The sequence below is a fragment of the Catenulispora sp. GAS73 genome (genome assembly GCF_041262085.1).
GTDB lineage: Bacteria > Actinomycetota > Actinomycetes > Streptomycetales > Catenulisporaceae > Catenulispora.
On the sequence record NZ_JBGCCM010000005.1, the window covers coordinates 287586 to 344209 of the forward strand.

The window sequence follows — 56624 nt, forward strand, 5'->3', positions numbered from 1 at the left end:
CGCCAGCTTCCATCCCTGATAGTGCGGCAGGACGTCGGCCAGCCGGCCGGTACGGTTCCAGTCCGGCGCACGCACGGCGGCGGGCTCGACCCGCACCTCCGCGACCCAGTTGATCAGGACCCTGCCATTCTCGCGCGGCGGGGAGATCGGGTACGCGACGAACTTCGCGACCCGGTTGCTCCCGCCCCATATCATCGACCGGCCGGTGAGGAACGGCTCGCCCTCGGCACACCCGCGCCACATCGTGATGCCGCTCCAGCGCGCCGGGCCCTCGTCGGGATGCAGCTGCGCACGCACCGCCGAATGCAGCCCGTCGGCGCCGATCAAGACGTCCGACTCGACCGTCCCCAGGTCCTCGCCGTCCCGCCCGACCAGCCTGCTGACCACCCGGTCGCCGTCCTGCCGCAGCTCGGCCAGCGCGGTAGACGTCCGCACGCACTCCGGCCCGAGCCGCTCGCGCACCGCGGCCAGCAGCACCGCCTGCAGCTCGCCCCGGTGCACCGAGTACTGCGGCCAGTTGTACCCCGCCCCGACCCCGCGCGGCTCGGACCAGATCCGGTTCCCGAGCACGTCCATCGTCACCACTTCGGCGGTCGGCACCGCCATCCGCGCCAACTCCGGGCCCAGGCCCAGCTCGATCAGCTCGCGCGTGGCGTGCGGCAGCAGGTTGATGCCGACGCCGAGCGGCCGCAGCTCGGCCACCGCGTCGATGATCGTGATCTCGCTGCCCAGTCCGGCGTCGTGCAAGCTCAGCGCCGTGCTCAGCCCCGCGATGCCCGCGCCGACGATCAGAATCCTCACAATGCCCCCTCGTTCGCGACCACATAGATCTTCTCAGAACCTTGCTTTAGAGGGCGGCGCCCCGGCCGGCACAGAGCCCGAAGCAAATGCTTCGGTGCAAAAAGTGATATCACTTTGCTAGAGTTTTCTTTGGAGAACACCGAGGCCCAGGGCTCAAGGAGACGTCCCGCATGTCCACCAACCCCGTCACACCACCGCCGCCGGGCTCACCGACCACACCGGTCCCGCCGCTTCCGGTGCCCACCACGGCGACCCCGATCGCCGAGCACGCCGCCTGGGAAATTCCCGGCTGGCTCCCGCTGATCGTGGCCGTCGCCGCGATCATCGCCGCCATCGCGCTGCGCAGCGGCGGCCCCGCGCCGCACGTCGCGCTCATCGTCGTCGCCGTCGTGTTGCTGCTCGGGCTCGTGCCGGTGGCGCCGGGGCGGGCACGCGTGGTTGCGCTGTTCGGCCGCTACTCCGGGACGGTGCGGACCACCGGGCTGCGCTGGGTCATCCCGCTGACCACGCGGCGCCAGATCTCCACCCGGGTGCGGAACCACGAGACCGCGACGCTCAAGGTCAACGACGCCGACGGCAACCCGGTCGAGATCGCCGCGGTCGTGGTGTGGCAGGTGCGGGACACCGCGCAGGCCGTGTACGCGGTCGACGACTTCGTGCAGTTCGTCGCCATCCAGGCCGAGACCGCCGTCCGGCACACCGCCACCAGCTACCCCTACGACGCGCGCGGCGAGGGCCAGATCTCGCTGCGCGAGCACGCCGAGGAGATCACCTCGCAGATGTCGCGGGAGATCGCGGCGCGGGTCGCGCTGGCCGGGATCGAGGTCGTCGAGTCGCGCATCACGCGGCTGGCCTACGCCCCGGAGATCGCGCAGGTCATGCTGCGCCGGCAGCAGGCCGACGCGATCGTCGCCGCGCGGCAGCGGATGGTGCAGGGCGCCGTGGGCATGGTGCGCTCGGCCCTGAACGAGCTCGGCGAGGAGGGCATCGTCGAGCTCGACGAGGAGCGTAAGGCCGTGATGGTCAGCAACCTGCTCGTCGTGCTGTGCAGCGAACAGGCCACGCAGCCGGTGGTCAACACCGGCACGCTCTACCAGTAGGCGCGGGCGCGCGTATGGCCGACCGCAAGCAGATCCTGCTGCGCCTGGACCCGGCCGTCCACGACGCTCTGGCCCGCTGGGCCGGGGACGAGCTGCGCAGCACCACGGCGCAGATCGAGTACGTGCTGCGCCAGGCGCTGGCCCAGGCCGGGCGGCTGCCGTCGAACGTCGGGAAGATGCCCCGGCGCGGACGGCCGCCCAAGGCCGAGGACGAAGCCAACGAACCCACCGGGCCACCCGACCCGCCCGAACCGACACCAGATCCTCAGCCCGAGGAGAGGCCATGACCGCGACCAGGGAAGACCCCGTCCTCGTCGTCGACAAGCTCACCAAGAAGTTCGGCTCCCGCACCGCCTACTCCGACGTCTCCTTCACCGTCGGCCGCGGCGAGGTCTTCGGCTTCCTCGGCCCCAACGGCGCCGGCAAGACCACCACCGTGCGCAGCCTGGGCACCCTGATCACCCCGACCTCCGGCCGCGCGACCGTCGCCGGCATCCCGCTGGAGGCCGCCAACGCCGTCGAGATCCGCGAGCGCATCGCGATCATGACCGAGGCCCCGGGCCTGTACGGCCGGCTGTCGGTCACCGAGAACCTCCAGTACTTCGTCGGGCTCTACCACCTGTCCGACGGCGAGCGGCGCATCAAGCGGGCGCTGGAGGCCGTCAACCTCACCGACCGCGCGCAGGACACCTGCAACAGCCTGTCCAAAGGCCTGCGCCAGCGCGTCGGCCTGGCCCGCACGCTGCTCAACGACCCCGAGATCCTGTTCCTGGACGAGCCCACGTCCGGCCTGGACCCGGTCGCCGCCCGCGGCGTCCACGACCTGATCAGCGGCCTGCGCGACCGCGGCGTCACCATCTTCTTCACCACGCACCGGCTGGCCGAGGCCGAGGCGCTGTGCGACCGGGTCGCGATCCTCAACACCACGTTGCGCAGCATCGGCAAGCCCTCCGAGCTGCGCGAGCAGCTGTTCCACAAGGGCCTGATCGTCGCTACGGCCGCGCCGCTGGCCGACCCGGGCCAGGTCTTCACCGGCCTGCCCGGCGTCGAGAGCTGGGACACGGACTCCGGGGGCGGCGCTCCGGGCTCCTACCGCCTGGCGGTCAGCGACCCGGCCGTCGCTGCCCCGGAAGTCGTCAGGGCGCTGGTTCACGCGCAGGCCGACGTGCTGTCGGTCAGCGAGTCCCGGCACTCGCTGGAAGACGTCTATCTGGAGCTGGTCAACGAGGACGTGGAGGCGACGCAGCGATGAGTGCCATCAGAGCGATCCGGGCGGTCCGTTCCGGCCGCATCGACGCCACCCGCGTGCGCGCGGTGGTACGCAAGGAAGTCACGGACTACCGCCGCAACCGCTTCGTGCTGGGGACGATGACGGTCCTGCCGATCGTCTTCCTGGCCAACCCGATCATCAACATCTTCACCACGCCGACCAACGTCTCACGCACCGCCCTGGACGCCCGCGTCGGCTCCACGATGCTGTTCCTGCTGCTGGTCCCGGTGATCCTGCCGGCCACGATCGCGGCGACGTCGATCGTCACCGAACGCGAGCAGGGGACCCTGGAACCGGTGCTGACGACGCCGGTGCGCAGCGAGGAGCTGCTGATCGGCAAGGCCCTGGCCGCGCTGATCCCGGCGGTCGGCATCGCCTACGCGATGCTCGGCATCTTCCTGCTGATGGTGAAGCTCTTCGCACACCAACAGATCGCCGACGTCGCGCTGGAGGGTCCGCGGATCCTGGCGCAGGTGCTGTTCGTCCCGCTGCTGGCCGGCTGGGCGATCTGGGCCGGGCTAGCGGTGTCGGTGCGGGCGAACGACGTGCGGGTCGCGCAGCAGCTCGGGACGCTGGCCAGCCTGCCGCCGCTCGCGGTCACGGCGCTGATGGCGTTCAACGTGATCACGCCGACGTTCCGCGTGGCCCTGCTGTTCGCGGTCGGGCTGCTGGTGCTCGACGTCGGCGCCTACCGGCTCATCGCGCCGATGTTCGACCGCGAGCGGCTGATCACGGCTCGGCGCTCGAAGTAGCGGTCGAAGTAGCGCTCGAAGTAGCGGCGACAGCTGTGAGCGCGGCGTCGAGCAGCGCCTGCGCGGGCCCGGTCGGCGGACGCCGGCCGGGCACGACCGCGCACAGGTCGCGGTAGATCGGCGGCGCGATCGGGACGGTGCTGATCTGCTGCTCAGCGGTGGCCGGGATCGCGCCCGGCGGCAGGACCGCGATCCCGGCGCCGTGCCCCACGAACTCGACGAGGTACTGCAGGTTCACCACCTCGGCGACCACCCGCCGAGCCAAGCCGGACGCCGCGCAGGCTGCGGAGATCTGGCCCTCCATCCCGGAATCCAGCCGGTAGGCGACGAAGTCCCGATCGCGCAGCACCGGATCGTCCAGCCGGATCTCGCCCGCGCGCGCCAGCGGATCCCCGGCCGGGACGGCCAGCACCAGCCGGTCGCGGCCGAGCGGGACCCGGGTCAGCCGGGAGTCGACCGGTCCGTCGACGAAGGCGATGTCGAGCTCGGCCTCGGCGACCGCGCGGGCCAGCGCACCGGCCGCGTCGTGGGTGAAGCGCACGGTCACTGCGGGATGCCGACGCCGGAATTCGGTGAGCGCGGCCGGAAGGTCGACCGCGCCGAAGGTCTGGATCGCGCCGACGTGCAACCGGCCGTGCAGCACGCCCCGGACTCCGGCGACGGCGTCCCGGCCGTCCTGCGCCGCGGCCAGCGCGCGCCGGGCCGCCGGAAGCAGGGCTTGTCCGGCAGCGGTGAGTGTCACCTGCCGGTTGTTGCGGACGAACAGGGCGTCGCCGAGCTCGTGTTCCAGGGCGGCGATGGCGGCGCTCAGGCCGGACTGGCCGACGTGCACGCGCGCCGCGGCCCTGGTGAAGTGCCGCTCTTCGGCCACCGCCACGAACTGCTCCAGTTGCCTGAGCTCCATGTATCGATCGTAGCCATGGACACGAGCGGAAACATCTGTTGGACCGATGATGCGACGCGGCGTGACCCTGGGTTCATGACGAACCACGCAGACCACGACTCCGGCCTCTACCCGCCGGTCCTGATCCGCGCCGACGAGGCCGAGCACCTGGCGTCGATCGGCCACTTCCTGCTCGCCGACGCCGACTCCTCCCGGGGCGCGCTGAGCACGCATCGCGTCGCGCTGGCCACCGGCGCGGACAGCGCGGTCCCGCACTACCACAGCGGCTCCTCCGAGCTCTTCTACATCCTCGACGGACGCCTCGACGTCCTGGTCGGGAGCTCGGTGCAGACCGCGAACGCCGGCGACCTGCTGGTCGTCCCGCCGGGCCTGAACCACGCCTTCGGCGCGCACGCCGGCTCGACCGCCGAGGCGCTGATCGTGATCACGCCGGGGGTGCAGCGGTTCGACTACTTCCACCTCGTCGTGCGGACGCGCGCCGGGGTGGAGCCGCCGGAGACGCTGCGCGCTTCGCAGGAGCGGTTCGACACGTTCTTCGTCGACAGCGAGGTGTGGCGGGACGCTCGGGCGGCACGCTGAGCTCGGCCCTCCAGCCTCTTAAAGCCCGCCCCGACTGCCAGCCCCACAAGCCGCCAAGCTACTGTTACCGCGATATCGACCTGCGAAAGGCATGAAGCATGGCGTCCCAGAAGCCGAAGGCTCAGCAGAGCGTCGACGTGAGCATCGTCAGCAACAAGGAGATCATGCTGATCGTCCTGGCCATGATCGTGCTCGCCGGCACCGCGGCGTGCGTCGCGCTGCTGGGCTGAGGCGGCCCCGGTGCCGGCGCGTCAGTCCGGCAACCGCTCCGGCACCGCCTGGTGCACCTGCTTGAAGATCACCGAGGTCCGGAACCCGGTGACCTCGCGCCGCTTGGCGATCCGTTCGGTCAGGAACAAGTGCAGCCGGTCCAGGTCGGGGACGCCGACGTGCAGCACGAAGTCGTCGCCGCCGGAGAGCACGAACGTGCTGAGCACCTCCGGCAGCCCCGAGGCGAAGTCGGAGAAGGCGTCGATCACGCTCCGGCTCAGCGGCCTGATCTGCACCGCGACCAGCGCCTGGACGCCCCGGTTGAGGGCCGCGGTGTCGATCTCGGCGTGGTAGCCGCGGATCACGCCGCGGCGCGTCAGGGATCTGACGCGCTCCAGGCAGGTCGAGGGGGCGACGCCGAGCGTGCGGGCCAGTTCGCGGTTCGACTGGCGGGCGTCGGCTTGCAGGAGGCGGACGATCTCCGCGTCGAGGTGATCCATTCTCCGATCCTGGCAAAGTCTCGGCGCGGTTGGCTGGAGGCGTCCATCGCCGGTCGGCTCAGCGCTTCACGACTGGCTGCTTCTCGGTCGGCTCAGCGCTCTGCGACCGCGCCGAGGCGCGCACGCACCAACTCCTCCGCCACCGCCGCGAGCGTCACACCCCGCGTATCAGCACTCTGAAGCAGCTCGGCGACCGTGTCCTCGATACCGCGAACCCGTTGCCGCGCCTCGTCTTCCGTACGCTTGTCCAGCTCCACGGTGATCGCGTGGATCACGCCTCCGGCGCTCGCGATGTAGTCCGGGACCCAGGCGATCCCCCGCTTGTGCAGCGCGTCGGCGACCTCCGGCAGCGCGAGCTGGTTGTTCGCCGGCCCGACGATCGCCCGACACCGCAGATCGGGCACGATCTCCTCGGTCAGCACGCCGCCGAGCGCGGCCGGGACGACGATGTCGACCTCGGCGGTCAGCGCCTGGTGCGGATCGCTGTGCCACTGTGCGCCAAGGCCATCCGCCAGGCCCTTCTTACTCGCATCAATGTCGCTCAGTACGAGCTCGGCGCCGGCCTCGGAAAGCAGGGCCGCGATACGCGCGCCGACGCTGCCGAGACCAACGACCGCCACGCGCAGGCCGCGCACCGTGCCGTTTCCTCCGCCCAACTGCGCGGCGACCGCCCGCAACGCCGCGACACTGCCTTCCGCCGTGGCCGGCGAGGAATCCCCGCTGCCGCCGTATTCAGCGGGTTTGCAGAACACGTGGCCGGTCCGCTCCCCGATCACCACCATGTCCTGCGGCGAAGTGCCGACATCAGGCCCGGTCGCGTACTGACCACCCAACGACTCGATGGCGTCCGCGATATCGAGCAGAATGCCGCGCTTGCGCTCGGGCGTGAGCTCATACCCCTCCGACATCGCCACCACCGTCTTGCCGCCCCCACGCGCCAACCCGGCCGCCGCGAACTTGGCCGTCATCGCCGCTGACAGCCGCAGCGCGTCCTCCAGCCCGTCCTGCCACCGCGCATACCGCCAGATCCGACACCCGCCGGCCGACGGCCCGAGCACCGAGGAGTGCATGGCGATGACGACCGGCAGCCCGGACCGCGCGCCGGTACGGATGAGAACCGCCTCGTGATCAGACCACTGCGGGAAACCAGGCATGGGAGATACCGCCTCTCGGACGAATGACCGCTTCGGTCATCCCACCATCGGGCATCCGACGGGCCGAGCGGGCTGCAGCCGATCGAATGGCCGGAATTCCCGCGCAACGTCGTGCGGAAGCGAACGTGGTTCGGCGCAGCGGGGTGGCGACCGGTCAAACGGTCAGGCGCCGCATCAAGCAAGTACGCCTACTCATCCGCACGCGGCGCTCACGCCTCCAGATACTTGTGCACCAACATCACCGCCATCGACCCCTCCCCCACCGCGGCAGCGACCCGGCGCCCGGACCACGACCGCACGTCGCCGGCGGCGAAGACCCCCGGGACCGTGGTCTCCAGGTGGTACGGCGCGCGTGTGAGCGGCCAGGCGGGCTCTGGTGCGGCGAGGGCCGCGATGTCGTTGCCGGTGACCAGGCCGCCGGCGTCGTCGCGGAGGAAGCGCGGGCCGAGCCAGGCGGTGTCGGGGGCGGCGCCGATGAAGGCGAAGAGCCAGGTGGCTTCCACTGTTTCGGTGGTGTCGGTGCGGGTGTCGCGCAGCGTCAGCTGCTCCAGGTGGCTGTCGCCGGCCGCTGCCGCCACCTCGGTGTGGGTGCGGACCTCGATCGAGGCGATGGCGGCGATCTGCTTGATCAGGTACGTCGACATCTCCTGCTCCAGCGACTCCCCGCGCACCAGCAGGACCACCTTGTGCGCGCACTCCGAGAAGTAGATCGCGGCCTGCCCCGCCGAGTTGGCGCCGCCGACGATGTAGACCTCGGCGCCGGTGCACAGCGGGGCCTCGGTGAGCGCGGAGTAGTAGTAGACGCCGCGGCCGACGAAGTCGGAGACGCCGGGGGCGTGCAGGGTGCGGGTGTTCGCGCCGGTGGCGAGGATGACCGCGCGGGCGGTGACGCTGCCGCCGTCGGCGAAGCCGAGGGTGAAGCCGTCGCCGGTCTGTGTCTGTGTCTCTGTCTCTGTCTCGGCCAGCGTGCTGGCATGGCGCGTCAGCACGAGTTCGGCCCCGAACTTCTCCGCCTGCCGCCGGGCCCGGTCGGCGAGATCGGCGCCGGAGATGCCTTCGGGGAACCCGAGGTAGTTCTCGATGCGCGAGGTGAGCCCGGACTGCCCGCCGATCGCCCACCGCTCGACCAACACGGTCCGCAGCCCTTCGGAGGCCCCGTACACGGCCGCCGCCATCCCCGCCGGGCCGCCCCCGACGACCACCAGGTCGTACGCCCCGCCGCCGGGGTCGGTGTGCAGCCCCAGCCACTCGGCGACCGGTTCGAGCCCGCGTGCCCGCAGCATCCGCCCCGCCTCGTCGAACAGCACCGGGGCGTCCGCGGCGGTGAGACCGTGATCGGCCAGCATCCGGCCGCCGCGCGGATCGCCGGGCCGCAGCCAGGTGTACGCGACTTCGCTGCGCGTCAGAAAGGTCCGCACCACCGAACATTCCGGCGACCACTGGTCGCCGACGAGGGTCACGGCCGGCCGCGCCCCGTCCTCCTGCCCAGACATGCCATCGACAGTAGAGCTCTGAAAGCTCCGCTGCGAGCCCAGCCGAGCTTCAGAGCTGATGCTCCCGGACCAGCGGCGGAGGGGCGATGGTGGTCGGCACCGGCAGGTCGCCGGGCCGGGATGCGACATCGAGGCGCAGCGTGACCTGTGTCTTCTCGCCACGCAGGACGTCGAGCGTCAGCACGCCGGCCTCGGTGGCGTTGTTGATCGCCGCGTACAGGCTTGCGATGGAGCGCACCGGCCGGCCGTCCGCGTGCGTCAGCACGTCGCCGACCATCGCCCCGGCCTGCTCGACCCGGCTGCCGGGCTCCACCGCGCGCACGATCAGCCCGACGGTCTCCGGCAGGCCGGCCGCGCGGCGGATGGCCATGGTGACGTGCGCGGGAGCGACGGTGAAGCCCAGCCGAGGGAACGTGGGCTCGGGGCTGGTGCCTTCCAGCGAGACCAGCAGCGTGCGCAGCAGATCGACGAGCTGGTCGCGTTGCCCGGGATCGAGGCCGGCCAGCAGGCGGTTCTCGGTCGCGATATGCGCGGGAGTGACGCGTTCGAACAGAGCGATGCCCTCGGGCGTCAGCGCGACCCGGCTGTTGCGCCGGTCGGCGGGGTCCACGTCGCGAGTGACCAGGCCGCGCTCGACGAGGCGGTCCACGCGGGTGCTGATGGTGCCGGAGCTGAGGTTCAGGGCCCGCATCAGGCGGCGCTGCGAGACGCCGTCGGGTTCACCGAGGCGGCGCAGGGTGACGAGGCTGTAGAACTCGGCGGCGTTGAGGCCGTACTCGCTGAAGGTGGTCTCAAGCTCGGCGTCGAAGGTGCGGTTCAGCCTGTTGACGCGCGCGAAGACGGCGACCGGTGCCAGATCGAGGTCGGGCCTGGTCTCCTGCCACGAGGCGAGGAGGCGATCGACGGAGTCGTGCGCGACAGCATCACTCGGCGGCCCCGCAATCGCTTCCCGACCTGGCTTCGCGCTCACGGGAACAATCCTAGCGCCGCGATCGCTTGGCATAATAGTTTGGGCCCAAGCTAATAAGGCGAGCGAACGGGAGACATCATGAAGATCGGCGTGATCGGAGCGGGCCGGATCGGCGGCAACGCGGCACGGCTGTTCGTCGCGGCGGGGCACGAGGTGCTGCTGTCCTTCAGCAGGGATCAGTCCCGCCTGGAGGCCGCGGCGGCCGAGCTGGGCCCGCGGGCGCGGGCCGGCACGGTGGCCGAGGCGGCGGCGTTCGGGGACGTGGTGTTCCTGTCGGTGCCGTGGACGCAGGTCGAGGCGGTGCTGGCCGAAGCCGGGCCGCTCGACGGCAAGATCGTGATCGACACGACGAACCAGTTCGGCCGCGAGGGCTGGCAGGAGCTCCCGGGCGGAGCGACCGCGGCGCAGGTGAACCAGAACCGCATGCCCGGCGCGCGCCTGGTGAAGTCCTTCAACACCCTGACGGCCGCATTCCAGGCGAGCGAGGCGGGACGGCCCGCCGAGCAGCGCGTGGTGCTGTTCATGGCCGGGGACGACACCGAGGCCAAGAAGGTGGTCGCCGGCCTCATCGACGACGCCGGATTCGCCGCCGTCGACCTCGGCGGCCTGGCCGACGCCGCACCGCTGGAGGCACCCCGCCGTCCGGGGGCGCTGTACGGGGAGGAGTACCGGCCGGCCGAGGCTGAGGCCGCGGTGGCTGCGCTTCGGGCCGGGCGTCCGCTGCCGCCGACGCCGGATTACACGGCCGGGACGTGACACGCGGCTGACATCGCACGGCTGGCTGCGCGCTTAGCACCCGGCACCCGGCGAGTGCAGCACACGCCAGCCGCGCTCGCCGCCGATCCTGCCGCCCTGCCCTGCCCTGTCGCGCCCTGCCCCGCCGCGCCCTGCCGTGCCCCGCCCTGCCCTGCCGTGCCCCGCCCTGCCCTGCCGCGCCGTGCCCTGCCCTGCCGCGCCCCGAGCACGTTCGCGGATGCTCCCGCGCCGCCCGACCAAGCACCCTGATAAGCGGAGCCGCCCGGACCTGTCCCCGGTGCGCCGAGCAGGAAGGTGCCGTGCTGTCATGGTCGATGCCCGACAAGAGATCGCGCCGGCGAGCGTCGCCTTCCCCGGCGACCCCGCCTACGCCGAAGCCACGCGGGTCTACAACCTGGCCGGGCCCGCGCGTCCGGCCGCCGCGCTCACCGCCACCAGCGTCGGCGACGTGCAGGCCGCCGTCGGCTATGCGGCGGCGCTCCGGCAGGGCGTGCGCGTCCACACCACCGGCCACTCCGCAGCGGCGGCCCCGCCGATGGACGGCGCGCTCCTGATCCGGCCGCTGCTCGGCGGCGGCGTCGAGATCGACGTCGAGCGCCGCCTGGCGCGCATCCCGGCCGGCACGTCCTGGAACGCCGTCGTCCGCGCCGCCGCGCCGCACGGCCTCGCCGCCCCGCACGGCACCTCCGGCACCGTCGGCGCGATCGGCTACCTGCTGCACGGCGGCGTCAGCTTCTACGGCCGCAAGCTCGGCATGGCTGCCAACCACATCCGCGCGGTCGAGCTCGTCACCGCCGACGGACGGCTGCGGCGGATCAGCGCGGATGAGGACCCTGAGTTGTTCTGGGCGCTGCGCGGCGGCGGGGGCGGCCTCGGCGTCGTGACCGCTGTCGAACTCGCGCTGTTCCCCGTCGCCGACCTGGTCGCCGGAGCCGCTTTCTGGTCAGGCAAGAACGCCGAGGCCGTGGTCCACGCGTGGTACGACTGGACCCTGCGCGCCCCCGACGAGGTGTCCACCTCGCTGCGGATCATGAACCTCCCGGACCTGCCGGAGATCCCGCCGATGCTCAAGGGCGGTCCGGTGGTGTGCGTCGCCGGTGTCGCGCTGGGAGACGACACCGACTCGGCGCGGGCCCACGCCCACGGCCTGCTCGATCCGCTCCGCGCGATCGGCGGGGCGGTGCTCGACACCTGGCAGGACGGCGGCCCCGAAGTGGTGCCGGAGGTACATATGGACCCTGAGGAACCCGGCGCGTTCATCGGCGACCATTTCCTGCTGGCCGAGCCGGGCCGCGACGGCATGGCCGCCTTCCTGCGCCTGACCGGCGAGGGCTCCGGCTCGCCGCTGATCGTCGCTGAGCTGCGGCAGCTCGGCGGCCGGTTCGCCGTCCCGGATCCGTCCGGCGGCGTGCTGAATCACCTGAACCAGCGCCTGGCCTACATGGGAGCCGGCGTGCCCGCGCTGCGCGGCACACCGGCCGAGATCATCGAGCACTGCGACAAGGTCCGCGCCGCCCTCGCGCCCTGGGATACGCGACGCACCGCGCCGGGCTTCGTCAAGGGCCTGGACCGGCCGCGAGGCCACCTGACCGAGGACGACCTGCGCGCCGTCGACCATGTGCGGGCACGCGTGGATCCCGACGGCCTGTTCCGCGGCGACGCGATGCCGGAGACCGTGCTCGGGAAACGGTCGGCGTGACCCGTATCTTCCACCACGTTCCACATGACCACGTAAGAAAGAAGGCGAAGATGCCCGAGCCCTTCACGATCCCCGAGCCTCCCGGTATCTCCGAGGCCGGCGCCGCGCTGCTCCGCGACAAGGTTCTGCTGGTGTCCGGTGTCGGTCCCGGCCTCGGCCGCGAGATCGCGGTGCGCGGCGCCGCGGCCGGGGCCGACGTCGTCCTGGCGGCGCGTACCGAGACGGTTCTGAAGTCGGTGGCCGCCGACGTCGAGTCCTACGGTCGCAGGGCGCTGACGGTCCCCACCGACATCCTCGACCCGGACGCCTGCCGGGCGCTGACCGAGCGCGCCGTGGACGCCTTCGGGCGCGTCGACGTCTTCGTCAGCAACGCTTTCGCGCCGCCGACGATGGGCGATCTGGCGACGATGGACCTGGACGCGGTGCGCACGTCGTTGGAGACGGACGCGTTCGCCGCGCTGCGTCTGGTACAGCTCCTCACCCCGACCCTGACCGCGCACGCGGGCTCGATCGTGATGGTCAGCTCGGCCGTGGTGCACCACTCGCGCGCCAACTTCGGCGCCTACAAGGCGTCCAAGTCGGCGCTGCGGTCGCTGGCCGGCAGCCTGGCCAGCGAGCTCGGCCCGAGCGGCGTCCGGGTCAACACCGTCGTGCCGAACTACATCTGGGGCGAGGGGCTGAAGGGCTGGTTCGCGTATCAGGCTTCTGAGCGCGGAGTGACGCTGGAGGACGTCTACGCCGAGACCGCCGCCGCGTTCGACCTGCGGCGGCTACCCGACCCCGGGGACGTGGCGAACGCGGTCCTGTTCCTGGCCTCGGACCTCGCCAGGGCGATCACCGGGCAGAGCCTCAACGTGGACGCGGGAGAGTTCCACTCCTAGTCGCGCGGGATCCGTTCCTGGTCTCGGGCCGCGCTTGACCTTGACGCCGGTGTCAAGGTCTACCGTGGTCGAGCAGCACGGACCGGGGAGGACCATGCAGATCGGAGAGCTCGCGGAGCGCGCGGGCGTGAGCACTCGTGCCCTGCGCTACTACGAGCAGCAGGGGCTGATCGCGGCACGGCGGACCGCGAACGGCTACCGCGATTACGACGAGTCGAACGTCCGCCTGGTCGAGGAGATCCGCACCCTGCTGGCGGCGGGCTTCACGCTGGACGACGCCCGCCCCTTCGTCGAGTGCCTGCGCACCGGCCACGAAACCGGCGCCTCCTGCCCGGAGTCCATCCAGGCGGCCCGCCGCCGCCTCGCCGAGATCGACGCCGACATCCGCGCCCTGACCCGCCAACGCACCGCCCTGGCCGCCCAACTGGCGCGCTCCTGCAAGGACTGCGCCCTGTCCCCTGGGGAGAACGATGATCACCCTGACCGCCGAGAACTTCGCCGAGCAGGTCCTGCACGCCGACAAGCCGGTACTGGTCGACTTCTGGGCGGAATGGTGCCCGCCCTGCCGAGCGATGGCCCCGATCCTGGAGGCGCTTGAAGCCGAGCTCGGCGACAAGCTGACGATCGCCAAGCTCAACGGCGACGACCACCCCGGCATCGCCCTGCGCTACAACGTCCGGGCCTTCCCGACCCTGAACCTCTACCGCGACGGCGAGGTCGTACACCAGATCATCGGCGCCCGGTCGAAGCGGCGGTTGCAGGCCGAGATCGAGGGACGGTACTGATCGAGGGACGGTACTGATCGAGGGACGGTACTGACGGTCGGGGAGAGTCGCCGACCGGCCGCGCCGGAGCCCGCTTCCACTACCGCCCTCCGCGCCCCGCCGCCTCAAGCACCCCCGCGACCCGCTCCGCCTGCTCCTTCAAAAACCGCCGCTCCGGCCCGCTGGCCGCCTGCCGCGTAGCCGTCTCGTACGCCTCGCGCGCGCCGTCCAGGTCGCCGTCCATCTCCAGCAGGTACGCGCGCACCGCGCTGAGGCGGTGGCTGCCGGCCATCCACCGGTCCTCCTCCAGCGGCCCCAGCAGCCGCAGCCCCTCGCGCGGGCCCTTGACCATCCCCATCGCCACCGCGCGGTTCAGGCGCACCACCGAGTTCGGGGTGATCTGCTCCAGCAGGTCGTACAGCGCCAGGATCTGCGGCCAGTCCGTCTCGCCGCCGACCGGGGTCTCCACGTGCACGGCCGCGATCGCCGCCTGCAGCCGGTAGGGCCCGACGCCGGGCAGCGCCAGCGCCTCGACGACCAGGGCCAGCCCCTCCTCGGCGAGCTCGGTGTTCCACCGCGAGCGGTCCTGCTCGGCCATCGGGACGAGCGCGCCGTCGGCGTGTGTCCGGGCCGGGCCGCGGGCTTCGGTGAGCAGCATCAGCGCCAGCAGGCCCTCGGCCTCGCCGTGGCCGGGCAGGACCCGGTGCGCCTGGCGCATGAGCCTGATCGCCTCGGCGGTGAGGTCCGGGCGCAGCAGGTCGGGGCCGGCGGTGGCGGTGTAGCCCTCGTTGAAGATCAGGTACAGCACGTGCAGGACGGCCCGCGTACGCTCGGCGCGCTCCTCCTCCGGGGGCATGCTGAAGGTCATGCCCGCGTCCTTGATCTGCTGCTTGGCACGGGAGATGCGGCGCGTCATCGAGGTCAGGGGGACCAGGAACGCGCGGGCGATCTCCTCGGTGGTCAGGCCGCCGACCGCGCGGAGCGTGAGCGCCACCTGCGAGGACGGCGTCAGCGCCGGGTGGCAGCACAGGAACAGCAGCATCAGCGTGTCGTCGTCGGCCGACACCCGCTCCTCGTCGTCCGGGGCCGGGGCCACCGACGCCTCCGGCGCGGCCATCGCCGCGACCGTCACCTCGCGGGTGCGGCGGGCCTGGTCGCTGCGCCAGTAGTCGGTCAGGCGGCGGCCGGCCACGGTCAGCAGCCAGCCGCGCGGGTTCTCGGGCACGCCCTCGACCGGCCACTGCGTCGCGGCCGAGACGAGCGCCTCCTGGACCGCGTCCTCGCAGCCGTCGAACTGCCCGTGCCGCCGGACCAGGGCACCGAGGACCGAGGGCCTGAGCTCCGCGAGCAGACTTTCCAGGCGTTGGTCGGAACGCACCAGCTCATTGTATAGGCGCCGGGGGCGGCGGCCCGGGGAGCGCACGCGGCGAGATGCCGCCGGACGCGGCCTTTGACACCGTCTGGGCAGGGACCGCGAACCGCTGAGGAAGGCCGCCATGACGGACACGACTGCCGCCACCACCGCCGGCACCACGACCGGCACCGCCGACGTCGTCACCCGCGACGATCCCCGCTACCCCGCCCTCGTCGAGGGCTACAACCACCGCTTCGTGGGCCGGCCCGACCAGGTCCGGCTGGTCCGCGACGCCGCCGAGGTGCGGGCGGCGGTGCAGATCGCCGTGGACTCCGGGCGGCACGTCGCCGTCCGCAGCGGCGGCCACTGCTTCGAGGACTTCACCGCGCATCCGGACGTCAGGATGCTCATCGACCTGTCCGCGCTGAACCACGTCGGGCACGACCCCGAGCGCGACGCCTTCGTGGTGGAGCCCGGCGCGCGCCTGGACCACGTCTACCGCACGCTGCACGACGGCTGGGGCGTGACCATCCCGGCCGGCACCTGCTTCGAGGTCGCCGCCGGCGGGCACTTCGCGGCCGGCGGCTACGGCCCGCTGTCCCGCCGCGACGGCCTGGTCGTGGACCACCTGGTCGCGGTCGAGGCGGTGGTCGTCGAGGCCGACGGCCGGGCCCGCACCGTCGTGGGCACCAACCGGCCCGACGACCCGCACCACGATCTATGGTGGGCCTGCACCGGCGGCGGAGGCGGCAGCTTCGGCGTCGTCACCAAGTACTGGCTGCGCTCCCCCGGGACGCCCGACGGCGATCCGGCGCGCCAGCTGCCTCGGGCCCCGCGCGCCGTGCACCGCCGCGACACCATCTGGTCCTGGGACACGATGTCGGACGCGGACTTCCACACGCTGCTGCGCAACTACTGCACCTGGTACGAACAGAACAGCGAGCCCGGCGCCCCGGCGGCGCCGCTGTGGAGCAATCTGATCATCACCCACCGCTCGGGCAACATGCTGATCCTGACCTCGGTGATCCCCGACGACGCCCCGGACGCGGCCAAGCTCCTGGACGCCCACACCGAGGCCGTCACCCACGGCATACGGGCCGCGCCGATGTCCTCGACCTCCGAGCTGGCGCCGTGGCTGGACACCTGGCTGCCGTCCTACAGCTGGCCCAGCGATCCGCAGGGCCGGTACAAGAACAAGGCGGGCTACCTGCGCCGCGGGTTCACCGACGCGCAGATCGCCGCGATCCACCGCCACCTGTCCGCCACCGACTACGACAACCCCATGGGCTGCCTGGTCGTGACCGGCTTCGGCGGCCAGGTAAACGCGCTGGCGTCCGACGCCACCGCGGTGGCGCAGCGTGACAGCATCCTGAAGGCCTCCTACAGCACCGGCTGCTGGACCGACCCCGCCGACGACGAGCGCCACCTGGCGTGGGTCCGCGCCTACTACCGCGACGTCTACGCGCACTCCGGCGGCGTGCCGGTCCCGGACGCGACCGGCGACGGCTCCTACATCGGCTACCCCGACACCGACCTGGCCGACCCCGCGTGGAACGGCTCGGGAGTCGAGTGGTCCGCCCTGTATTTCAAGGGCAACTACCCGCGGTTGCAGCGCGCGAAGCAGGCCTATGACCCGCTCGACGTGTTCCACCACGGCTTGTCGGTGCGGCTGCCGTGAACCGGGGCTGCGGGGCCGGTGGGTAGTGATTTCCCCTAATGCCGGTCCTGCTGCGTCTTGCCGTGTCGCTTTCTCATTCCCGGCTCCGACCAATGGCCGAGCGGGGTCTTCAGGTCCTCGCGAAACCAAAGTGAGGAAAGGCGAAAACGATGAGCGACATCCGGGCGCGCGGCCAGGACTTCGTCGATCGCGCGCCGGAAGGCCTCACCTGAGCCGGCGCGGGGGGTCGTTCCCGCAGTCCGGCCCTCCGCGCCCCCGAACGTTGTACTCGTCCAGCAGCCGCTGCGCCTCGACGTTCGCCGAGGCGAAGCGCCACGCCGGGTCGTCCTCGCCGAGCAGCACGTCGTGCATCGCCTGCGTCAGGACGTCCTGCATCCGCCCGAGGTCCCCGACCAGCGCGCCGAGCGCGGCCGGCGAGCGGTCGGAGGCAGCCAGCTGGTCGAGCGTGACCGCCGCGTGCGGGTGCTGCTCGAACCAGCCCTGGGCCGTCAGCACCTTCGTCGCCGCGCCGGTGGCGGGGACGAATCCGGTGTCGCAGTGCCGCTCGGCGACGTGCGCCGGCGTCATCAGGTACTGCAGGAACGCCAGCGCGCCGTCGCGCACGACCGGCTCCAGGCCGTCGACCAGCCAGATCGCGTCCCCGCCGATGAGCGTCCCGGCGAACGGGAACCGTCCGCTGTACGGCGTGCGCCCGGCCGCGACCCCGAAACCGCGCTCACGTCCAGCGCGCGACAGCCGGTCGGCCTCGGCCGAGGAGCCGAGAATGAACGCGACTCTCTGCTCGGCGAAGGCGGTGAACGTGTCCTCCCACGCCTGCCGCACGCTCTCGCCGTACGCCGGCTGACCGGTGTAGAGGTAGCGGCCCTGCCGGTGCATGCGGCGCCACCAGCCGACGAAGGCCAGCATCTCCGGGGAGTCCAGGAGCATCTTCTCCGCGCGGCCCCGGCGGCCGTTGCCGTGGTCGGCGAGCAGGCCGCCGGACTGCGCGACCGCCTGCTGGAAGATCCAGCCGTGGTTCGGCCAGGTGATGCCGTGGCTGACGCCGGGCAGGCCGCGCACCGCCTCGCACACGCCCTCGACCTCGTTCCAGGTCTGCGGCAGCCGGGACACACCGGCCGCCGCCAGCAGGTCGGTGTTGGCGTAGAGCAGCGTCGTGGAGATCAGCGACGGGACAGCCATCAGCGCGCCGTCGGAGGAGTAGCAGGCGCGCGCGGCGGCCAGGATGTCCTCGGTGACGACGGGGTGGCCCAGGATCTCCCGGCGGCCGGCGGCAGCGTCGTGTACGGAGGCGAACAGCGGCGCGCCGGAGTCGGCGAGCATGTCCCGGGCCAGCTGCGTCCTGGTCTGGGAGAGCTGCACCAGCGCCGGCGGCCGACCCCGGCGGGACGCCGCCTGGACGTCCTCGGCCAGAGTCTCGGAGTCAGCCTCGCGAATGGTGATCACGTACTCGGGATGCAGGTCGTGGAACGATTCCGCGACCCCGCGGATCCCGCTGAGGTAGCGCGGGATGCCGGGATGGCGCGGCAGCCACAGATCGACCACCGCTTCGGCCGCATTCGCGGTCGTCGTCATTGCCGCACTCCCTGGATGTGTGCCCGAATGGCCGCGGTGAGACAAGGCGTCGCGAAGCTTCCTAACAACCCACGCTCGCTCCGACCCCGGCCGGGACCGACGCGGTCGCCGCGGCCCGCTCGACAGCCTCCTCCCGTGCCGCCTGAAGCGCCAGCAGTACCGGCGGATCGAGCACACCGGCGGGCTTGAGAAGAAGGTCGGCGGCATAGTGCTCGACGCCGCGGCGAATCACGATGGGGCCGAGCGTCCCAACCCACACCGGCGGCTCCCCACCGCGCGGCGCCTCGGTTCCGGGGCGTCCGTACCCGGGTCGGGGCGCCCGAGCCATGCCGTCGTCCGCCACCGCGGACTGCGCCAGCAGGTACCAGCGACCGGTGGGGACGTTGTCGAATCGGTACGAGCCGGGCCCGTCCAGGATCGTGCAGCAGACCGGACGGCCCTCCGGCACACACTCCGGGAACAGGCCGGCGAAGACCAGCCCGCGCCGTTCGTCGTGCCCTTCGATCACACCGCTGACGGTGGCCACGCCCGAGGCCGAGCCGCGCGGCTCGGCCGGCCGGATCCGGTCGGTGTGCCCGCCCCGGCGGCGGTAGTCGGTCGGCGAGAGCCCGACGCTGCGGCTGAAGCGCGAGCTGAAGGTGCCGACGCTGTTGTAGCCGACCAGGACGCTGATGTCGACGACGGTCATGGTGGTCGAGGTGAGCAGGTGTTTGGCCCGCTGGAGCCGCAGCGCGGACAGGAACCGGGCCGGGGAGACCCCGGTGGCGCGCTGGAACATGCGGGTGAAGTGGAACTTGCTGAACATCGCGGCGCGGGCCATGTCGTCGACGGTGACCGGCTCGCTGAGTCGTTCGTGCATCGTGGTAATGGCCCGCTCGGCGGCCCGGGTGATGGCGTCGTTCATCGCGTGCCCCATTAGGTAGACCGTGGGCCGGACGGCGTCCGCACACGGCGGCGGAGTATGTCTGTGCTCTGATATGTGATTGTCGTTCCGGCAGCTCCGCAACCCTGGCGGCGGCCCCTGGAACGAGACGTGTTCCAGCATGCTCGACATCTGTTTTGCCCGCCTTCTCGGTCCGTGCGGTTTTTGCGCGTTGTGCGCCGCGGCCCAGGCCCAGCGCACGAGCGAAGACGCTCGCCTCGAACACGCGCTCTGACAATGAACACGACCGTGACTGAGGAGGAGGAATCCACGTGAAACCACACTTGGCTGCCGAACGGGTGCAGACCATGACGCTGGAGGCGTTCGCCGACACGATCGTGCCCGGTGAGAAGCGCTTTCCCGGGGACCTGGCGATCGCCGGGACCGCCGGGGGCGGCGGGGCCGTGGCGGCCGGCGCCGTGGACCTCATGCGGACCGAGGCCGGCGGGATGGCCGACGCGCTGCCGGACCTGGTCCAGGCCCTGAACAAGCATGCCGAGGCCTACCGCGACGAGCTGCGCCTGGAGCTCGACCCGGACGTCCCGGCGTTCGTGGCGCTGCCGGCCGGACACCGGGCCACGCTGGTCGCCGAGCTGGTGCGGCCCGGGCACCCGGAGAAGTTCCTGTGGGTGGGGCTGGCGATCTTCAGCAACATGGCCTTCGACACCGGCGCCCACCTGAGCACCGTCGACGCGCTGGCCGCCGGCCACCCCGGCCTGACCGCGCTGGGCTACTCACAGCCCGACGCCGACGGCCTGTGGCGGTTCCCGGACTTCTCCTACCGGCGCCCGCTGGCCCCCTTGCATCCGCACACCACCCCCACCGGGAGCCCGGCATGAGTACCGTCGAGCAGACCGACGTCCTGGTCGTCGGCAGCGGCTTCGGCGGCGCCATCGCCGCCTACCACCTGGCCGCCGGCGGCGCCCGCGTGGTGGTGCTGGAGCGCGGTCCGTGGCTCACCGGCGAGGACTTCGACCAGGACTTCCGGTTCGGGGCGTCCGGGACCCGGATCTTCGACTTCGTCATCGGCAACGGCATGAGCCTGCTGGGCGGGAACTGCGTCGGCGGCGGCAGCGTGGTCTACTTCGCCGCGATGCCGCGGGCGCCACGCTTCGTGTTCGAGCGGCGCGGGTCGATCGGACGGCGGATGTGGCCGGCGACGATCACCCGCGACACGCTGGAGCCGTGGTACGACCGCGTGGCCGAGGCGCTGCCGATCAGCCAGCTGAACTGGAACGACGCCACGTACGCCGGCGGGCTGTGGGCCGCGGCCTGCGCGCACGCGGGCCGCACCGCCAACCCGGTGCCGGCGGCGATCGACCGGGAACTGTGCACGAACTGCAACTGGATGCTGGCCGGCTGCCGCTTCGACGCCAAGCGCTCCATGCTGCTCAACTACCTGCCGGCGGCGGTGTCGCACGGCGCGGAGATCCGGCCGCTGCACGAGGTGCAGCAGATCGCGCGGAACCAGGACGGCTCGTATCAGGTCGCGTACAACACCGTGCACGACGTGGACTACCGGGTGGCCACCGGCAGCGGCACGATCCAGGCCAAGATCGTCATCCTCGCCGCCGGAGCCGGCGCGACGCCGGTGATCCTGCAGCGCTCCGAGCCCGCGCTGGGCAAGATGCCGTACGCGGTCGGGCGCTTCTTCTCCGGCAACGGGGAGCGGCTGAACACCGCGATCATCGACGAGGACAAGGCGCGCAGCGTGCTGGGCCTGGACCGCGGCGACGGCCGGGCCTACGCGGCCAACCAGATCGGCAAGGGGCCGACCGTGGCCTCCTGGGACGACCTGGACGCGAGCAAGCCGGAGTTCGAGCGCTTCTCCCTGGAGCAGCTGTACTTCCCGCCGGGGCTGGGCACGATCCTGGCCCAGACGCCGCACGCGGACGCCTCCGTCCCGGCCTGGTTCGGGCCGCGCAAGAAGGAGATCGTCGAGCGCTGGCAGTCCTGGCTGACCATCTTCACCACGAGCGAGGACGACAACGAGGGCGTCTTCGGCCCCCCGCCGCCGACCGGGAACGCCACCCGCTTCTCCCAGCAGATGCTCGGCTTCGGCCCGCTGACGTACCGCCCGACGGCGAACACGCTGCGCGGATGGGAACTTTCAGACGCCGAGATCAAGCGGGTACTGGAAAAGGACGGGCTCGCCGAGGTACGACCGTGGACCAACGACGTGGTCGGCGCGTACACCGTGCACCCGCTGTCCTCATGCCGGATCGGCGACGACCCGGCCACCTCGGCCCTGGACGACACGCACGAACTACGCGGGCACCCGGGCATCTTCGTCACCGACGGCTCCGCAGTCCCCGGCGCACTGCTGGTCAACCCGGCATTCACGATCGCGGCCCTGACCGAGCGGGCGATGCCCGGGATCGTACGCGCGGCCCGCGAACGGGGCATCGACGTCCGCTACGGGGCGCCGGCACCGGACGGGCAGACGGCGGCCCGCGACGCCTCCTGGACGCAGGCCGTCCGACTGGCCGGCACCGCAGGGGCCTGATGCACTCCACCGCTGGTCCGGACAGCAGCGCGGCGCCACCGATCACCGAGGGTGACGCATTGCCATAGATGTGTCACATGACTACCCTCCACCACGAGTGACCGACCAGGTAGAGCGCCTCAGTCCGACGCCGGTGCGCAGACCTCGGGTAACAGTCGGCGCCAGGCGCGGCGCACCGAACGCGAGGCAGTGGCCATCATCAACCGGAGCCGGGGATGCAGAGCGCCGAGACCACCCTTTCCACCGACCCCCTCCTCCGAGCGGCCGTCGAGCGCGCGATCGTGACCCTGTGGGACCGCCATCGTGAACCGCTTTCCCTGTCCGCCGTCGCACAATCCGCGGATCTGAGCCCGTTCCGCCTGTCCCGGGCGTTCCGGGCCCAGACCGGCACCTCCCCCCTGCGCTTCCTGGCCGCGATCCGCATGTACCAGGCCAAACGCCTGCTGTCGGAGACCACCCTGAGCGTCACCGACATCGCCTTCGAGACCGGCTACCACAACCCACGCACCTTCGACCGCACCTTCACCACCCGCGTCGGAGCCCGACCGGAGCGCTACCGCACCCTGGCCCTCGACCCCGAACCACGCCCCCTCACCTGCACCCAACACCCCACCCCCCGCCGAGGCAGCATGCGAGGCCTGATCCGCGTCCCCCTCCAAACCCCCGGCATGCGCATCTACATCGCAGCCTTCACCGGCCCCATCCCCCGCGGCGCCCCCATCGCCCGCGACGTCCTAGCCGCCCCCGGCCCCTACCACCTCACCGCACTCCCACCCGGCCACTGGCACATCCGCGCCACCGCAGTACCACCCACCCCGCACCGCCCCCACCCCCAACCACAGCAACTGGCCGTAGCAACGGCACACGCACTGGTGCAACGCGGCGGCGGCAACGTCAACGTGGACCTGGAACTACGCCCCGCCGAGGTCACGGACCTACCGACCCTGCTGTCGCTACCGGAGTTCGACCGCCGGGCAACGCACCCGGTGCCCCCGCTGGGGCTGGTCTTCCAGCCGGGACTGGCGGGAGTCTGGACGACGGCTTGAGTCAGAGCCGCCGCAGCGAGACAGCCGCCGGGCCGGCGCGACCGGTGGTGTGGTTCGTCGTGTCCGACCGGACCATGCGGGGTGTTGGTTCTGGGTCCCTCGCCGCGTCGGCGGGCGAAGCCAACCTGGCCGGTTTGGTGGTGTCCAGCCGGACGGAGCCGGACCACAGCAGGTGTGATCCGGCTTGACGCCGCCGAACCGGGCTGGTTCCGTAAGGCGACGACGTGGCGAGGGACCCAGGACCCGGCGACCACAAGCAACACCGCCAGCAAGCAGCGCAACGCAGGCAACAGCGGATAAGAAGCCGAGCAGTCGCGGGCCGCCGCCGAAGCGCCGGACGCGCGGGTCGCCCCCTCGCTGTAGAGCGCCCGCCGGAGGCCTCAAGGTGCCCACCACGCCCAACGATTGCCGCCTACGACATGCGCAGTGACTCGGACCGGCGCGCGATCGTGGACACGAAAACCGCCAGCCGCCAACGGACCACCGCAGAGACCTGAACCGCCGCGTGGTCGTGTCCACGAAAACCGGCGGCCGCCAGCGCGACATGCGGGGCACAGCCGAACTGCCCCCCCAGCGAGGTCATCAACCCCTGCGCGAAGCCGTAAAACTCGCCTGTAAAACCACAAACCACCCGCACCCCGGCACCTCAACCGAGCCCCCTCCCCACCCACACCCAGCCCGACACCACCACACAACCCACCAACGGCAAAAGTGCCGCCGCCCCGAACCCGGCGCGACGGCACTCCCCCAGCCCACTCCCCAGCCACCCCTCAGGTGTTCAGATGTAATGCGTATTCGGCTCCAACCCGCACAACACCCGCCCGTACAACTCCAAATTCGTCGCCGGATGCATGATCGCGTGCAGCGTCAGCGTCTGCACATCACGCTGAATCCGCTGAATCGGCACCGTCGAGTACACCGAAGACCCCCCGCTCGCCGAATTGAGCAGATCCACCGCCTCCTTCGAACGCTGCGTCGCCGCGCCCAAATCCAACCGCGCCTTCGCGCGCTCCTCCAGCGTCCACTGCTCCCCGGCCGCCGCCTTGTCGTCCAGCATCCCGGCGGCGCGCATGACGTGGAACTCCGCCTCGTCGATGCGGGTGATGGCGTCGGCGGTGGTCAGGTGCGTGATCGGAGCCTCGGCCTGGTTCTCGTACGCCGTGTAGCTGATCTTGCGCCCAGGCAGCCGCTCAAAAAACGCCTCGCGCCCCGCCCGCGCCAAGCCCAACGCCACCGAGGCCACTGTGGTGCACGCCGTCGGCATAAACGGGGCCTGATACACCGCACTCCCCGCGTTGCGACCCAGCTGATGCACGCCGGCCAGGACCGGCGGCATCGACAGGATCCGCGCGTCCGGCACGAACAGATCCTGCGCCACCGTACTCACGCTGCCGGAGCCGCGCATGCCCGCCGTGTGCCAGTCGTCCACAACCGTCAGCTCCGACAGCGGGATCAGCACCATGATCGGCTCGAACGAGCCGTCCGGGTGCGCGCGCACAGCCGCGTTGGTGTTCCACGCGCTCTGCCGGCTGCCCGTATTGAATGCCCACTTGCCGTTCAGCACGATGCCGCCCTCGGTCGGCACGCCGACCGCCGTCGGGCTCAGGATCCCGCTGATCCGCACGTCGGCCTCGCCGAACACCTCGTCCTGAACCGCGTCGGGGAACATCCCGGCCATCCAGGAGCTGATCGCCCACACCGCGGCGGTCCAGCCGGTCGAGCCGTCGCCGCGCGCCAGCTCGGACACCACGTCGGCGACGGTGCGCATCGGCGACTCGTAGCCGCCGTAGTGCTTGGGCACCCGCATCTTCAGCAGCCCGGCGTCGGTGAGCGCGCCCACCACGTCGTCGGGCAGGCGCCGGTTCTCCTCGATCCACGGCGCGTTCTTCTGCAACAGGGGGACCAGGTCGGTCGCGCGGCCGAGCAGTTCCTGGCGCGACGGCGCGTTCGTGTCGGGCATGAAAGCTCCTTGGAGGTTCGCGGTTCGCGAAACGTGGATACGTGTCAACTCTCGCCACCGGCCGCCCGCCGGGGCATCTTCGGCCTTGCTGGCTACAACCGGCCCATCAAGGCCGGTTCGTCAGCCCCCTGAGATCAGGAAACGACTCCAGATCCGGCACCGTCCACCCGTCCAGGTCGTACTCGTCCAAGCACTGCTCGACGAACTTCTCGTACCCCCGCAACTGCCCAGACGCCAGCTGCGCGGTATAAAGCTCGACCCGAGTGTTCTCGTGGTTCCCCGAGTAGTTGCGCTCATACAACTCATGCCGCCCGCCGAACTCACTCCCGACGGCGTCCCACAGCAGCTTCATGAGCTTGACCCGCTCCACCGCCGTGACCCCACCCGACCCGCGCACGTACTTGTCCAGATATGGCCGCGTCTGCGGATTCCGAAAGTCCTCCGCACTGGAGGGCACGTAAATCAGCCCACTGGCAACATCCTGCAGAATGATCTCCCGGATCCGCGGATACCCCACCTGCATGAACCACCGATAAGCCATCCCATAGTCCGGATTCGGCAACACCGCCCCGTCCTTCCACGGCACCGGATTCCGCGCAGCCGCATCCGCCAGCCCCCAGAACAGGTTCCGCCAGGCCAGCACCTCCCCCATCCGGCTCTGCACGCCCCGGAAATCCCGCGTCCCGGTGACCTCCAGCGCCTTGGACAGCAGCCCGGCCAGGAACTCCAGCTTCACCGCGAGCCGAATGCAGCCGTGAAAGGTAAACCGCTCCGGAAACCCAGACCGGGCCGTGAACATCTGCACCTTGCCCAGGTCCCCGTAGATGAAGACGTTCTCCCAGGGAATCAGCACCTTGTCCATGACCAGGATGGTGTCGTTCTCGTCCAGCCGCGACGACAACGGATAGTCGAACGGACTCCCGGCCACAGCCGCAGCCGCGCTGTACGAAGGCCGGCAGATCAGCTTCACGCCCCGCGCGTCCATCGGCACCGTCGCCACCAGCGCGTACTCCCGCTTGCGGATCGGCAGGCCGTAGTGCGCGATGAAGTTGTAGTGCGTCAGCGCCGAGCCGGTGGCCACCACCTTGGCCCCGCTGACCACCAGCCCGGCGTCGGTCTCGGCCTCGGCGTGCACGAACACGTCGGCGACCTCGTCCGGCGGCAGGTTCCGGTCCACCGGCGGGTGCACGATCGCGTGGTTCCAGTACAGGACCTTCTCCTGCGACTCCCGGTACCAGCGCCGCGCGTTGTCGGCGTAGGGCCCGTAGAACTCGGCGTTCGCGCCGAGCGTGCCCAGGAAGGAGGCCTTGTAGTCGGGGCTGCGGCCCATCCAGCCGTAGCTCAGACGCGCCCACTGCGCGATCGCGCCCTGCGCCGCGACCAGGTCCTCGGCGCTGTGCGGCGTGGTGAAGAAGCGGTGGGTGTAGCCCTCGCCGCCGCCGTCGACCGGGCAGGTCAGGACGTCGCGGTAGCGCTCGTCGTGCAGCGCGTCGTAGAGCCGGGCGGTCATGCGCACCGGGTTGTGGAACGCCGGGTGCGCCGTGACGTCCTTGACGCGCTCGCCGTAGACGTAGACCTCGCGACCGTCGCGAAGGCTGTCCACGTACTCCTCGCCGGTCATCGGCCGAGTGGCCATTGCTGTCCTGCCCTCCTGTCGGTCCGGGCGGACCGCGCGGCGGCCCGCCCGGACGCCGGTGTCAGCGCAGCTCGACGCCGCAGTTCTCGACGGCGGCGATGAACTCCCCGCGGGTCAGCGCCGCGGCGACGGTCTCGATGTCGTCGGCCATGTACCGGTCCTGGTTCAGCGGCGGCACCAGCGAGCGCACCGCGTCGTAGGCGGCGCGGCCGGCCGGGCCCAGGCCGTCGTAGCGCCCGGAGACGTCCACCGCCGAGGCCGCGGCCAGGAACTCCACGGCCAGGATGTACTGGTTGTTGGCCAGCACCCGCCGGGCGTTGCGGGCCGCGATCAGGCCCATGCTGACGATGTCCTGGTTGTCGCCGTTGGACGGCACGCTCTGGGTGCTGGCCGGGCCGATCGTCCGGTTCTCGGCGACCAGCGCCGTGGCCGGGTACTGCGCGCCGGCGTAGCCGCTGCTCAGCCCGGGGTCGCCGGCCACCAGGAACTCCGGCAGGCCGTAGCTCAGGTGCCGGTTCAGCACCCGGTTGAGCTGCCGCTCGGCCAGCACCCCGAGCTGGGTCAGGGCGATGGTGGTGAAGTCCATGACGAAGGCCACCGGCTGGCCGTGGAAGTTCGCGCCGTGGAAGACCTCGTGGTCCTCGAAGAACAGCGGGTTGTCGTTCGCGGAGTTCAGCTCGGTCTGCACCCGCGCCGTGACGTGCCCCAGGGTGTCCCGGACGCTGCCGAGCACCTGCGGCATGGCCCGCAACGAGTACGCCTTCTGCAAGTAGATCTCGGTCCGGGTGACGTCCCCGTCGCCCTTGGCCGCGGCCACCTGGCGCCGCAGGTCGGCGTGCTCCACCGTGAGCCCGCTGCCGCGCAGCAGGGCCCGCATGTTCGCCGCGGTGTCGATCTGACCGGGGTGCGGCCGGGCGACGTCGTGGCCCTCGGGCTGGAACGGCCCCATCGACCCGCGCACCGCCTCGACCAGCAGCGCCGAGACGATCTCGGCGTGCCGCACCTGCTCCAGCGCCCGGCCGGCGACCAGCGCGCCGAGCCCGGTCATCGCCGAGGTGCCGTTGATCAGCGCCAGGCCCTCCTTGAACTTCAGCTCCAGCGGGGTGATCCCGAGCGAGCGCAGCACCGGCGCGACCGGCCGCGGGCCGTCCGGGCCGAGGAAGTAGCCCTCGCCGATGACCGTGGCGGCCACGTGCGACAGCGGCGCCAGGTCGCCGCTGGCCCCCAGCGAGCCGATCTCCGGGATCGCCGGGATCAGGCCGGTGTTCAGATACAGCGCCAGCCGCTCCAGGATCTCGGGGCGCACCGCCGAGTAGCCCTTCGCCAGGGCGTTCAGCCGGGTGGCGACGATGGCGCGCGCCTGGTCCTCGGGGAAGTGCGCGCCGACGCCGGCACTGTGGCTGCGCACGAGGTTGGTCTGCAGCTCGGTCTCGCGCGAGGGGTCGACGAGCATGTAGATCATCTCGCCGTAACCGGTGGTGACGCCGTAGACCGGGATCCCGGCGCGGACCACGTCCTCGAACACGGCGCGGCTCTTGCCGGCCTTGGCCAGCGACTGCGGCGTCAGGGTGACCTCGGCCCGCTGTTCGGCCACGCTGCGCACGCCCGGGATGTCGAGCGTCTCGCCGTCGAGAACAACAGGCGCGACTGGCGCGCTGACGACCTCGCTATTGGGGGTGGACACGACGTTCTCCTTCATCTGGTTCGGTCGACCAAAGCCGCCAGCGCGGCCAGGCTCTGATGGGCGTAGAACTGGGGGACGGTCACATCGGCCGCGAGGCGCCGGCGCACCTGGTGCAGCAGCCGCGGGACCATCAGGGAGCTGCCGCCGAGCGCGAAGAAGCTCTGGTCGGCGTGCTCCGGCGGCGCCCCGAGCAGGGACGCCCAGATCGCGGCGAGCTCGGCCTCGGTCCCGGCGGCCGGGCGCCGCGCCGCGGCGTCACGCTCGGCGGCGGCGACGCTGCGCGCCAGCTGCGGACGGTCCACCTTGCCGGTGACGGTGCGCGGAAGGCGGTCCAGCGTGCGGTAGAGCGCCGGGAGCAGGGCCCGGCCGAAGCGGCGGCGCAGCTGGGTGCGCCACTGGTCCGGGGAGCCCTCCGGCCGGCCGTCGGGTCCGCGCTGCGGGACGACGCAGACCACCAGGCGGACGGCCAGGCCGTCGCGGTCGGCCACGGCGACGACCGCGCACTCGGCGACGGTGGGGTGGCCGGCCAGAGCCGCCTCGACGTCGGTGAGCTCCAGGCGGTTGCCGTAGAGCTTGACCTGGCTGTCCTTGCGGCCCCGGTATTCCAGGGCGCCGTCGGGGCGGCGGCGCGCCAGGTCGCCGGTGCGGTAGCAGTGGGCGTCGATACCGGGCAGACGCGTGAAGGCGGCGTGGTCATGAGCGGCGTGGTCGTGGGCGCCGAGGTAGCCGTCGGCGACGTAGGCGCCGGTGACGACCAGCTCGCCGGTGACGCCGGCCGGGCAGACGCGATCGGATTCGTCGAGGATGAGGATGCCGCGGCCGGGGATGGGACGGCCGATCGGGACGGTGCCCGAGGCCCTGCGCGCAGCCATGGTCGCTGCCGTGCTCGCCGCCTCGATGCCGGTCAGGGTGTTGATCTGGACTGCGCGGCGGCGCACCGGGTGCCAGGTCGCGGCGACGGTCTCGGTCGGGCCGTAGAGGTTGGCGACGTGGACCAGCGGCAGTGCGGCCAGGAGGCCGTCGGCGAGCTCTGCGGGCAGGGCTTCGCCCGTGAGAAGCAGGACCCTGAGGGTGCCGAGGCGTTCGGCGGAGTGCCGGCCGGTGAGGACGCGGAGCAGTTCGCGGGCGAAGCTCGGCACGGTCTGGAGGACGCCGATGCGTTCGGCGGCCAGCCAGTCCAGGAGGCGTTCGGGGTTGGCACGGATCTTCTCGGGGACCGGGCACAGGGTGGCGCCGGATCCGAGTGCTGCGAAAGTCTCGGCCAGGGCGGGGTCATGTTCGGCGGCGACCCACTGCGCGACGCGGACGCCGGGGCCGATCTCGAACTCGGCGGCCATCCAGGCGGCGAACTGCGCGAGGGCGGCGTGGGTTTGGGCGATGCCTTTCGGGACGCCGGTGGTGCCGGAGGTGAAGGCTACGTAGGCGCGGTCGGTGAGGTGGGGGGTTGGGGCCGGCAGCGTTGGCTTGGGCTCCGCGACGGCAGTGGCGACGGCGACGACCCGACCGCCGGTGGTCCTGCGGTACCAGGCGACGAACTCGTCGGGGTCGGCCGCGTCGGCCACCAGCATCGCAGCGGGCTTCAGCGCCCCGACGACGGCCCGGCCACGCTCCCCGCTGTCGGCGACCCCGAACCAGGTCAGATGCGCACCGGCTGCCAGCACTCCGAGCAACGCAGCATATTGACGCGCTCCCACCGGCAGCCGCACGACGACGGCATCGCCTTCTCGCACCCCGGCAGCGTGCAGATCCTCGGCGACCTGAATCGCTGCGGCATACAGCTCGCGGTAGGTCAGCGTCCCGTCGTGACTGTCGATGGCCACGGCATCAGGATCCTGCGATGCCAGCCGCCGGATCGCCTCCACGATCGTGTGGCCGGGCGCGCCGTCGTCGGCCCGCCGGTCCGCCTCGACGGCGGCGCGCGCCGCCTCGCCGGCGCCGTCGAGCGTCAGCTCGCCGACGGCGGTGTCGGGGGCCCGGCCGGCGTGCCGGAGCAGGGTGCGGAACTGGCGCAGGATCATCCGGGCGGTCGCCGGCTCGAACTGGTCGGCGTCGTAGAGGACGGTGACGGCCGGGCCGCTCCCGCCGTCGTCGACCCGCAGGACCAGGTCCGCGGGCGCCGGGCCGCCGTGGTCCGGGCCGGGCTCGACGACCGCGCCGGGGATGGCCAGGACCGAGCGCGGTCGGCCGCGATAGTCGAACACGACGTCGCCCAACGGCACCCGCCGCACCTCACGCACGATCGGGAGCGCCCCGAGCACCCGGGCCAGCGGCACGGCGCGGCGGGCCATCGCCTCGGCGGCCAGCGTGGTGCCGTGTTCCAGGACGTCCTTGAAGCTCTGCCCGGGCTCGATATCGGCGGGCAGGATCAGGACGTTCGCCGCCGCGCCCGCCCCGCGCTGCGAGACCGGGACCGCGACGGCCACCCGGTCGCCTCCGGTGTAGCGGTGCAGGAGCGCCTGGAATCCGGTGAGCATCACGACGGAGGGACTGCTGCGGCTGGCCTCGGCGCAGCGGGCGACGGCGCGGCCGAGGTCGGGGTCGGGCGGGGCGCTGACGGTTCCCCAGCGTCCGGAGCTGCGGTCCGGGCGCGGGCGGTCTGCGGGGAGCGGGAGTTCGCTGGGGAGGGGAGTCAGGGCGTTGACCCACCAGGCCAGGGCCTCGGGGTCGTCGGACGCCTGGGCATTCGCACTGGCCGCGACAGTGCCCGCGACAGTGTCGGTGCGGAGTGCGCGCCCGGCGCAGAGCTCGGAGAGTTCTTCGACCAGCGTGTCCACGAAGTCCTCATCGGCGAACGCGCCGGGAACCGCCAGGTGGATCTGGTGCTCCTCGGGCCCGCGCCGGGTGACGGTCAGCTGCGCGCGAGCCGGGACCTCGGCCGGGTCCGACTCGTTGGCATCGGCCGGCCCGCACACCTGCGCGTCTGTCTCGCGGGTGCGGAACGCCTCGGACCCGGAGCGTGCCCAGACCCTACGCACCGGCGCCCCGTCCTGCAGCACCAGCGCCGAACGCAGCCCCTCGTGCCGGTCGACGAGCGAGCGCCACGCCTCGGCCAGCGCCGCCACGTCCAGGTCGCCGACCACCCGGTACACCCGGCACCGCGCCGCCGGCTCCTGCCCGAGCGCACGCAGCAGCCACAGCCCTTGCTGGACCTCGGTCGCCGGGGCGTCCCGGTATGCGGGATCGGTCATGGGCAGCCTCCATCAGGCGGCAGGATTCACGGGGATCGGACAGACCGCGCCGACGCTGTGCATCAGGACTCTGATTCGTAGCGAGCGGTCCCCTACCTGCACAATGGCGGTGACGGGGAACACCCGGCATCTTTTGGAGTGCGGCCGTCCTGGAGCCGCCGACGCGCAAACCACGACACGGCCCACGACACAGCCCGCGGCCACCGGCGCCGAATCCGGCGCAGGCGACCGCGGGCTGTTCCCCACCGAGCCCTTTGTTCAGCCCGCCTGGTTCGCCGGGCTGTTCTGGTAGGCCGTCAGCAGCCACTCGCCGTCGCGCCGCGCCAGCAGCCACGAGGCGCGGATGGCGCGTTCGGCGGCCACCTCCTTCTCGCCCGCGTGCAGGACGCCGCCGGCGGTGATCAGGAGGACGGTGTCGGCGCCCAGCGGCTTGATCGCGATCGGGGCGCCGGTCACGCGGGTGCCTTTCAGGAAGCTGGTGAACGCCTCCGCCATGAACGCGCTGATCTCCTCGCGTCCCTGCCGGAAGACGCCGGGCAGGATCATCGTCCCGTCCTCGGTGAAGATCTCGCCGAAGGCCGCGGCGTCGTTGCGGCCCCAGGCCTCGATGATGCGGGCCGGGACCGCGGCCGCGGCGGCCCGGTCCTGCTCGGTAAGAGTCTGGCTGGTCATGGTGTCCTCCTGTGAAAACGCTGGTGCGGCGCGCCCAGCGTCACGCCGGGGACACGAGGGAGGCATCTTCGAATGTGCCGGCGGCGCCGACCTGTGCGCGGGTCGACGCCGCACTCTCGGACATGCGCACACCGCAGCCGGCGGGAACGATGGGAACCGAGGTCCGAATCAGACGACTGCCGCCCACCGAAGGCCGGTCCGGGCCCTGACCTGCGGCGCGACTCTCACGCCCCCGGGTGGGGCCGCGAGAACACCGGCGCCGTCGGCGGACGCTCCCGGGCCGGAAGCGTCAGTGCGGCCACCGCGCCGACTGCCGCGAGCAGCGCTGCCGCCGCGACCGCCGGAGCCGCGCCCCGCGAGGCCGAGGCTGAGGCTGAGGCCGAGCCTGACGCCGAGCCTGACGCCGAGCCCGACGCCGAGCCCGACGCCGAGCCCGACGCCGAGCCCGACGCTGAGCCCGACGCTGAGCCAGACGCTGAGCCTGACGCCGAGGCTGACGCCGAGCCCCAGCCGCCCGACCCGAGCCCGCCGCGTGCCACCACCACCGCCCCGAGCAGCGCGATCCCGAGCCCGACGCCGGCCCAGCGCACCGCCCCGAGGCCGCCGACGACCCCCTCGGGCTGCCGCAGCCCGGCCACGGTGACCGCCGCCCGCCGCGCCGCCGGCATTGCCAGCCCCACCCCGGCACCGCTCACCACCAGCGATAACGCCAGCCACCAGCCGGTCTGCCGACCGCGAACCAGGGTAGCCAGCCCGAGCAGCCCGATCGCGTCCAGCGCCATCCCGGCCGCTATCAGCCTGCGCATGCCGCGCGCGCCGACGTCCACGGAGGCCGACACCGGCAGCACCACCGCGACCGCCGCCGACCACGGCACGATGCGCAGCCCCACACCCAGCGGCCCGGAGCCCGCGACCACGTGGAAGTACTGCACGAGCAGGAACAGCGTGCCCGCCGTGGCCGCGAACAGGCACAGATCGGCGACCTGCGCCGCGACGAACGCCCGGCCGTACAGCGCGCCCAGCGGCGTCTGCCACACCAGGATCGGCACCAGCGCCACGAGTCCGGCCGCCAACAGAGCCAGGGTCCTGATGTTCCCCCAGCCCACGGACGCGGCCTCGTCCAGCGCCGCGACCGGCCCGGCCACGGCGACCGTGATCAGCACCAGACCGAGCAGGTCGAAGAGGTCCCGGGGCTGGCGCGCGCGATCGGTGGAGGCGCAATCGTCGCCGTCAGTCGCAGACGCGGGAACAGACACGGGCCCTGGCCGGGATTCAGGCGAGACAGCACGACCGCCGCGCACCAGAACGACGAAGCACACCGCCGCCCCCGCGATCGCATCTCCCCAGAACACCCAGCGCCAGCCGTGCACCGTCGCGGCGGCTCCCGCCAATAAGGGCCCGCACACCAACACCGCGCCGACCCCGCCGGTCTGGAACCCGCCACTGCCACTGCCACTGCCACCGCCGCCGACACCAGGCCCCGGCCCGGACCCGGTCCCAGACCCTAACTCGGCCGGCCCCGGCAGCCCGGCTAGCGCCTCGAACGCCGCGGCGACCATCAGCGCCGCCGCGATCCCCTGCACCGCCCGGGCCACGACCAGCAGCGACGGCGCGGACACCAGCGCGCAGCCGGCGGAGGCCAGGGCGAAGACGGCGGATCCGGACGTGAGGGCCGCCCGGCTTCCGACTCGCCTGCTCCACACCGTGCCGGCGCCGACGGCCGCCGCGGCGGCGACGTCGAACGCGGCGGCGATCCCGACCAGCACCGCGGCCGAGACGCGCTGCCGGGGCCCGAGGAAAACCAGCACGGCTAAGCTGTTCCACCCCGCCAGGAACGTGGTCACCGTGCCCAGACCGGGGCCGCGCCAAGGGCTTGAGGTCATGTTTCCCACCTTCCGTCGTCGAGACGCGGAGGAGAGTCAACCAGCGTTTCCGGCCGAAAATCGGGTTCCCGGCCAGGATGAGCATTCTGAAAGAACATCAGAAACCGGTGGCGCCGCACGGCACATACGAAGATGCCCGCACCGGTCCTCAGGGCCGATGCTCAACCTGCGTTTCACCCCAGCCGTGAGAGAGCCGAGGACAGGCATGTCTCAGAACACGCAACAGACCGGCCTCCAGATCAACCCCCCGGAGGACCCCGACGCCGACCAGCAGCCCGCGGTGCGCGGGGAACGGCCGTGGTGGAAGAGGTACTACCCCTGGTACGCCGTCCTGGGCGGGACCGTGCTGTTCAACGTGCTCTACGCGTTCCCGCACTACTTCACCACGAACCCCGACGACGCCCGCGTCCAGCTCGACCCCGGCTTCCACCCGCACCTGGCGTTCCTGATCGCGCACGTCGTGACCGGCAACCTGGCCCTGGTGACGATGATGCTCCAGGTCTGGCCGTACCTGCGGCGCACGCACCCGAGGGTGCACCGCTGGGTCGGCCGGGTGTACGTGTTCGGCGCCGTGGTCCCGACGACACTGATCGTGCTCTTCGTGCTGATCCCACACCGCGCCAACCAGGGCAGCACCGGCCTGGCCTGCGGCGCGGTCCTGTGGCTGGGCACGACGCTCTACGCGTGGCGCAAAGCCCGCCTGCGCCGCTACGCCGAGCACCGCCGCTGGATGATCTACAGCTTCTCGCTCGCGCTGTTCACGACCTACGGCCGCATCGTCTTCATGATGATCCTGCACTGGGGCCTGCAAGTGAACACCGAGATCCTGGTGGAGGGCACCAGCTGGGGCGCGTGGATCGTCAACCTGCTGGCCGCGCAGTGGTACCTGGAGTTCTCGGCGCGCCGGCGCGGCAAGAACCTGCCGGCCGGGCGGTTCAATCCTGCGACCGGGGCCATCCGGCAGTAGGCAGCAAGCAGTAAGAAGCCTGCGACACCAGCCGCTGCCACGCCGTCCGTCACGACGGCGCGGCAGCGGCCTCGTGACAACACGATCCGGCCGCCGACCCTTCATCAGGGCCGGCGGCCGGAGCTGGGAACACTCACCGCGTCACTTCAGCGCCAACGGATTGATCGGCGTCCCCACCCCGCCGGTCACCTTCAGCGGCGGCGCGGTGAAGAAGAACTCCCACACCCCGTCGGCCTCGCAGTCCGCGGCCAGCTCCTCCAGGTCCAGCAGCTCGCCGAGCGTCATGCCCATGTCGCGGATCAGCACCAGGTGCACGGTCAGGAACTCCCCCGGCACCTCCCCCGGCAGCACCTCCAGCGCCCAGTTGTCCGAGGCGACCGCGGCCACGTCGCGGTCCTTGAGCCACTCGCAGCACCCCATCCCCAAGCCCGGCTCCCCGGCCAGGAACTTCGCCGAGTCGTGCTCGGTCAGGAACTTGCGGCGCCAGCCGGTCCGCACCAGCAGGACGTCGCCGGCGCCGACCTGCACTCCGCCCTGGCGCTCGGCGGCGGCGTCCAGGTCCGCGGGCGTGATCACCGTCCCGGCGGGCAGCCACTCCACGCCGTGCAGCGCCGCCACGTCCAGCAGCACGCCCCGGCCGGCGATCCCCTTGGCCTGCTTGTCGATCGAGCAACGCCCCGCGCCCTTCACAGTGATCGAGGACGCGGCGAAGCCGTTGTAGAGCCGGTCGTCGTAGTACACGTGCGCCAGGGCGTCCCACTGCGTCGAGCTCTGCAACGGCATGAGGATGTAGTCGTCCGAATACCGGGTCCCGCACGGGACCTGCTGCCCCTGGCCGGTTTCGAGCATGACGTGGAGCGGGTTCTGCCGGAAGGTGCCGTTCGGGCCGTCCGCGGCGACCGGGATGCCGAGGTCGAACACCTTTCCCCGCCGGATCAGCTTCCCCGCGGCGATCAGGCGCTCCGGGGTGATCAGGTTGGCGGTCCCGCGCTCGTCCTCCACGCCCCAACGGCCCCAGTTGCTCAACCGGGCGCCGATCTCGCGGAACGTCTCGTTCTGGGGAGTCGCGGGGGTCTCAGAAGCCTCAGTGGTCGTCGTCATCGCCGCACGCCCCTCACGGCTTCTTCAGCTGTCGGCCGAACGCCTGCAGGTCCTCGACGAACAGGTCGGGCTCCTCCAGCGCGGCGAAGTGGCCGCCCCGGTCGTACTCCCGCCAGTGCACGAGCGTGGGGAAGTCGCGGTCGACGAAGCGGCGGATCGGCTTGAACAGCGCGCCGGGGTAGACCGCGATGCCGAGCGGCTGGGAGATCGGATTGAGGCGCCCGGTCACTCCGGCCTTCGGCAGGAAGGGGAGGTTGTCGTAGTAGAACTGCGCCGAGGATCCGGCGGTGTTGGTGAACCAGTAGATCGACGCGATCGTCAGTAGGACGTCCCGGTCCACCGCGTCCTCGGGGACGTTCGGCGCCTGGGCCCAGTCCTTGAACTTCTCCACGATCCACGCCAGCTGCCCCACCGGCGAGTCGGCCAGCGGGTAGGCGATGGTGTGCGGGCGCGTCGACTGGAGCTTCATCGAGCCGGAGAACTCAGCGACGAACCGGTCCAGCAGCGTCAGCCGGTGCTGCTCCTCGTCCGTCAGGCCGCCCAGCTCCCCCGGCTCGCCGCTGGGCAGGATGACCAGCATGTTCAGATGCAGTGCACTGACCTGCTCGGGGCGGGCGTGCGCGAGCACCATGGAGACCGCCGCGCCGAAGTCGGCGCCCTGCACCACGTACCGGTCATAGCCGAGCCGCTCCATCAGCTCGGCCCAGGCCGCGGCGGTGCGCTGCACGGTCCACCCCGGCAGCCCGTGCGGGCCGGAGAACCCGAAGCCCGGGATCGCGGGGATGACCAGGTGGAAGGCATCGGCCGGGTCGCCGCCGTGCCCGCGCGGGTCGGTCAGCGGGCCGATGATCTCCTCGAACTCCAGGAACGAGCCGGGCCAGCCGTGCGTGATCAGCATCGGGGTGGCGTCCGGCTCGGGCGAGCGGACGTGCAGATAGTGCACGCCGGCGCCGTCGATCTCGTCCCGGTACTGCGGGAAGCGGTTCAGACGGGTCTCGACGGCTCGCCAGTCGTAGTCGGTCTGCCAATAGCGGACCAGATCCCGGAGGTAGTCCGGCGGGACGCCTCGGTCCCAGCCGGCTTCGGGCAGCCCGACCGGCCAGCGCACGGCGGCCAGTCGCCGCTGCAGGTCGTCCAGGTCTGCTTGGGGTATCTCGACACGGAAAGGCTGCATGTCCGGCTCCCGTCCAGATCGCGACCGCCACACGGCGTCACCGCATATCGTCCGTTGGGGTGCCGAAATCGGGCATCTCCGGCCGTGCGATTCAGTCCTCGGCGTCGGGCCCCGCACCGAACGCGTCGTGCAGGACCGGCCAGACCTCGACCCCGCTGTCGGCCGCCCAGGGCATCTCCCCCGCGATCTCGCGGGCCCGCTCGGCCGACGCTACGTCCAGGAGGTACAGGCTGCAGACGAACTCCTTGGCCTCCAGGTACGGTCCGTCGGTGGTGAACGGAGTGCCGTCCTTGGTCCGCACCAGCGAGGCCTCGCTCTCGCCGCCGAGGCCGTAGGCCCCGAGCAGCTCGCCGGTGCCGTGGTAGCGCTTGTTCCAGGCGTCCTGCTTGGCGCGTTCCTTCTCCAGGATCTCCTCCGGGATCGAAGCCCACTTCTCCTCGTTGCCGTAGATCAGGAGCAGGTACTTCATGACAGCCCTCGGCCTCCTCGCTTTACGCACCTTACGAGAGGCCACTCTACGAGATCCACGGCCGGACGCACGGAATCCACGCCGACGCCTAAGCCGTGATGTCCATCCGCGCCATCATCCCGGTGAACGAAGCGTGCTCCAGCAGATGGCAGTGGAAGACGTACTTCCCCGGGTAGTCCGAGAACGTCGCCTGCAACCGTACTGTCCCGTTCGCCGGGATCGGCACCGTGTCCTTGAGCCCCTGCATCGACGGCCCCGGAGGCACGCCGTTGATGTCCAGGACCCGGAACTGCACCAGGTGGATGTGGAAGTTGTGCTCCCAGCCGGAGATGTCCGTGACCTGCCAGATCTCCGTCGTGCCGACCGGGATCGAGGCCATGACCACGTTCGGGTCGAAGACCTTGCCGTTGATGTAGAAGTAGTTGGTGTCCGCCGACAGTGAGAGCGTGATGTCGCGCGTGTTGGTGGGGTGCTTCAGCACCGGGAGCGTGGCCAGGCTGGCCGGCAGGGCCGCCTTGCGGGACTCCGGCGGGCAGGTCTCGGTGACGTCGAAGCGCAGGATCTGCCCCAGCGCCGAATCTTGCAGGTACAGCTGGGTCCCCATCGGGTAGTCGGAGAAGTCGACGAGCACTTCCCCGCGCTCGGCCGAGCTCAGCGCCAGCTGCGGCGCCACCGAGGGGGCCGGCAGCAGGCCGCCGTCGCCGGCGATCTGCGCCAGCGGCGTGCCGTCGCTCAGCGAGAGTGTCAGGGTCCGGTGGTTGGAGCCGTTGATGAGGCGGAAGCGGTACTGCCGCTGCCCGACCGGGAAGTACGGCCGCGCTTTGCCGTTGGCCAGCAGCGCCGTCCAGGTTAGCGTCGGGTCGTAGTAGAGCGTGTGGTCCACGTCCAGGTAGGCGTCGCGCAGGAAGATCGGGACGTCGTAACGTCCGCTGGGCAGGTCCAGCACGTCCTCGGCCGGGTCGTGCAGGATGTAGACGCCGTGCAGGCCGTTGTAGACGTTGACCGCCTCCATCATGTGGAGGTGGTCGTGGTACCACAGCGTCGCGCCGCGCTGCAGGTTCGGGTACGTGTACGTGCGCGAGGCCCCGGCGGCGAGCTCGTCGGTCGGGAAGCCGTCGCTGGGCGAGGGCACGTGCCCGCCGTGCAGGTGCACCACGACACCGGCGGTCAGGTTGTTGGTGTAGGTGACGGCGACCTTCCGCCCGCGCTGGGCCCGGATCAGCGGGCCGATGAAGGCCCCGCCGTAGCTGGTGATGGCGGTCGGCTTGCCGGGCGCGAGCTGCACGTAGCTGTTCTCGATGCTAGTGGCGTAGTGGTCGGTGTCAGCCGTCGAGGACACCGGGACGGCGTCCACCAGGCGCGGCATCGCGTCGACGAACGGCGTCAGCACCGCCGGGGGCGGCGCCACGGCGCCGGCGGCCGGCAGACCGGGCATGCCCGCCATGCCCTTCATGCCCGGCATCAGCTCGCCGGAGCCCTCCCCCACCCCGGCGGCCGCGGGGACGACCAACCCCGTCGCGACCCCAGGCGCCCCGGAGCCCTCGCCCACCACCAACAGGCCCGCGCCGGCCGACGTGCTCGCGGCGGCGGCGATCTTCAGTACGTTGCGTCTTCTCAAAGCCCGAACTTCCTCACCGCACCAGGCGAACAACCCGTCTCGCCGACTAACGCATGACACTGCGATGCAACTGGGATTCGGGGTTCGCCGGCATCTCCCAGATTGCGCTCCCGAGTCGGCGATCGACCGACGAACACGCCGAACGGCCCCTGCTACGCCGCGACCGGATCAGCGTGGAAGGATTGCCGGTCGTACTGCGAGGCGAAGCCGATGATCTCCCGCTCTTGACCTGGATCCCCGCGCCATCTACGCTTCCCTGATATCTCATATCTGAGATCTGAGAATCCTCGGCCCGCCAGGAGCCCCCCATGCCGGAAGCGCTGTTCGGAACCGCCGGATCCAGCCCCGGCGCGCTCCCGTCCCGCACCGAGGCCGTGCTGGAGGCGATCAAGCACGCGATCCTGACCGGGGAGCTCAAGCCCGGCCGGGCGCTGGTCGAGACCGACCTGGCCGCCGAGCTCGGGGTGTCCAAGACGCCGGTGCGCGAGGCGCTCAAGACGCTGGCCGGGACCGGGCTGGTGACGATGAGCCCTTACAAGGGCGCCACGGTCCGCGAGATCGACCGGGCCCACGCGCGCTCCATCTACGACATGCGCCTGTTGCTGGAGCCGACCGCCGCCGGACGCAGTGTCGCCGGACGCACCGACTGGTCGGCGGCGCGCGCCGCCCTGGAGGCGGCCGACCGGGCCGGCGACGCCGCGGAGCGCTCGCTGGCCAACCGCGCGTTCCACCGCGAGATGTACCTCGGCTGCGGTAACCCGCTGCTGGTCCGGGCGCTGGACGACCTGCGCGACCAGACCGCGCTGGTGTCGGCCGCGGCGTGGGCGCGGCGGGCGTCGTGGGAGCACGAGGCGGCCGAGCACCGGGCGATCCTGACCGCCGCCATGCGGGGTGACACCGAGGAGGTCAGGAACCTGATGCGGAGTCATATCAGTTCCTTCGTGGCGCGGACGTTCCCGGAGGACGACGAGGGCTGAGGGAGGTGGTCAGTCGGCGTCCTCGGGCACCAGCACCAGGTCGTAGGCCATGCTCGTCCAGGCCCCCGCGCGCCGGGATCCGTCCGGCGCCTCGCCGCCCTCGTGGTGACCGGCCTCGACCACCAGGCTGTCCTTCACTCCGAACACCGCGTCAGAGCCCAGATACGGGTCGCCGGCGACGAAGATGTGGGTGATCAGCGTCCGGTAACCCGGCGCGGTGACCATGAAGTGCAGGTGCGCCGGACGCATCGGGCTGCGGCCGGCGGCCGTGAGCAGGTCGCCGACGGGGCCGTCGTGCGGGATCGGGTAGGGCGTCGGCAGGACGGTCCAGAAGCGGAAGCCGCCGTCGGGCGCCGTGTGCAGCCGTCCGCGTCCGGCCGAGCGCTCGCCGGGGTACTGGACGTCGTAGAAGCCGTCCTCGTCGGCGCCCCAGACGTCCACGCGCACGTCGCCCAGCGGCGTGCCGTCGGTGGCGAGTACGTGCCCTGACACGTAGCACGGCGTCCCGGCGGCGCCGCGTGCCAGGTCCCCGCCGAGCGGGACCTCGGGCGCGCCGTCGACGAAGAAGGGGCCGAAGACCGTCGCCTCGGTCGCGCCGGGCGTCTTCGGCTCGTTGATCGCGACAGTCAGCATGGACAGCCCGAGGACGTCGGACAGCAGGATGAACTCCTGGCGCCGGTCGTCGGTGATGTGCCCGGCGCGGGTGAGGAAGTCGATCGCCGCCTCCCACTCCCCCTGGCCGAGCCGGACCTCGCGGGCGAAGCCGTGCAGATGGCGCACCAGAGCCTGCAGGATCTCCAGGAGCCGCGGGTCGGCGGTGCCGGCGAAGCTGGCGAGCACCTCGTCGGTCACGGCCTGTTCCCGGTCGGCGCCGACCGGTCCTTCAGCACTCATCTGAGCGGTACCTCCAGGAGATTCGCCAGGTCGTCGATGGTGAGGCCGAAGGTCTCGCGGACGAGGACGCCCTCCGGCGTGAGGTCGAAGATCGCGTGGTCGGTGTAGACCCGGTCGACGCATCCCAGGCCGGTCAACGGATACGTGCACCGCGGCACCAGCTTGGGCTCCCCGGCCTTGGTGAACAGCGTCATCATGACGAACACCCGGCGCGCGCCGATCGCCAGATCCATCGCCCCGCCGACGGCCGGGATCGCGTCCGGCTCGCCGGTGTGCCAGTTGGCGAGGTCGCCCGCCGCCGAGACCTGGAACCCGCCGAGGACGCAGAAGTCGAGATGGCCGCCGCGCATCATCGCGAACGAGTCGGCGTGGTGGAAGTACGACGCCCCGGGCAGCTCGGTCACCGGCGCCTTCCCGGCGTTGGTGAGGTCGGGGTCCACATCGGCGCCATGAGCCGCCGGGCCCATGTTGAGCATGCCATTCTCGGTGTGCAGCACGACGCCGGAGTCGGCGGCAAGGTGGTCGGCGACGAGGGTCGGCAGGCCGATGCCGAGGTTGACGAACGCGCCGGCCGGGATGTCGCGCGCGACCAGGGCCGCCATCTCGTGTTTGGAGAGCGGGCCGGGATGCGCGCTCGGGCCGGGGCGTTCGGTGGCGGAGCGCGAGCCGGCACCGGCACCGGCACCGGCACGCTCGACATCCGCGGCACGACGCGCGGCACCCACGTTCCGCCGGTCAGCATCCGCGGCCCAGCGCTCGGAACCCGCGGCGGGACGGCTCACGTCTGCGCCACCGCGATCAAGCCCGCTCGCGCTGCCGCGACCAGAATCAGCGCCGCGACGCGCAGCACCGGCGGCACCAGCACCGGCTTCAGCACCAGCTCCGACTCCGGCACCGGCACCGGCTCCAGCACCGGCTCCGACTCCGACTCCGACTCCGACTCCGGCACCAGCTCCGGCATCAGCACCGGCTCCAGCTCCAGCTCCAGCACCAGTACCAGTACCGACTCCGGCACCAGCTCCCGCTCCAGCTCCAGCTCCGGCACCGGCACCGGCACCGGCATCAGCACCGGCATCAGCTCCAGTACCGGCTCCGGCTCCGGCTCCGGCATCAGCACCAGCTCCGGCACTAGCTCCGGCTCCGGCATCAGAACCGGCGCCCGCACCAGACCGTCCGGCATCCGCACCGGTCCCGCGAGCCTCCCCGGCGGCGTCCTCCGCGCTCACCGCTCGGCCTCCATCAGCACCCGGTCCACATAAATGCTCGGCGTCACCACGGCCTCGGGGTCCAGCGCCCCGACCTCGACCAGCTCGCGCACCTGCGCCACCACCAGCGTCGCCGCGGTCGCCATCACCGGCCCGAAGTTGCGCGCGGTTTTGCGGTACACCAGGTTGCCCATCCGGTCGGCGCGGTGCGCGCTGATCAGCGCGACGTCGCCGTGGATCGGGTATTCGAGCACGTAGGCGCGCCCGTCGATGACGCGCGTCTCCTTGCCCTCGGCCAGCGGCGTGCCCACGCCGGTCGGGCAGAAGAACGCGCCGATCCCGGCCCCGGCGGCCCGCATCCGCTCGGCCAGTGTTCCCTGCGGCACCAGCTCCAGCTCGACCAGCCCCGCGCGGTACAGCTCGTCGAACACGTACGAGTCCGACTGGCGCGGGAACGAGCAGACCACCTTCCGCACCCGCCGCTTCGCCAGCAGCGCGGCGAGGCCGGTGTCGCCGTTGCCGGCGTTGTTCGAGACGATCGTCAGGTCCTTCGCGCCCTGCCGAATCAGGGCGTCGACCAGCGCGACCGGCATCCCGGCCAGGCCGAAACCGCCGACGAGGACGGTGGACCCGTCGGCGATCCCGGCAACCGCTCGGTCGGGGTCGGCGTGGATTTCGGTCACGCACTCACCCTAGCTCGCGTACACCCCCACCTCCGAGAGCTGCCCCGCAGGCCAGCCGGTGTTCGCCGTGAACGTCAGCTTCACGTATCGCACGTTCGCCGCCCCGAACGTCACACTCGCCGTGTTCCCGCTGTTCGGATCGAACGTGTAGCCCTGCGAGGGCACCAGCGTCGTGTAGTTCGTCCCGTCCGTACTGCCCTGGATCAGGATCGTCTGCGTCCGCGCACCCCACGCCGAGGACGGCGGCAGGTTCAGCACCACCCGTCCCACGCTGTGCGCCGAGCCCAGATCGACCTGCAACCACTGCGGGAAGGCGTTGTTCGTGCTCTCCCAGTACGTCGAGGTGTTCCCGTCCACCGCGTTCGACGGCACGTAGTTCTGGTTGGAACCGCTCGCCGTGGCCGGCTGGTTCAGCGCCAGGTTCGGGTTCGGCGGAGGGTTCCCGCCGCCGGACGCCGCCAGCGCGAGGTAGTTGGCGTTCCACCCGCCGGTGTCCTCGTTCAGCGTCAGCACCTGCTTCCCGGCCGGCAGCGTCACGTTCGCCGTCACCGTCGTCCAGTTCTGCCAGCCGCCGGTCGCCGGGATGTTCACCGCGCCGGAGAGGTTGGTGCCGGAGGCGTCCGACAGGTGCAGGGCCCCGGTGACCGCGGACGGCGCCGCCACCCGGAGACTCACCGTGTACGTCCCGGCGCTCGCCACGTTCACCGTGTACCGGAACCACTGCCCGCCGGAGGTCCACCCGAGGTCGTAACCCCCGCCGGTGTCCGACGTCGTCTCCAGGTCCACGCCGTCGGAGCGGTACGCGTTGCCGCTGCCGTTGGTCGAGGTCACGTGGTACGCGACGCCCTCCCCGCCGGTGTCGTAGTTCTCAGCCTGCACCGTGCCCGGGACCGCGGCCGGCGTGCCGCCGTACGGCCCTTCCGGCGTCCCGCCGCCGCCCTGCCAGCTGTTGCCGCTGACCGTCGCGGTGAAGCCGCTGGAGTTGTTGATGTACGGCTGCGAACCGCTGCCGAGCCCGGTGACCGTGTTGCCGGTGATCGACGCCGAGCCGCTGGGCGCCGGGTAGAAGGGCGGCTGGATCACGATGCCGTTGCGCGACGGCGAGGTGATCGTGTTGTTGGCGAAGGTGCTGTTCGTGGACTGCGAGAACCCGACTCCGTCGTACAGCGAGTTGGTGATCGTGTTCCCGGTGGCGTTGACGCTGTCCACGACGCCGGTGTTCTGGCCGTCACCGCCGTTGCCGATGTGGAACGCCGGCTGGCCCTGGTTGTAGGCGTCGCCGCCGGAGCGCACGACCACGTTGCCGGACACGGTCGCGCCGTGCAGGTCGCTGCCGTTGACCCCGAACCGCCCGGCGCCCAGGCCGATGTAGCGGGCCGTGTCGCTGATGTAGTTGTTCTGCACGTGGTGCCCGGATCCGCCGTAGATCCCGATCCCCTTGCCGCCCCACGGCGCGATCAGCGTGTTGTTCGTCAGCGTCACGTTCGACATCGCGGTGTACGTCGTCGACCCGTTGTACGCGACCGAGTTGATCGCCATCGCGTCGTCGCCGGTGCCGCGCACGAAGTTGTTCGTCGCGGTCAGGTTGTTCCCGACGGTGCCGGTCAGCGAGACGTTGTTCAGGTTGATGCCGTCGGCCCACTCGCTGGTGACCCGGCTGTTCCTGACGGTGCCGCCGGTCCCGGACGCCCAGAACCCTGATTCGGTGTGCTGGTTCCACATCCCGTCGGCGACCCAGTTCGTGCCGGTGGTGTCCATCGCGCCGCCGTCGCCGCCGGCCGTGCCGCGGCTGGTGGCGTCGGAGTCGATGTGGAAGTTCTGCACGGTGCACGACGTCACCGAGAACACCGCCGCCAGCGGCTGGCTGTTGGGCAGCGGGACGTCACGGTAGATCGTGCTGTACCACATGCCGGCGCCGGCGATCGTGATCCCGGTGGCCTGCAGGCCGGTCGTGCCCTTGAGGTAGAACGTGCCCTGCGGGATCCACAGGGTCTTGTTCTGCGACTGCGCCTGGTTGATGCAGTTCTGGATGGCCGCGGTGCTGTCCTGGGCCGCGGAATCGGCGCTGCCGTTGGTCGGGGCGTTGTCCGCCACCGCGCCGCAGTCGGTGATGGAGATCGAGTTCGCCGGCTGCGCGATCGGCGCCGGCGGGTTCTCGGTGTCCACGACGTCCACGTTGTAGGACGAGGCGCTGTTCGCGGAATCCTTCACCACCGAGAAGGTGCTGCCGGGAGCGATCGCGGCGCCGGTGACGAAGCTGTGCGACTCGTCCCAGAAGACGCGCGGGTCGCCGTCGGCCGGGTTCTTGTCGTCGCTGTTGTTGTAGTTCGTGCCCTCGTAGATGTAGGTCTGCTTGGAGTTGACGTTCAACGCCTGCCGGAAGACGCCGTTGACGTAGAGGTCGAGCGTGGACGTGATGCCGCCGCCGGACGGCGCGTCGGGGATGTTGACGCGCACGTTCAGGAAGCTGATCGGCGCTCCCGTCGTGTTCGTCCACTGCACCCCCTGCCCTGTGGAGGCCAGGTGCACGTACCCGTGCCCGGACGCCTCCAGCGCCGCACTGGAGTACTCCGTCGTCGGCGGCGCGGTCAGCGACACCGCCGAGGCCCCGCCGAGCAGCGTGCCGGTCTCGGCTTCCATGCTGGTGAAGCCCTGGCTCGCACCGACCGAGGCCGCGGTCCTGACGACGGCCGGGCCGGTGTCGTGGGGCGCCGCGAGTGCGGTCACCGGGGCCACCACGAGGGCGAGCGGGAGCAGGCGCGGCAGGAAGCCGCGCACGGTGGGGCGATGTGGTCTCATCGCAACTCCTCTCCATGCGTGGGTCACCGTATAGATTTCGCGCAGGTGTCGCAATACTCAGATGGAGTTGCGCAAAAAACTGATACAGAGTTTGCAAAGAAGGAATGTTGAGCCCGCGGCGCCGCAGAATCCGGTCGACCGGGCTCGCGGTGGCTGGCAGGATGCGAACCCGTGCCCCGACCAGCCCCCTGCGGCCCGTCCACCGGCCGGAGCCGGGATCGAGGTCCGCTTTTCGCGCTCCTGGCCGCGAACGTCGTCTCCGTCACCGGAAACGCGCTGACCGAGCTGGGCGTCCCGTGGTTCGTCCTGGTGACGACCGGCAGCGCGACCCGCGCCGGCATCGTCGCCTTCTGCACGATGGCACCGGTGGTCGCCTCGTCCGCACTGCTCGGACCGCTGGTCGACCGGTACGGCAGGCGCCGCGCCGCCGTGCTCTCCGATCTTTCCAGCGCAGCGTTCACCGTCACGATCCCACTCCTCCAGGCGGCCGGAGAGCTGCGGTTCTGGGCCCTGTGCCTACTCATGGGACTCGCAGGCTTCTGTCACGCACCCGGCGACACGGCTCGCTCCGCCCTCGTACCGGACCTGGCCGCACTCTCGACGACGCCACTCGGCCGGGCGGCAGGCCTCTACGACGGCGCCTCACGCTGCGCGAGCATGCTCGGCGCGGCGCTCGGCGGCGTGCTGATCACGTCGCTGGGCCCGAGCCGCGTCCTGTTCGTCGACGCCGGCACGTTCATCGTCTCGGCCGGAACCATAGCCCTGGGGCTGCGCGGCCTCACAGAAACCTGCGATACCGCGAGAACACGGATGTCTCCGAGCGCCTACCACGCCGACCTCGTCGAGGGGATCCGTATCGTCCTGCGCACGCCGCTCCTGGTCGGCATATGTGCCACCGCCCTGCTGGCACAAGGCCTCGACCAGGGATGGAGCACGGTTCTGCTGCCCGACGACGTGCGCACCAAGCTTGGCTCCGCCCTCGCGCTCGGACTGCTCGAAACCCTCTTCGGACTGTTCGCCTTCGTCGGCGCACTCCTCTACAGCGCCTACGGCGAACGCGTCAGGCGGCGGTGGCTCTACGCCGTGTCGTTCCTCATCGTCGGCGCGCCACGCTTCCTCGTCGCCGCCTCGACACACAGCCTGGCCCCGCTCGCAGTCATGATGGCCGTCGAGGGCTTGGCCTGCGGCTGCCTCAACCCGATCATCGGCGCCACGGTCTACGACACCGTTCCGCCACACCTGCGCAGCCGGGTTCTGGGCGCCATGACCTCGGCCGCACTGCTGGTCACCCCGCTCGGCGGGCTCGTCGCCGGCTACGCGGTCAGCGCTGCCGGGCTCGATAAGACGCTGCTGGCCGTCGCCGTGATCTATCTGCTCGTGACCCTCGTCCCCGCTGTCCACCCGGTGTGGCGCGCCATGGACCCGGCCCGCGAGCACCGACGCTGAAGGCGCCCGGCCGAACGAACCGGCCGAGCGCCCCTCAAGCGTCAAGCAACGTACTTGCCGAACGCCGGATCAGTTGTCCGCCGACCCGGGCAGGAACGCACCCGGAACGTCGTTCGGCGCCAGGATCTTGCTGTCCCCCGGGTACGCCTTCGTCCAGCCAGTGGTCTGGTAGAACGTGTACCGGTTCATCAGCACCGGGTTCGCGAAGTCCGGCATCGCGCCCGGACCGGTCAGGTGCTGCCGCGAGGCCCAGGACTTCCACTGCGCCGCGACCGCCGCCTGCGCGGCCGGGACGGCCGTCGCGGTGGTGTCGGCCTTGGCGACCGAGGACGTGGTCTGGCCGGCCGGCACGTTCGGGCCGCACGCCGGCTGCTGGGGCAGGCCCAGGGTCAGCGACGTCTGGTTCGGCACGGCGGTGTACGGCGCGAAGTTCGGCTTCGAGGTGAAGGCCGTGGTCATCGGGGTGGCCGCGGAGTCGAGCTGGTTCATCGGGTGGATGCCGAGGATCTGCTCGATGGTGCGGACCATCGTGATCTGCGAGTAGTAGTGGCTGTCCACCGCGGCGTGGTTGGCGTAGGGGCTGATGACCTCCACCGGCGCCCGGTGGCCGTCCACGTGGTCCAGGCCGGCCTGGGAGTCGTCCTCGACCACGAAGATGGCCGAGTCCTTCCAGTACGGGCTGTGCGAGATGGTGTCCACGATCTGGCCGACCGCCAGGTCGTTGTCGGCGACGCCGGCGGCCGGGGTCACCGGGCCGCCGGTGTGGTCGTTGGACAGCCACAGCATGTTCAGCGCGGCCGGGCCGTTCTTCTCGAAGTCCTGCTTCCAGACCTGGGTCTTGTACACGTCCGGCACGGTCAGGTCGAAGCGCGGGAAGCCCGGCACCGACACCGCGCTCAGCGACGGGATCGGCGAGACGGCGGTGATCGGGTACTGGCTCGGCGCGCCGGTGGCGGCCATCGTCTGCGCGTCGCAGTAGTAGTTCTGCCAGGACGCGCCGGCCGGCTGGATGTCCTGCGACTGGAACTCGCCGTAGTCCTTGACGCTCTTGCCCACGGCCTGGGCTCCGCTCCAGATGAAGCCCGACTCCTGGTGGCCCAGGACGTCGTCCTCGGTGTCGTAGCTGCGGGTGTACTCGCCGGCGGAGGACTCGGTGTACTCCGGGTCGTCCGCCTGCATCAGCCAGTTGTGGCCCTCGGCGGAGTTCGTGCCGGTGTCGTAGAAGTTGTCGTACAGGCCGAACTGCTGCGCCAGGGCGTGCTCGTTCGGGGTGACGGCCTCGCCGTACTGGGTCAGCGTCGAGTCGCCGTTGCCCTGGGGCAGGTCGCCGAAGACCTGGTCGTAGGTCCGGTTCTCCTTGACGATCAGGAACACGTGCTTGATCGTCGAGGGGTCGCCGATCTTCGCCGGGACCGGCACGGCGTGCTTGGCGGCGTCCTGCGCGGTCTGCGCGTCCTGGCCGTTGGCCGCGTACTTCACCGAGCCGGGGGTCCAGCCGTTGTACGAGAAGACCTTGCCGGTGTAGGCGCGGATCTGCTGGTCCGTCGGCAGCGTGAAGCGGGTCAGGCTGCCGGTGGTGTCGTGCGTGTTGTGGCCGGCCGCGACGTTCGGACGCAGCGCGTCGACACCGCGGGTGTTGGCGACCACGATCTGGTTGCCGACCGAGGCCACCTCGGCCGGGAAGTAGTCGGTCGGCAGCAGGCCCAGGTAGCTGGCCGGCTGCGCGGCGGAGGTGAAGTGGTACACCGCGACCGCGTTGGCCCGGCCCAGGCTGACCAGCAGGTGGCCGTCCGGGGTCAGGGCGATCGCGTCGGGCTCGTAGCCGACCGAGGCCTCGGGCCAGGGCTGGGTCGCGATCGTCTGGACGACCTTGTCCTTCTTGGCGTCGATCACCGAGACCGTGTTCGCGGTGGTGTTCGCCACGAAGACCGTGTCGCCGGAGGCGTACACGGCGGTCGGGTGGGTGCCCACGGCGATGCTGCCGACGGTCGCCGACGGGTTCGCGGTGTCGATCACGCTGACCGTGCCGGTGCTGGAGGCGCCGGTGGCCGGGTTCGCCGGGACCTGGGTGCCGTAGGAGTTGATCGTCGTGTCACCGGGCACGGCGGCGCGGCCGCCCTCGTTGCTGACGTAGAGCTTGCCGCCGACCAGCACCATGCCGCGCGGGGCGGTGCCGGTGGTCCAGCTCTGGGTGACGGCCCCGGTGGCGGCGTTGATCGCCACGACCCGGTTCTGGCCGTTGATCGCCGCGTACACGGTCGAGCTGTCGGCGGAGAAGACCGCCTTGGCCGACAGCGCCTGCTGCGAGCCGGAGGCCGGAATGGCCACGTCCACCGGGTTCGACAGGATGCCGCCGAAGCCGACCGTGAACTTGGTGTAGCCGTTGGCCCGGCCGATCCACAGCGACTTGCCGTCGGGCGAGTACGTCGGCGAGGCCTGGCCGACGTCGTTGCCGCTGATCGCCAGGTTGACGTTCGCCCCCTTGCCGATCACCTGCTCCACCTGGTAGCTGCGCAGGTCGATGATGACCAGGCTGCCGGTGCCGTCGGCGACGGTGGCGGCCACGTGCGTGCCGTCCGGGCTGACCGTGGCGCCCATGATCTTGCCCTGGTTCACCACCAGGCGGGTGCCGATCGGGTTGATGGTCTGGTCGCTGGCGATGACCTCGCCCTTGTTGGTGAGCTGGCCGACCTGCTCGTGGCCCAGCTGCCGGGTCGAGGCCGAGCCGACCCCGGCCCCGGTCACGACGAGTCCGACCGCCACGACCGCCACCTTGGACAGCCGGTGGCGCGTCACACCGGCGGAGCGCTCGAAGGCGCTCGCCTTCTGCACCTTGCGGCGCGTTACTTGCATCGAGGTATTCCTTCACTGGGTAGGACGCAGGTCGACGGAGCCGCCGATCTGCCACAGCGGGTTCGGAACATCGGCGAGGCCGAGGGAGCGGATTCATATGCCGCGATACCGGCGGGGACACCGCCGAGTGCCGTCACGGACCGACCCACTGAGGCCCCGAGAACTACGCTCACAGCGACGTGATCGAGGACCACGGCATCGCGGAAGGCCTCGGTGATCTCCAGGCCTCGTACCGCGACGGTGGTGTCCATGCGCTCCTCTTTCAGCCAGCGTTCAGGTGGCGCCGCAAGGGAACCTAGGCCCGGCGCGTGACGCTCAGCCTGGAAACGGCTGAATGGCTGAAGAACGGGAGAGGACCGGCACACTAAGAGTGCAGGTCTACGAGTACTGACTCAGCTACTGTGCGCTCCGAGCGCGGTTGACAAACAGACCAACACACAAGCGCGGGCCGAGGCCGTCTCGCGGACGGTCACCGCACATGTGGCCCGCGCCTGTCGCAGGGTCAGACTCCCAGCGCCTCCGCGGCCATCGCAGTACCCTCCACGCGCGCCCGGATCTTCGCGAATGCCAAATCCCGCGAGGTGGAGGTGTCGTCGGCGAACGGGGAGAACCCGCAGTCGTCGCAGGTCCCCAACCGGTCGACCGGGATGTGCCGGGCCGCGGCCAGCACCCGGTCGCGCACCTGCTCCGGCGTCTCGACGCTGGGGTCGATGGGATCGGTCACGCCCACGAACACCCGCACCCCGGGCCGCATCTGCTCGGCGGCGATGCTCAGCACCCGCTCGGGATCCGCCTCGCTGGCCAGCTGGAGATAGAAGGTGCCCGCGCGCAGCTGGAACAGGTCCGGCAGCAGGCCGGCGTAGTCGACGTCCAGGCTGTGCGTGGAGTCCTGGTCGCCGCCGGGGCAGGTGTGCACGCCGATCCGCGCGCGCTCGGCATCGGTGAAGCGGTCCAGCACTTGGTTGTTGAGGTCGATGAACTGCTTGAGCACACCCCCGCTGGGGTCGAGCTTGAGCGAGAGCCGGCCCTCGGTGAAGTCCAGCTGCACCACGTGCGCCCCGGCGTCCAGGCAGCCGCGGATATCGGCCTCGGCCTGGTCGACGAGGTCGGAGATGAACTGCGCCTGCGGATACCCCTGGATCCCGGCCGGCGGGTAGAGCAGGCTCAGCGCGGACGCGGCGATCACGGCCTGCTTGACGGGCTTGGTCGCGTGCCGCTGGGCGGCGCGCAGGTAGGTCTCCGCATTGGTCTGGTAGCGGAACGGCCCTGCGGTCAGCGTCGGCAGCTGCCGCTGGTGGCCGTCGGCGAACGGGATCACCACCCCGTCCGGGTCCAGCGTCTTCAGACCGGCGAGCGGGTAGGTGGCGAAACTCGGCTTGGCCTGCTCGCCGTCGGTGACCACCGGGGAGCCCAGCTCTTCGAGCCGGCGGACGGTCTCGGCGACGGCCCGGTCCTGCAGCTCGGCCAGGGCCGAGTCCGGCAGCGCGCCTTGGGCGTGGGAGGTCAGGGCACTCAGGAGCTCCGGGGAGCGCGGGATGCTGCCGATCGGTTCGGTAGGAATCGTCACATCCGCACCGTATGTAACGGAACGTGTGCGGTCAATCACTTCCCGTCATGAACTTCCGACCAGAACGGCCGCACCATCAAAGTACCCTGATTCAAGGTCCTGGAGCGCTTTCTGAGCCTGGCGCAGGGGATACTCGTGCGTCCGTACCTCAAGTCGGTGCTCGGTGGCGAATCTGAGGAACGCTTCGCCATCGGAACGCGTGTTCGCCGTGACGCTGCGGATCTCGCGCTCGTAGAAGAGATCGCGTCCGTACACCAGCGGCGGGACGTCGGACAGGTGGATCCCGGCGATCGCCAGGACACCGCCCCGGTCCAGCGCGCGCAGCGCCACCGGAACCAGGTCTCCGACCGGCGCGAACAGGATCGCCGAGTCCAGCTTCTCCGGCGGGTCCTCATACGCGCCGGACACGGAGCTCGCGCCCAGGTCCAAGGCCAGCCGCTTGGCCTTCTCTCCGCGCGTCATGACGTGGACCGTCGCTCCGCGCGCCAGCGCGACCTGCGCGGCGAGGTGCGCGCTGCCGCCGAAGCCGTAGATGCCGAGCCGGCCGCCGGCCGGCACCGCCGCGCGTTCCAGAGCGCGATAGCCGATGATCCCCGCGCACAACAGCGGCGCGAGCTCGGCGTCGGTGTAGCCGGACGGAAGGCGGTAGGCGAAGGCGGCCGGGACCGTGGTGAACTCGGCGTAGCCGCCGTCGGCGTCCCATCCGGTGTAGGCCGAATACGGGCACAGATTCTCCGCGCCGCGCAGGCAGAACCGGCAGCGCCCGCAGGTACCGCGCAGCCACGCCACGCCGACCCGGTCGCCGACCGCGAAGCCGGAGCCGTCGGTGTCGGTGTCGGTGTCGGCGTCGGTGTCGGGCCCCAGCGCCGCGACCGTGCCGACCACCTCGTGCCCGGGCGTGACGTGTTCCCGGTGCACCGGCAGGTCGCCCTCGCTGACGTGCAGGTCGGTGCGACAGACCCCGCACGCCACGACCCGGACCAGCAGCTCCCCCGGCCCGGGCGTCGGCACCGGCTTGCGGACCAGGTCGAGCGGGCCGTCCGCGATCGGGCCGGGGCGGCGGACGATCCAGGCGTCCATCGTCGTCTCATCGGGTGCCATGGCTGCCTCCGGGATGTCACCTCAGGCTTCAAGTCTGCCGCCGGACGCCCGGATCGTCCTGTCAGGCGCGCGCCGCGACCAGCTTGCGCAGGTCCGTCCCCTCGTCTGCCAGCCGCTCGGCCCGCACCGGGACGTCCCGGTCGATCAGGCGCTGAGCGGCGCGGATGTCCAGCGGACGGTCCAGGGACACCGCGCCGACGCAGCGGCCGTCGCGGAGGTAGAACACCGTTCCGGCCCCGGCCTCGATATCGCCGCGCGGCACCGCCTCGGCGGCGGGATCGTAGAGCCCTGTCATCTCCAGGTGCGTGCCGTAGCGGTCGGTCCAGAACCACGGCGCGCGCCGGGCCTCCGGGGGCAGCCCGAGGATCGAGCGGGCCGCAGCGTCGGCGGTGCGGCAAGCGTTGTCCCAGTGTTCTGATCTGTGCGCACTACCGCCGATTCGCGCGATGTCGCCGATCGCGTAGACGTCCGGGGCGCTGGTGCGCATCCCGGCGTCGACCAGGACGCCGTTGTCGACGTCGAGGCCGGCGTCCTGGGCCAGCTCGACGTTGGGCACGATCCCGATGCCCGCCATGACCAGATCCGCGGGCACGCTCGCGCCGGTGGAGAGCGTCACCTCTCCCGGCTCGACGGCGAAGACCCCGCCGCGGACGACGGGGACGCCGTGCGCGGCGTGCTGAGCGTGCAGCGCGCGGGCTGCGTGCGGTCCGAGCGCCTGTTCCATCGGCAGCGGGTTCGGATCGACGAGCGTGACGCGGCAGCCCCGGTGCGTGGCCGTCGCCGCGACCTCCGCGCCGATCAGCCCGGCCCCGGCGATCAGCACCCGCACCCCCGGAACCAGGCGCTCGCGCAGCGCCTCGGCGTCCGCGCGGGTCCGCAGAACCATGGCCGCCTGGCCGCCGGGGGCCGTCAGGCGCCGGGCCCGGCCGCCGGTCGCGAGGACCAGCACGTCGGCGGCGAGCGCCGAGCCGTCGGCGAGTTCGACGCGTCCGGTGTCGGCGTCCAGCGCGGCGACGGCGATGCCCAGCCGCAGGTCGATGCCCTGATCCACATACCACTGCGCGGGCTGCACCGCGATCTCGGCGACGCCGCGCTCGCCGGCGAGGAACTGCTTGCTCAGCGGCGGCCGGTCGTAGGGCTGGCAGGGTTCGTCGCCGAGGACGGTGAGCCGGCCGGTGTAGCCGCCGGCGCGCAGGGCCGCGCACAGGCTGACCGCCGCCAGTCCTGCGCCGATGACCGCGACGTGCCGGGGCTCAGAGCTCATCTCACTCATGCGGCGTCGGTCGGCGCCTGGCCCGGCGTCAGCCACACCCGGCCGTCGACGACCTCGACGCGGTGCGGGCGCGCGTTCCGGGTCGCCGGGAGGCAGGTCACGGCGCCGGTCTTGAGGCTGAACCGGCTCTGGTGCAGCGGGCACTCGATCTCGCCGTTCTCCAGCCAGCCCTCGCCGAGCGAGGCTTTCTCGTGCGGGCAGGTGTCGTCGAGGGCGTAGAAGTCGTCGCCGTCGCGGAAGACGGTGATCGCGTCGGACCAGCCAGTGACCTTGGCCGGGATGGTCTTCACATCGCCGTCGTCGAGGTCGGCGGCGGCGAAGACGTCGATGGGCTGCTGGTCGCTCATGGGAATGGCTCCTGTCAGGGATGGGTTCGGCGTCGCACGATGCGTACGACGATCAGCACGATGGCGGCCGCCCAGACGACGGCGAGGACGGTCCACAGACCGGTGGCGTAGTTGCGCGGCAGCGCGGAGGGCATGGCGGGGTCACGGCCGTGTCCCAGGACCGCGGGCAGCGCGATCGCAACGATCAGCGCGGTGGCGATGCAGGCCCCTTGCACGATCGGACGTACGACGACCGGCACGACCTTGCCGATCAGCCACCCGGCCGCGAGGGTCAGCGGCAGCGCGAGGACGAGGACTGCCAGCGTCACCTTCACGACGAACTTCAGGTATGGCGAAGTGCTCAGGCTCGCCGCGCCTCCGCCGAACAGCGCGAAGGCGATCATCGCGACGCCCGCGGCGACCAACAGCCGCCGGGCCCAGGCCGTGCCGCTCATGTCCGGCTTCGGGATCTTCATGACGGGCTCCCTACGAGCAGCCGCGAGAGCCACTTGGTCTGCAGGACGCCGGGGCGGTCCGGCGCGATGAGGCGGCAGGGGTAGCCGTGGTCGACGTGCAGCGGCTCGCCGCGCAGCCGCAGGGCGATCAGGGTGTGCGGGTCGCGGGCGTGCGGCGGGTCGACGATGGAGGTCGCGTAGGCGCTGTACTGCTGCAACGAGACGGCCGTGACCTGGCTGCCGTGGTCGCCGCCGACCAGCGCGACCAGGTCGCGCAGCGGGACGCCGGTCCAGTCGGCGCTGGAGCTCCAGCCCTCGACGCAGGCGATCGGGAGCGTGGCGGTGGTCTGTTTCATGGCGGCGAGGTCGTCGAGGCTGAGCCGGACGCTCCCGGTGGGCCCGGTCACCTCCAGCCGCCAGCCGGGATCGGCGGCCGCGGCCCGCACGCCGGCCGCCTGCGCGGAGGCGTTCACCGGCAGCCCCTGCGGCCCGACGCGCGGATCGCGGTCGGCGAGCACCGACACCCCGGCCAGCGGCCGGACCGTCTCCCCCACCGTGGCCACCGTCACCACCGCCGAGGTCGCGGCGATGGTGCCGAGCAGGCCGCGCCGGGTCAGGCCGGTGGGCGGCTGGCGCAGCGGCCGGATCGGCGCCGACAGCGCGCGCCGGATCACCGGCAGCTTCACGCCGACGTGGACCAGCAGCGCGCCGAGGGCGATCCAGGCGGTCCAGTAGTGCAGGACTGTGAAGAAGAAGCCCATCGCGGCGTACCAGCGCGCGATGTTCAGGACGCCGGAGACGACCTGCACGATCGCGGCGGCCACCAGCACCAGGACGCTGACGCGCTCGATCAGCTGGGCCCAGTCCTTGACCTGGGTCCACTTCTTGACCGTCGGGAGGTTGAGCAGCCGCGGGAAGACCGCCCAGAGCTTGGCCGCCAGCAGCGGGATCGAGGCCAGGCCGGTCGCGACGTGCACGCCTTGGGTGACGCGGTAGAGCCAGACCGGCCGGGCCGGCCACCAGAACCAGGACGCCGGGTGCTGGATCTCGTGGCTGATGAAGCCGGTGAGGAAGCAGACCCCGAACATGGCGCCCAGCCACAGTCCGAGCTGGCTGGTCAGTCTCGGGCTCCGGAGTTTGGAGGGGAACGCCTTCATGACTGTCAGGCTAGGGAGCGGGCCCGTTCGCGGCGCGCCGAAATCGGGCATTCCGGCCTTACGGAAGAGTGACGGCTGACCGACGTCCCGCCGCCCGACACGCCGACCGGCGCGGGGTGGCGGGCTCCGGGGGCGCGTGGACGCTAGCGTCTAGGCTGCGCGCCAGCCCTTTTCGGCGTGTCCGGCACGTTTGGCGACGGGAGTTTCAAGATGTCCGGGGCCCAGATCGTCGGCCTGATCTTCGCCGTCTTCGCGGTGGTCGGCGCATGCTTCCTGGCGCTGGTCCTGATGCGCGTCACCGAACTGCTGCTCACTGTCAAGGGCACGCTGACCACCCTGACCACCACGGCACTGCCCCTGCTCGAACAGGCTGAGCAGGCCGCCAAGACCGGCAACGCGGGCATGGTGAAGGTCGCCGCCATCACCGAGAACGTCCAGACCGTGACGGACAACGTCGCGGCGGTGAGCGCCGCCGCGGGCGCGGTCGCCGGCGGCCCGCTGGTGAAGACCGCCTCGTTCAGCTACGGCGTCCGTCGGATCATCACCTCGCGCCGCAGCCCGGACCGCGCGAAGCAGGTGAAGAAGGAGCTCGCGGCCGAGCGGCGGCGGGGCAAGCACGCGGAAC

At 71.4% G+C, this 56624-nt stretch carries 50 protein-coding genes (2 of these 50 cut by a window edge); 19 read left to right on the forward strand and 31 right to left on the reverse strand.

All coding sequences use genetic code 11. The features are described 5' to 3' along the window. A protein-coding gene (locus tag ABH935_RS09880; RefSeq protein ID WP_370377508.1) for a flavin-dependent oxidoreductase crosses the window boundary here: on the reverse strand, window positions 1-801 show its 5' portion. 489 nt of this gene lie to the left of the window's left edge; only the first 801 of its 1290 coding nucleotides appear in the window; its start codon is at window positions 799-801; its stop codon lies beyond the left edge, outside the window. A 170-nt stretch (window positions 802-971) separates the two neighbouring features. Here ABH935_RS09880 and ABH935_RS09885 point away from each other — a divergent pair, with 170 nt between their 5' ends. The 4 genes from ABH935_RS09885 to ABH935_RS09900 are packed head-to-tail and all read left to right on the forward strand — an operon-like array spanning window position 972 to window position 3923. Next, window positions 972-1901 (forward strand): SPFH domain-containing protein, encoded by a 930-nt coding sequence (locus ABH935_RS09885; RefSeq protein ID WP_370377509.1) that lies wholly within the window; start codon window positions 972-974, stop codon window positions 1899-1901. Window positions 1902-1915: 14 nt separating this feature from the next. After that, window positions 1916-2188 (forward strand): hypothetical protein, encoded by a 273-nt coding sequence (locus ABH935_RS09890; protein WP_370377510.1) that lies wholly within the window; start codon window positions 1916-1918, stop codon window positions 2186-2188. Next, window positions 2185-3153 carry an ATP-binding cassette domain-containing protein gene (locus ABH935_RS09895; RefSeq protein ID WP_370377511.1) on the forward strand — a complete coding sequence of 323 codons (969 nt, stop codon included), beginning with the start codon at window positions 2185-2187 and terminating at the stop codon, window positions 3151-3153. Before ABH935_RS09890 ends, ABH935_RS09895 begins: the two co-directional genes overlap by 4 nt. Then, entirely contained in the window at window positions 3150-3923 is a 774-nt protein-coding gene (locus tag ABH935_RS09900; protein ID WP_370377512.1) for an ABC transporter permease subunit, read from the forward strand. The genes ABH935_RS09895 and ABH935_RS09900 overlap by 4 nt, the downstream gene beginning before the upstream one ends. Here ABH935_RS09900 and ABH935_RS09905 read toward each other — a convergent pair. After that, window positions 3901-4827, reverse strand: a complete 927-nt coding sequence (locus ABH935_RS09905; RefSeq protein WP_370377513.1) for a LysR family transcriptional regulator — start codon at window positions 4825-4827, stop codon at window positions 3901-3903. The two genes, ABH935_RS09900 and ABH935_RS09905, sit on opposite strands and share 23 nt — an antisense overlap. Before the next feature lie 75 nt (window positions 4828-4902). Here ABH935_RS09905 and ABH935_RS09910 point away from each other — a divergent pair, with 75 nt between their 5' ends. Together ABH935_RS09910 and ABH935_RS09915 are read left to right on the forward strand one after the other, a co-directional pair. Further along, window positions 4903-5406, forward strand: coding sequence for a cupin domain-containing protein (locus ABH935_RS09910; protein ID WP_370377514.1), 504 nt, complete (start codon window positions 4903-4905; stop codon window positions 5404-5406). A gap of 98 nt (window positions 5407-5504) precedes the next feature. Further along, entirely contained in the window at window positions 5505-5636 is a 132-nt protein-coding gene (locus tag ABH935_RS09915) for a hypothetical protein (protein WP_370377515.1), read from the forward strand. A 21-nt stretch (window positions 5637-5657) separates the two neighbouring features. Here the strand turns inward: ABH935_RS09915 and ABH935_RS09920 are convergent, their stop codons facing one another. The 4 genes from ABH935_RS09920 to ABH935_RS09935 all read right to left on the reverse strand — a co-directional run bounded on the left by ABH935_RS09920 (window position 5658) and on the right by ABH935_RS09935 (window position 9733). Next, window positions 5658-6116 carry an Lrp/AsnC family transcriptional regulator gene (locus ABH935_RS09920; RefSeq protein WP_370377516.1) on the reverse strand — a complete coding sequence of 153 codons (459 nt, stop codon included), beginning with the start codon at window positions 6114-6116 and terminating at the stop codon, window positions 5658-5660. Window positions 6117-6208: 92 nt separating this feature from the next. Beyond that, on the reverse strand, window positions 6209-7270 hold the full coding sequence (locus ABH935_RS09925) for a Glu/Leu/Phe/Val dehydrogenase dimerization domain-containing protein (protein WP_370377517.1): 1062 nt from the start codon (window positions 7268-7270) through the stop codon (window positions 6209-6211). Window positions 7271-7479: 209 nt separating this feature from the next. Beyond that, a complete protein-coding gene (locus tag ABH935_RS09930) occupies window positions 7480-8763 on the reverse strand; it encodes an NAD(P)/FAD-dependent oxidoreductase (RefSeq protein ID WP_370377518.1) in 1284 nt (427 codons plus the stop codon). A 49-nt stretch (window positions 8764-8812) separates the two neighbouring features. Further along, complete coding sequence (locus tag ABH935_RS09935) at window positions 8813-9733, reverse strand: MarR family transcriptional regulator (protein ID WP_370377519.1); 921 nt, start codon at window positions 9731-9733, stop codon at window positions 8813-8815. 78 nt (window positions 9734-9811) lie between these two features. On the opposite strand from ABH935_RS09935, the gene ABH935_RS09940 reads away from it, so the two are divergent. From ABH935_RS09940 to ABH935_RS09960, 5 genes are all read left to right on the forward strand, one after another. Continuing rightward, the gene (locus ABH935_RS09940; protein ID WP_370377520.1) at window positions 9812-10489 is read left to right on the forward strand and encodes an NADPH-dependent F420 reductase; all 678 of its coding nucleotides are present in this window, start codon (window positions 9812-9814) and stop codon (window positions 10487-10489) included. A gap of 307 nt (window positions 10490-10796) precedes the next feature. After that, the gene (locus ABH935_RS09945; protein ID WP_370377521.1) at window positions 10797-12188 is read left to right on the forward strand and encodes an FAD-dependent oxidoreductase; all 1392 of its coding nucleotides are present in this window, start codon (window positions 10797-10799) and stop codon (window positions 12186-12188) included. Window positions 12189-12238: 50 nt separating this feature from the next. Then, on the forward strand, window positions 12239-13069 hold the full coding sequence (locus ABH935_RS09950) for an SDR family oxidoreductase (RefSeq protein WP_370377522.1): 831 nt from the start codon (window positions 12239-12241) through the stop codon (window positions 13067-13069). Between the two features lie 94 nt (window positions 13070-13163). Continuing rightward, window positions 13164-13667, forward strand: coding sequence for a MerR family transcriptional regulator (locus tag ABH935_RS09955; RefSeq protein WP_370377523.1), 504 nt, complete (start codon window positions 13164-13166; stop codon window positions 13665-13667). Then, window positions 13600-13854 (forward strand): thioredoxin family protein, encoded by a 255-nt coding sequence (locus ABH935_RS09960; protein WP_370377618.1) that lies wholly within the window; start codon window positions 13600-13602, stop codon window positions 13852-13854. The genes ABH935_RS09955 and ABH935_RS09960 overlap by 68 nt, the downstream gene beginning before the upstream one ends. A gap of 79 nt (window positions 13855-13933) precedes the next feature. On the opposite strand, the gene ABH935_RS09965 is transcribed toward ABH935_RS09960, so the two are convergent. Beyond that, window positions 13934-15211 (reverse strand): RNA polymerase sigma factor, encoded by a 1278-nt coding sequence (locus ABH935_RS09965; protein WP_370377524.1) that lies wholly within the window; start codon window positions 15209-15211, stop codon window positions 13934-13936. A gap of 118 nt (window positions 15212-15329) precedes the next feature. On the opposite strand from ABH935_RS09965, the gene ABH935_RS09970 reads away from it, so the two are divergent. Continuing rightward, entirely contained in the window at window positions 15330-16865 is a 1536-nt protein-coding gene (locus ABH935_RS09970; RefSeq protein WP_370377525.1) for an FAD-binding oxidoreductase, read from the forward strand. 204 nt (window positions 16866-17069) lie between these two features. Here ABH935_RS09970 and ABH935_RS09975 read toward each other — a convergent pair whose 3' ends face one another. Further along, window positions 17070-18437, reverse strand: a complete 1368-nt coding sequence (locus ABH935_RS09975; protein WP_370377526.1) for an extracellular solute-binding protein — start codon at window positions 18435-18437, stop codon at window positions 17070-17072. Window positions 18438-18498: 61 nt separating this feature from the next. After that, window positions 18499-19341 (reverse strand): helix-turn-helix domain-containing protein, encoded by an 843-nt coding sequence (locus ABH935_RS09980; RefSeq protein WP_370377527.1) that lies wholly within the window; start codon window positions 19339-19341, stop codon window positions 18499-18501. Window positions 19342-19667: 326 nt separating this feature from the next. Here ABH935_RS09980 and ABH935_RS09985 point away from each other — a divergent pair, with 326 nt between their 5' ends. The 3 genes from ABH935_RS09985 (at window position 19668) to ABH935_RS09995 (ending at window position 22911) form a co-directional block, all read left to right on the forward strand. Continuing rightward, a complete protein-coding gene (locus tag ABH935_RS09985; protein ID WP_370377619.1) occupies window positions 19668-20198 on the forward strand; it encodes a DUF5987 family protein in 531 nt (176 codons plus the stop codon). Then, entirely contained in the window at window positions 20195-21865 is a 1671-nt protein-coding gene (locus ABH935_RS09990) for a GMC family oxidoreductase N-terminal domain-containing protein (RefSeq protein WP_370377528.1), read from the forward strand. Before ABH935_RS09985 ends, ABH935_RS09990 begins: the two co-directional genes overlap by 4 nt. Before the next feature lie 215 nt (window positions 21866-22080). Next, window positions 22081-22911: a helix-turn-helix transcriptional regulator gene (locus tag ABH935_RS09995; protein ID WP_370377529.1), complete on the forward strand. Its 831-nt coding sequence runs from the start codon at window positions 22081-22083 to the stop codon at window positions 22909-22911. A gap of 778 nt (window positions 22912-23689) precedes the next feature. Here ABH935_RS09995 and ABH935_RS10000 read toward each other — a convergent pair. The 6 genes from ABH935_RS10000 to ABH935_RS10025 all read right to left on the reverse strand — a co-directional run bounded on the left by ABH935_RS10000 (window position 23690) and on the right by ABH935_RS10025 (window position 33934). Next, complete coding sequence (locus ABH935_RS10000) at window positions 23690-24871, reverse strand: acyl-CoA dehydrogenase family protein (protein WP_370377530.1); 1182 nt, start codon at window positions 24869-24871, stop codon at window positions 23690-23692. A gap of 106 nt (window positions 24872-24977) precedes the next feature. Then, complete coding sequence (locus tag ABH935_RS10005) at window positions 24978-26507, reverse strand: 4-hydroxyphenylacetate 3-hydroxylase family protein (protein ID WP_370377531.1); 1530 nt, start codon at window positions 26505-26507, stop codon at window positions 24978-24980. A 61-nt stretch (window positions 26508-26568) separates the two neighbouring features. Beyond that, entirely contained in the window at window positions 26569-28206 is a 1638-nt protein-coding gene (gene cmdF / locus ABH935_RS10010) for a tyrosine 2,3-aminomutase (protein WP_370377532.1), read from the reverse strand. After that, window positions 28203-31379, reverse strand: coding sequence for an AMP-binding protein (locus tag ABH935_RS10015; protein ID WP_370377533.1), 3177 nt, complete (start codon window positions 31377-31379; stop codon window positions 28203-28205). The genes cmdF and ABH935_RS10015 overlap by 4 nt, the downstream gene beginning before the upstream one ends. A 258-nt stretch (window positions 31380-31637) precedes the next feature. Next, window positions 31638-32051 carry an SgcJ/EcaC family oxidoreductase gene (locus ABH935_RS10020; RefSeq protein ID WP_370377534.1) on the reverse strand — a complete coding sequence of 138 codons (414 nt, stop codon included), beginning with the start codon at window positions 32049-32051 and terminating at the stop codon, window positions 31638-31640. A 224-nt stretch (window positions 32052-32275) separates the two neighbouring features. Continuing rightward, entirely contained in the window at window positions 32276-33934 is a 1659-nt protein-coding gene (locus ABH935_RS10025) for an MFS transporter (protein WP_370377535.1), read from the reverse strand. A gap of 205 nt (window positions 33935-34139) precedes the next feature. Between ABH935_RS10025 and ABH935_RS10030 the strand changes: the two genes are divergently transcribed. After that, complete coding sequence (locus ABH935_RS10030; RefSeq protein ID WP_370377536.1) at window positions 34140-34901, forward strand: DUF2306 domain-containing protein; 762 nt, start codon at window positions 34140-34142, stop codon at window positions 34899-34901. Between the two features lie 141 nt (window positions 34902-35042). On the opposite strand, the gene ABH935_RS10035 is transcribed toward ABH935_RS10030, so the two are convergent. From ABH935_RS10035 to ABH935_RS10050, 4 genes are all read right to left on the reverse strand, one after another. Then, entirely contained in the window at window positions 35043-36002 is a 960-nt protein-coding gene (locus tag ABH935_RS10035) for a cyclase family protein (protein WP_370377537.1), read from the reverse strand. A 13-nt stretch (window positions 36003-36015) separates the two neighbouring features. Further along, complete coding sequence (locus tag ABH935_RS10040; RefSeq protein ID WP_370377538.1) at window positions 36016-37176, reverse strand: epoxide hydrolase family protein; 1161 nt, start codon at window positions 37174-37176, stop codon at window positions 36016-36018. A gap of 91 nt (window positions 37177-37267) precedes the next feature. Continuing rightward, the gene (locus ABH935_RS10045) at window positions 37268-37645 is read right to left on the reverse strand and encodes a YciI family protein (RefSeq protein ID WP_370377539.1); all 378 of its coding nucleotides are present in this window, start codon (window positions 37643-37645) and stop codon (window positions 37268-37270) included. An 88-nt stretch (window positions 37646-37733) separates the two neighbouring features. Then, a complete protein-coding gene (locus ABH935_RS10050; RefSeq protein WP_370377540.1) occupies window positions 37734-39263 on the reverse strand; it encodes a multicopper oxidase family protein in 1530 nt (509 codons plus the stop codon). A 308-nt stretch (window positions 39264-39571) separates the two neighbouring features. On the opposite strand from ABH935_RS10050, the gene ABH935_RS10055 reads away from it, so the two are divergent. After that, complete coding sequence (locus ABH935_RS10055; protein WP_370377541.1) at window positions 39572-40240, forward strand: GntR family transcriptional regulator; 669 nt, start codon at window positions 39572-39574, stop codon at window positions 40238-40240. Window positions 40241-40249: 9 nt separating this feature from the next. Here ABH935_RS10055 and ABH935_RS10060 read toward each other — a convergent pair whose 3' ends face one another. The 5 genes from ABH935_RS10060 to ABH935_RS10080 form a co-directional block, all read right to left on the reverse strand. Next, window positions 40250-41134, reverse strand: coding sequence for an intradiol ring-cleavage dioxygenase (locus ABH935_RS10060; protein WP_370377542.1), 885 nt, complete (start codon window positions 41132-41134; stop codon window positions 40250-40252). After that, a complete protein-coding gene (locus ABH935_RS10065; RefSeq protein ID WP_370377620.1) occupies window positions 41131-41736 on the reverse strand; it encodes a 3-oxoacid CoA-transferase subunit B in 606 nt (201 codons plus the stop codon). The genes ABH935_RS10060 and ABH935_RS10065 overlap by 4 nt, the downstream gene beginning before the upstream one ends. Before the next feature lie 176 nt (window positions 41737-41912). Next, window positions 41913-42314, reverse strand: a complete 402-nt coding sequence (locus tag ABH935_RS10070; RefSeq protein ID WP_370377543.1) for a hypothetical protein — start codon at window positions 42312-42314, stop codon at window positions 41913-41915. Between the two features lie 42 nt (window positions 42315-42356). Beyond that, complete coding sequence (locus ABH935_RS10075) at window positions 42357-43022, reverse strand: 3-oxoacid CoA-transferase subunit A (RefSeq protein ID WP_370377544.1); 666 nt, start codon at window positions 43020-43022, stop codon at window positions 42357-42359. A 9-nt stretch (window positions 43023-43031) separates the two neighbouring features. Further along, complete coding sequence (locus tag ABH935_RS10080) at window positions 43032-45821, reverse strand: discoidin domain-containing protein (RefSeq protein ID WP_370377545.1); 2790 nt, start codon at window positions 45819-45821, stop codon at window positions 43032-43034. Between the two features lie 171 nt (window positions 45822-45992). On the opposite strand from ABH935_RS10080, the gene ABH935_RS10085 reads away from it, so the two are divergent. Continuing rightward, on the forward strand, window positions 45993-47267 hold the full coding sequence (locus ABH935_RS10085; RefSeq protein WP_370377546.1) for an MFS transporter: 1275 nt from the start codon (window positions 45993-45995) through the stop codon (window positions 47265-47267). A gap of 69 nt (window positions 47268-47336) precedes the next feature. Here ABH935_RS10085 and ABH935_RS10090 read toward each other — a convergent pair whose 3' ends face one another. The 7 genes from ABH935_RS10090 to ABH935_RS10120 form a co-directional block, all read right to left on the reverse strand. Continuing rightward, window positions 47337-50120 carry a bifunctional YncE family protein/alkaline phosphatase family protein gene (locus tag ABH935_RS10090; RefSeq protein WP_370377547.1) on the reverse strand — a complete coding sequence of 928 codons (2784 nt, stop codon included), beginning with the start codon at window positions 50118-50120 and terminating at the stop codon, window positions 47337-47339. Window positions 50121-50622: 502 nt separating this feature from the next. Next, window positions 50623-51687, reverse strand: coding sequence for a cobalamin-independent methionine synthase II family protein (locus ABH935_RS10095; protein ID WP_370377548.1), 1065 nt, complete (start codon window positions 51685-51687; stop codon window positions 50623-50625). Between the two features lie 45 nt (window positions 51688-51732). Beyond that, window positions 51733-52767: a zinc-binding alcohol dehydrogenase family protein gene (locus ABH935_RS10100; RefSeq protein ID WP_370377621.1), complete on the reverse strand. Its 1035-nt coding sequence runs from the start codon at window positions 52765-52767 to the stop codon at window positions 51733-51735. An 82-nt stretch (window positions 52768-52849) separates the two neighbouring features. After that, window positions 52850-54052 carry an NAD(P)/FAD-dependent oxidoreductase gene (locus tag ABH935_RS10105; protein ID WP_370377549.1) on the reverse strand — a complete coding sequence of 401 codons (1203 nt, stop codon included), beginning with the start codon at window positions 54050-54052 and terminating at the stop codon, window positions 52850-52852. A 5-nt stretch (window positions 54053-54057) separates the two neighbouring features. Further along, on the reverse strand, window positions 54058-54408 hold the full coding sequence (locus ABH935_RS10110; RefSeq protein ID WP_370377550.1) for a non-heme iron oxygenase ferredoxin subunit: 351 nt from the start codon (window positions 54406-54408) through the stop codon (window positions 54058-54060). A gap of 14 nt (window positions 54409-54422) precedes the next feature. Then, window positions 54423-54863 (reverse strand): hypothetical protein, encoded by a 441-nt coding sequence (locus ABH935_RS10115; RefSeq protein WP_370377551.1) that lies wholly within the window; start codon window positions 54861-54863, stop codon window positions 54423-54425. Beyond that, window positions 54860-55999 carry a molybdopterin-dependent oxidoreductase gene (locus ABH935_RS10120; RefSeq protein WP_370377552.1) on the reverse strand — a complete coding sequence of 380 codons (1140 nt, stop codon included), beginning with the start codon at window positions 55997-55999 and terminating at the stop codon, window positions 54860-54862. The genes ABH935_RS10115 and ABH935_RS10120 overlap by 4 nt, the downstream gene beginning before the upstream one ends. A 210-nt stretch (window positions 56000-56209) precedes the next feature. On the opposite strand from ABH935_RS10120, the gene ABH935_RS10125 reads away from it, so the two are divergent. Beyond that, window positions 56210-56624, forward strand: partial view of a hypothetical protein gene (locus ABH935_RS10125; RefSeq protein ID WP_370377553.1) — the 5' portion only. Its footprint extends 8 nt past the window's final position; 415 of the gene's 423 nt are visible here — the first part of the coding sequence; its start codon is at window positions 56210-56212; its stop codon lies beyond the right edge, outside the window.

Bases quoted from the DNA above. Each gene is read 5' to 3' on its own strand.
- ABH935_RS10100 (WP_370377621.1), bottom strand. From the start codon at position 52,767: ATGGACGCCTGGATCGTCCGCCGCCCCGGCCCGATCGCGGACGGCCCG.
- ABH935_RS09890 (WP_370377510.1), top strand. From the start codon at position 1,916: ATGGCCGACCGCAAGCAGATCCTGCTGCGCCTGGACCCGGCCGTCCAC.
- ABH935_RS10040 (WP_370377538.1), bottom strand. From the start codon at position 37,176: ATGCAGCCTTTCCGTGTCGAGATACCCCAAGCAGACCTGGACGACCTG.
- ABH935_RS09925 (WP_370377517.1), bottom strand. From the start codon at position 7,270: ATGCCTGGTTTCCCGCAGTGGTCTGATCACGAGGCGGTTCTCATCCGT.
- ABH935_RS10020 (WP_370377534.1), bottom strand. From the start codon at position 32,051: ATGACCAGCCAGACTCTTACCGAGCAGGACCGGGCCGCCGCGGCCGCG.
- ABH935_RS10115 (WP_370377551.1), bottom strand. From the start codon at position 54,863: ATGAAGATCCCGAAGCCGGACATGAGCGGCACGGCCTGGGCCCGGCGG.
- ABH935_RS09980 (WP_370377527.1), bottom strand. From the start codon at position 19,341: ATGAACGACGCCATCACCCGGGCCGCCGAGCGGGCCATTACCACGATG.
- ABH935_RS09885 (WP_370377509.1), top strand. From the start codon at position 972: ATGTCCACCAACCCCGTCACACCACCGCCGCCGGGCTCACCGACCACA.
- ABH935_RS09905 (WP_370377513.1), bottom strand. From the start codon at position 4,827: ATGGAGCTCAGGCAACTGGAGCAGTTCGTGGCGGTGGCCGAAGAGCGG.
- ABH935_RS09945 (WP_370377521.1), top strand. From the start codon at position 10,797: ATGGTCGATGCCCGACAAGAGATCGCGCCGGCGAGCGTCGCCTTCCCC.
- ABH935_RS09915 (WP_370377515.1), top strand. From the start codon at position 5,505: ATGGCGTCCCAGAAGCCGAAGGCTCAGCAGAGCGTCGACGTGAGCATC.
- ABH935_RS09950 (WP_370377522.1), top strand. From the start codon at position 12,239: ATGCCCGAGCCCTTCACGATCCCCGAGCCTCCCGGTATCTCCGAGGCC.
- ABH935_RS09955 (WP_370377523.1), top strand. From the start codon at position 13,164: ATGCAGATCGGAGAGCTCGCGGAGCGCGCGGGCGTGAGCACTCGTGCC.
- cmdF (WP_370377532.1), bottom strand. From the start codon at position 28,206: ATGAAGGAGAACGTCGTGTCCACCCCCAATAGCGAGGTCGTCAGCGCG.
- ABH935_RS10025 (WP_370377535.1), bottom strand. From the start codon at position 33,934: ATGACCTCAAGCCCTTGGCGCGGCCCCGGTCTGGGCACGGTGACCACG.
- ABH935_RS10110 (WP_370377550.1), bottom strand. From the start codon at position 54,408: ATGAGCGACCAGCAGCCCATCGACGTCTTCGCCGCCGCCGACCTCGAC.
- ABH935_RS09920 (WP_370377516.1), bottom strand. From the start codon at position 6,116: ATGGATCACCTCGACGCGGAGATCGTCCGCCTCCTGCAAGCCGACGCC.
- ABH935_RS09970 (WP_370377525.1), top strand. From the start codon at position 15,330: ATGACGGACACGACTGCCGCCACCACCGCCGGCACCACGACCGGCACC.
- ABH935_RS09990 (WP_370377528.1), top strand. From the start codon at position 20,195: ATGAGTACCGTCGAGCAGACCGACGTCCTGGTCGTCGGCAGCGGCTTC.
- ABH935_RS10000 (WP_370377530.1), bottom strand. From the start codon at position 24,871: ATGCCCGACACGAACGCGCCGTCGCGCCAGGAACTGCTCGGCCGCGCG.
- ABH935_RS10015 (WP_370377533.1), bottom strand. From the start codon at position 31,379: ATGACCGATCCCGCATACCGGGACGCCCCGGCGACCGAGGTCCAGCAA.
- ABH935_RS10055 (WP_370377541.1), top strand. From the start codon at position 39,572: ATGCCGGAAGCGCTGTTCGGAACCGCCGGATCCAGCCCCGGCGCGCTC.
- ABH935_RS10070 (WP_370377543.1), bottom strand. From the start codon at position 42,314: ATGCCGGACGGTCTGGTGCGGGCGCCGGTTCTGATGCCGGAGCCGGAG.
- ABH935_RS09930 (WP_370377518.1), bottom strand. From the start codon at position 8,763: ATGTCTGGGCAGGAGGACGGGGCGCGGCCGGCCGTGACCCTCGTCGGC.
- ABH935_RS09900 (WP_370377512.1), top strand. From the start codon at position 3,150: ATGAGTGCCATCAGAGCGATCCGGGCGGTCCGTTCCGGCCGCATCGAC.
- ABH935_RS09995 (WP_370377529.1), top strand. From the start codon at position 22,081: ATGCAGAGCGCCGAGACCACCCTTTCCACCGACCCCCTCCTCCGAGCG.
- ABH935_RS10120 (WP_370377552.1), bottom strand. From the start codon at position 55,999: ATGAAGGCGTTCCCCTCCAAACTCCGGAGCCCGAGACTGACCAGCCAG.
- ABH935_RS09985 (WP_370377619.1), top strand. From the start codon at position 19,668: ATGACGCTGGAGGCGTTCGCCGACACGATCGTGCCCGGTGAGAAGCGC.
- ABH935_RS10090 (WP_370377547.1), bottom strand. From the start codon at position 50,120: ATGCAAGTAACGCGCCGCAAGGTGCAGAAGGCGAGCGCCTTCGAGCGC.
- ABH935_RS09940 (WP_370377520.1), top strand. From the start codon at position 9,812: ATGAAGATCGGCGTGATCGGAGCGGGCCGGATCGGCGGCAACGCGGCA.
- ABH935_RS09910 (WP_370377514.1), top strand. From the start codon at position 4,903: ATGACGAACCACGCAGACCACGACTCCGGCCTCTACCCGCCGGTCCTG.
- ABH935_RS10065 (WP_370377620.1), bottom strand. From the start codon at position 41,736: ATGGCGGCCCTGGTCGCGCGCGACATCCCGGCCGGCGCGTTCGTCAAC.
- ABH935_RS10045 (WP_370377539.1), bottom strand. From the start codon at position 37,645: ATGAAGTACCTGCTCCTGATCTACGGCAACGAGGAGAAGTGGGCTTCG.
- ABH935_RS10060 (WP_370377542.1), bottom strand. From the start codon at position 41,134: ATGAGTGCTGAAGGACCGGTCGGCGCCGACCGGGAACAGGCCGTGACC.
- ABH935_RS09895 (WP_370377511.1), top strand. From the start codon at position 2,185: ATGACCGCGACCAGGGAAGACCCCGTCCTCGTCGTCGACAAGCTCACC.
- ABH935_RS10035 (WP_370377537.1), bottom strand. From the start codon at position 36,002: ATGACGACGACCACTGAGGCTTCTGAGACCCCCGCGACTCCCCAGAAC.
- ABH935_RS10005 (WP_370377531.1), bottom strand. From the start codon at position 26,507: ATGGCCACTCGGCCGATGACCGGCGAGGAGTACGTGGACAGCCTTCGC.
- ABH935_RS10105 (WP_370377549.1), bottom strand. From the start codon at position 54,052: ATGAGCTCTGAGCCCCGGCACGTCGCGGTCATCGGCGCAGGACTGGCG.
- ABH935_RS09975 (WP_370377526.1), bottom strand. From the start codon at position 18,437: ATGACGACGACCGCGAATGCGGCCGAAGCGGTGGTCGATCTGTGGCTG.
- ABH935_RS10080 (WP_370377545.1), bottom strand. From the start codon at position 45,821: ATGAGACCACATCGCCCCACCGTGCGCGGCTTCCTGCCGCGCCTGCTC.
- ABH935_RS10030 (WP_370377536.1), top strand. From the start codon at position 34,140: ATGTCTCAGAACACGCAACAGACCGGCCTCCAGATCAACCCCCCGGAG.